The 57671-nt window shown below is 69.1% G+C and carries 44 protein-coding genes, 1 tRNA gene, 1 other RNA gene and 1 pseudogene (1 of these 47 cut by a window edge); 25 read left to right on the forward strand and 22 right to left on the reverse strand.

Annotation, left to right across the window (positions count from 1 at the left end):
• The 5 genes from ACWGI6_RS01800 to ACWGI6_RS01820 form a co-directional block, all read left to right on the forward strand.
• A protein-coding gene (locus ACWGI6_RS01800) for an aminoglycoside phosphotransferase family protein (RefSeq protein ID WP_453265661.1) crosses the window boundary here: on the forward strand, positions 1 to 393 show its end. Its footprint begins 525 nt before the window's first position; 393 of the gene's 918 nt are visible here — the last part of the coding sequence; the start codon falls outside the window, past its left edge; its stop codon occupies positions 391 to 393.
• A gap of 8 nt (positions 394 to 401) precedes the next feature.
• Positions 402 to 1112 (forward strand): histidine phosphatase family protein, encoded by a 711-nt coding sequence (locus ACWGI6_RS01805; protein ID WP_453265662.1) that lies wholly within the window; start codon positions 402 to 404, stop codon positions 1110 to 1112.
• A complete protein-coding gene (gene serS, locus ACWGI6_RS01810; RefSeq protein WP_453265663.1) occupies positions 1105 to 2400 on the forward strand; it encodes a serine--tRNA ligase in 1296 nt (431 codons plus the stop codon). The genes ACWGI6_RS01805 and serS overlap by 8 nt, the downstream gene beginning before the upstream one ends.
• 117 nt (positions 2401 to 2517) lie before the next feature.
• Positions 2518 to 3417, forward strand: coding sequence for a glycosyltransferase (locus ACWGI6_RS01815; RefSeq protein WP_453265664.1), 900 nt, complete (start codon positions 2518 to 2520; stop codon positions 3415 to 3417).
• Between the two features lie 269 nt (positions 3418 to 3686).
• Positions 3687 to 4448 (forward strand): hypothetical protein, encoded by a 762-nt coding sequence (locus tag ACWGI6_RS01820; protein WP_453265665.1) that lies wholly within the window; start codon positions 3687 to 3689, stop codon positions 4446 to 4448.
• Positions 4449 to 4568: 120 nt separating this feature from the next.
• Here the strand turns inward: ACWGI6_RS01820 and ACWGI6_RS01825 are convergent, their stop codons facing one another.
• The 8 genes from ACWGI6_RS01825 to ACWGI6_RS01860 all read right to left on the reverse strand — a co-directional run bounded on the left by ACWGI6_RS01825 (position 4569) and on the right by ACWGI6_RS01860 (position 12707).
• On the reverse strand, positions 4569 to 5036 hold the full coding sequence (locus tag ACWGI6_RS01825) for a hypothetical protein (RefSeq protein WP_453265666.1): 468 nt from the start codon (positions 5034 to 5036) through the stop codon (positions 4569 to 4571).
• Positions 5033 to 5452 (reverse strand): DUF4279 domain-containing protein, encoded by a 420-nt coding sequence (locus ACWGI6_RS01830; RefSeq protein WP_453265738.1) that lies wholly within the window; start codon positions 5450 to 5452, stop codon positions 5033 to 5035. The genes ACWGI6_RS01825 and ACWGI6_RS01830 overlap by 4 nt, the downstream gene beginning before the upstream one ends.
• 42 nt (positions 5453 to 5494) lie before the next feature.
• The gene (locus ACWGI6_RS01835; RefSeq protein ID WP_453265667.1) at positions 5495 to 6769 is read right to left on the reverse strand and encodes a WXG100 family type VII secretion target; all 1275 of its coding nucleotides are present in this window, start codon (positions 6767 to 6769) and stop codon (positions 5495 to 5497) included.
• Entirely contained in the window at positions 6769 to 7086 is a 318-nt protein-coding gene (locus ACWGI6_RS01840; protein ID WP_453265668.1) for a WXG100 family type VII secretion target, read from the reverse strand. Before ACWGI6_RS01840 ends, ACWGI6_RS01835 begins: the two co-directional genes overlap by 1 nt.
• Positions 7087 to 7364: 278 nt before the next feature.
• A complete protein-coding gene (locus ACWGI6_RS01845; protein ID WP_453265669.1) occupies positions 7365 to 9080 on the reverse strand; it encodes a relaxase/mobilization nuclease domain-containing protein in 1716 nt (571 codons plus the stop codon).
• Positions 9077 to 9601, reverse strand: a complete 525-nt coding sequence (locus ACWGI6_RS01850; protein ID WP_453265670.1) for a MobC family plasmid mobilization relaxosome protein — start codon at positions 9599 to 9601, stop codon at positions 9077 to 9079. The genes ACWGI6_RS01845 and ACWGI6_RS01850 overlap by 4 nt, the downstream gene beginning before the upstream one ends.
• Positions 9602 to 9948: 347 nt before the next feature.
• The gene (locus tag ACWGI6_RS01855) at positions 9949 to 10734 is read right to left on the reverse strand and encodes a DUF2637 domain-containing protein (RefSeq protein WP_453265671.1); all 786 of its coding nucleotides are present in this window, start codon (positions 10732 to 10734) and stop codon (positions 9949 to 9951) included.
• 437 nt (positions 10735 to 11171) lie between these two features.
• Positions 11172 to 12707 carry a DnaB-like helicase N-terminal domain-containing protein gene (locus ACWGI6_RS01860; protein ID WP_453265672.1) on the reverse strand — a complete coding sequence of 512 codons (1536 nt, stop codon included), beginning with the start codon at positions 12705 to 12707 and terminating at the stop codon, positions 11172 to 11174.
• 275 nt (positions 12708 to 12982) lie between these two features.
• Between ACWGI6_RS01860 and ACWGI6_RS01865 the strand changes: the two genes are divergently transcribed.
• The 3 genes and pseudogenes from ACWGI6_RS01865 to ACWGI6_RS01875 all read left to right on the forward strand — a co-directional run.
• The gene (locus ACWGI6_RS01865) at positions 12983 to 13534 is read left to right on the forward strand and encodes an XRE family transcriptional regulator (protein ID WP_453265673.1); all 552 of its coding nucleotides are present in this window, start codon (positions 12983 to 12985) and stop codon (positions 13532 to 13534) included.
• A 151-nt stretch (positions 13535 to 13685) separates the two neighbouring features.
• Positions 13686 to 13985: a helix-turn-helix domain-containing protein gene (locus ACWGI6_RS01870; protein WP_453265674.1), complete on the forward strand. Its 300-nt coding sequence runs from the start codon at positions 13686 to 13688 to the stop codon at positions 13983 to 13985.
• 11 nt (positions 13986 to 13996) lie between these two features.
• A pseudogene (locus tag ACWGI6_RS01875) lies at positions 13997 to 15208 on the forward strand (tyrosine-type recombinase/integrase); the annotation flags it as partial.
• Between the two features lie 803 nt (positions 15209 to 16011).
• Here the strand turns inward: ACWGI6_RS01875 and ACWGI6_RS01880 are convergent.
• From ACWGI6_RS01880 to ACWGI6_RS01890, 3 genes are all read right to left on the reverse strand, one after another.
• Positions 16012 to 19212: a type I restriction endonuclease subunit R gene (locus ACWGI6_RS01880; protein ID WP_453265675.1), complete on the reverse strand. Its 3201-nt coding sequence runs from the start codon at positions 19210 to 19212 to the stop codon at positions 16012 to 16014.
• A 3-nt stretch (positions 19213 to 19215) separates the two neighbouring features.
• A complete protein-coding gene (locus ACWGI6_RS01885; RefSeq protein ID WP_453265676.1) occupies positions 19216 to 20361 on the reverse strand; it encodes a restriction endonuclease subunit S in 1146 nt (381 codons plus the stop codon).
• Between the two features lie 107 nt (positions 20362 to 20468).
• Complete coding sequence (locus ACWGI6_RS01890; RefSeq protein WP_453265677.1) at positions 20469 to 22463, reverse strand: type I restriction-modification system subunit M; 1995 nt, start codon at positions 22461 to 22463, stop codon at positions 20469 to 20471.
• A 421-nt stretch (positions 22464 to 22884) separates the two neighbouring features.
• Between ACWGI6_RS01890 and ACWGI6_RS01895 the strand changes: the two genes are divergently transcribed.
• Positions 22885 to 23115: a hypothetical protein gene (locus ACWGI6_RS01895; RefSeq protein ID WP_453265678.1), complete on the forward strand. Its 231-nt coding sequence runs from the start codon at positions 22885 to 22887 to the stop codon at positions 23113 to 23115.
• Positions 23116 to 23210: 95 nt separating this feature from the next.
• Here the strand turns inward: ACWGI6_RS01895 and ACWGI6_RS01900 are convergent, their stop codons facing one another.
• Positions 23211 to 23696, reverse strand: a complete 486-nt coding sequence (locus ACWGI6_RS01900) for a hypothetical protein (RefSeq protein WP_453265679.1) — start codon at positions 23694 to 23696, stop codon at positions 23211 to 23213.
• A 138-nt stretch (positions 23697 to 23834) separates the two neighbouring features.
• A tRNA-Ser gene (locus tag ACWGI6_RS01905) sits at positions 23835 to 23919 on the reverse strand.
• Between the two features lie 132 nt (positions 23920 to 24051).
• Here ACWGI6_RS01905 and ffs point away from each other — a divergent pair.
• From ffs to ACWGI6_RS01955, 10 genes are all read left to right on the forward strand, one after another.
• Positions 24052 to 24146, forward strand: an RNA gene (gene ffs, locus ACWGI6_RS01910) — signal recognition particle sRNA small type.
• Between the two features lie 48 nt (positions 24147 to 24194).
• Positions 24195 to 26708, forward strand: a complete 2514-nt coding sequence (locus ACWGI6_RS01915) for a DNA polymerase III subunit gamma and tau (protein WP_453265680.1) — start codon at positions 24195 to 24197, stop codon at positions 26706 to 26708.
• A 195-nt stretch (positions 26709 to 26903) separates the two neighbouring features.
• Positions 26904 to 27254 (forward strand): YbaB/EbfC family nucleoid-associated protein, encoded by a 351-nt coding sequence (locus ACWGI6_RS01920; protein WP_086718527.1) that lies wholly within the window; start codon positions 26904 to 26906, stop codon positions 27252 to 27254.
• 51 nt (positions 27255 to 27305) lie between these two features.
• On the forward strand, positions 27306 to 27905 hold the full coding sequence (gene recR / locus ACWGI6_RS01925; RefSeq protein ID WP_018089931.1) for a recombination mediator RecR: 600 nt from the start codon (positions 27306 to 27308) through the stop codon (positions 27903 to 27905).
• Entirely contained in the window at positions 27898 to 28563 is a 666-nt protein-coding gene (locus tag ACWGI6_RS01930; protein WP_453265681.1) for a DUF5063 domain-containing protein, read from the forward strand. Before recR ends, ACWGI6_RS01930 begins: the two co-directional genes overlap by 8 nt.
• Positions 28564 to 28950: 387 nt before the next feature.
• Positions 28951 to 30222: an aspartate kinase gene (locus tag ACWGI6_RS01935; RefSeq protein ID WP_030285545.1), complete on the forward strand. Its 1272-nt coding sequence runs from the start codon at positions 28951 to 28953 to the stop codon at positions 30220 to 30222.
• On the forward strand, positions 30219 to 31334 hold the full coding sequence (locus ACWGI6_RS01940) for an aspartate-semialdehyde dehydrogenase (RefSeq protein WP_453265682.1): 1116 nt from the start codon (positions 30219 to 30221) through the stop codon (positions 31332 to 31334). Before ACWGI6_RS01935 ends, ACWGI6_RS01940 begins: the two co-directional genes overlap by 4 nt.
• A gap of 555 nt (positions 31335 to 31889) precedes the next feature.
• A complete protein-coding gene (locus tag ACWGI6_RS01945; RefSeq protein WP_453265683.1) occupies positions 31890 to 32552 on the forward strand; it encodes a SigE family RNA polymerase sigma factor in 663 nt (220 codons plus the stop codon).
• The gene (locus tag ACWGI6_RS01950) at positions 32549 to 34252 is read left to right on the forward strand and encodes a hypothetical protein (protein WP_453265684.1); all 1704 of its coding nucleotides are present in this window, start codon (positions 32549 to 32551) and stop codon (positions 34250 to 34252) included. The genes ACWGI6_RS01945 and ACWGI6_RS01950 overlap by 4 nt, the downstream gene beginning before the upstream one ends.
• An 86-nt stretch (positions 34253 to 34338) precedes the next feature.
• A complete protein-coding gene (locus ACWGI6_RS01955; RefSeq protein WP_453265685.1) occupies positions 34339 to 35223 on the forward strand; it encodes an SURF1 family protein in 885 nt (294 codons plus the stop codon).
• A gap of 44 nt (positions 35224 to 35267) precedes the next feature.
• On the opposite strand, the gene ACWGI6_RS01960 is transcribed toward ACWGI6_RS01955, so the two are convergent.
• On the reverse strand, positions 35268 to 35636 hold the full coding sequence (locus ACWGI6_RS01960; protein WP_453265743.1) for a hypothetical protein: 369 nt from the start codon (positions 35634 to 35636) through the stop codon (positions 35268 to 35270).
• On the opposite strand from ACWGI6_RS01960, the gene ACWGI6_RS01965 reads away from it, so the two are divergent.
• Positions 35526 to 36590: a cation diffusion facilitator family transporter gene (locus ACWGI6_RS01965; protein ID WP_453265739.1), complete on the forward strand. Its 1065-nt coding sequence runs from the start codon at positions 35526 to 35528 to the stop codon at positions 36588 to 36590. The genes ACWGI6_RS01960 and ACWGI6_RS01965 overlap by 111 nt on opposite strands.
• A 463-nt stretch (positions 36591 to 37053) precedes the next feature.
• Here ACWGI6_RS01965 and ACWGI6_RS01970 read toward each other — a convergent pair whose 3' ends face one another.
• Positions 37054 to 38883, reverse strand: coding sequence for a S9 family peptidase (locus ACWGI6_RS01970; protein WP_453265740.1), 1830 nt, complete (start codon positions 38881 to 38883; stop codon positions 37054 to 37056).
• Positions 38884 to 39144: 261 nt separating this feature from the next.
• On the opposite strand from ACWGI6_RS01970, the gene ACWGI6_RS01975 reads away from it, so the two are divergent.
• Positions 39145 to 39978, forward strand: a complete 834-nt coding sequence (locus tag ACWGI6_RS01975) for a class I SAM-dependent methyltransferase (protein ID WP_453265686.1) — start codon at positions 39145 to 39147, stop codon at positions 39976 to 39978.
• Positions 39979 to 40382: 404 nt separating this feature from the next.
• Positions 40383 to 41465, forward strand: coding sequence for a hypothetical protein (locus tag ACWGI6_RS01980; RefSeq protein ID WP_453265687.1), 1083 nt, complete (start codon positions 40383 to 40385; stop codon positions 41463 to 41465).
• Positions 41466 to 41656: 191 nt separating this feature from the next.
• Here the strand turns inward: ACWGI6_RS01980 and ACWGI6_RS01985 are convergent, their stop codons facing one another.
• Both ACWGI6_RS01985 and ACWGI6_RS01990 read right to left on the reverse strand, forming a co-directional pair.
• The gene (locus ACWGI6_RS01985; RefSeq protein WP_453265688.1) at positions 41657 to 42949 is read right to left on the reverse strand and encodes a cytochrome P450 family protein; all 1293 of its coding nucleotides are present in this window, start codon (positions 42947 to 42949) and stop codon (positions 41657 to 41659) included.
• Positions 42950 to 43062: 113 nt separating this feature from the next.
• Positions 43063 to 43758: a TetR/AcrR family transcriptional regulator gene (locus tag ACWGI6_RS01990; RefSeq protein WP_453265689.1), complete on the reverse strand. Its 696-nt coding sequence runs from the start codon at positions 43756 to 43758 to the stop codon at positions 43063 to 43065.
• A gap of 680 nt (positions 43759 to 44438) precedes the next feature.
• Between ACWGI6_RS01990 and ACWGI6_RS01995 the strand changes: the two genes are divergently transcribed.
• Both ACWGI6_RS01995 and ACWGI6_RS02000 read left to right on the forward strand, forming a co-directional pair.
• On the forward strand, positions 44439 to 46535 hold the full coding sequence (locus tag ACWGI6_RS01995) for a bifunctional polysaccharide deacetylase/glycosyltransferase family 2 protein (RefSeq protein WP_453265741.1): 2097 nt from the start codon (positions 44439 to 44441) through the stop codon (positions 46533 to 46535).
• A gap of 196 nt (positions 46536 to 46731) precedes the next feature.
• Positions 46732 to 48009, forward strand: a complete 1278-nt coding sequence (locus tag ACWGI6_RS02000; protein WP_453265690.1) for an LCP family protein — start codon at positions 46732 to 46734, stop codon at positions 48007 to 48009.
• 33 nt (positions 48010 to 48042) lie between these two features.
• Here the strand turns inward: ACWGI6_RS02000 and ACWGI6_RS02005 are convergent, their stop codons facing one another.
• Positions 48043 to 48492: a DoxX family protein gene (locus ACWGI6_RS02005; protein WP_453265691.1), complete on the reverse strand. Its 450-nt coding sequence runs from the start codon at positions 48490 to 48492 to the stop codon at positions 48043 to 48045.
• 188 nt (positions 48493 to 48680) lie between these two features.
• Between ACWGI6_RS02005 and ACWGI6_RS02010 the strand changes: the two genes are divergently transcribed.
• Positions 48681 to 49898, forward strand: coding sequence for an amidohydrolase family protein (locus tag ACWGI6_RS02010; RefSeq protein WP_453265692.1), 1218 nt, complete (start codon positions 48681 to 48683; stop codon positions 49896 to 49898).
• 80 nt (positions 49899 to 49978) lie between these two features.
• Here the strand turns inward: ACWGI6_RS02010 and ACWGI6_RS02015 are convergent, their stop codons facing one another.
• The 4 genes from ACWGI6_RS02015 to ACWGI6_RS02030 form a co-directional block, all read right to left on the reverse strand.
• Positions 49979 to 50503 carry a hypothetical protein gene (locus ACWGI6_RS02015; RefSeq protein ID WP_453265693.1) on the reverse strand — a complete coding sequence of 175 codons (525 nt, stop codon included), beginning with the start codon at positions 50501 to 50503 and terminating at the stop codon, positions 49979 to 49981.
• Positions 50504 to 50883: 380 nt separating this feature from the next.
• Positions 50884 to 51642, reverse strand: a complete 759-nt coding sequence (locus ACWGI6_RS02020; protein WP_453265694.1) for a glycosyltransferase family 2 protein — start codon at positions 51640 to 51642, stop codon at positions 50884 to 50886.
• Between the two features lie 5 nt (positions 51643 to 51647).
• Complete coding sequence (locus ACWGI6_RS02025) at positions 51648 to 52436, reverse strand: GntR family transcriptional regulator (protein ID WP_453265695.1); 789 nt, start codon at positions 52434 to 52436, stop codon at positions 51648 to 51650.
• A gap of 539 nt (positions 52437 to 52975) precedes the next feature.
• Positions 52976 to 56974: an nSTAND1 domain-containing NTPase gene (locus tag ACWGI6_RS02030; protein ID WP_453265696.1), complete on the reverse strand. Its 3999-nt coding sequence runs from the start codon at positions 56972 to 56974 to the stop codon at positions 52976 to 52978.
• Positions 56975 to 57671: the final 697 nt, after the last annotated feature.

The raw sequence follows: 57671 nt of genomic DNA on the forward strand, positions 1-57671 counted from the left end.
CGGCGTCAGTGGCTCGTACGTGAGGTGATGCCCGAGCTTCACGCGCTCAGGGAGTCTCCCGCCCGTACGACGGTCCTCCATGCCGATCTCTACCAGCAGAACGTGCTATTCGATGCCCGGCGGAACGCCCGGCTCATCGATCCGCATCCGATGGTCGGTGACGCGGCATACGACTGGGCCTTCTGGAGCGTCTATTACGACCTCGGTCAGGCGACTTTCCAGCGCATGGCGATCGCATCGCGGATATCGCGGATCCCGGTTCCGGAGATCTCAGCCTGGTGCAGGGCCGTCGCGTTGGACGGGCTCCTCTACTACACGGAGATCGGTGATCAGGCTCAGGAACTGGCCGCGGACGTGCTGGCCGCGCTGATGGCGTCAGGCGTGGAGGGGTGAGGGGAGGAATGACGACGCATATTCTGCGCCACGGCGAGACCCACTACAGCCGCCAGTACCTCGTAAACGGGGACCCGAGCCGTCCGATACCGCTCAGCAAGGACGGCGTCCTGTCCTGCGGCCTGGTCTGGCACATGCTGCCCTTGCGGCAGGCGTCCACGTGGCTATCCAGCGAATTTCCGCGGACGCGTCAGACGGCATCGAGGCTGATGGGTGTCCCCGAGCCAGGCCCGGTCGTCGATCCGCAGCTCAACGAGCTGGACTACGGTGCCTTCGAAGGAGGCCCGTTTTTGAAGTACGCCTCCTGGCTGAAGCAGCACGGCGGACGGCGCCGGCCACCAGGGGCGCGCGAATCCCAGCGGGAGGGCATCAAGCGCATGCTCGCGGGGCTTCAGGCAGCCGTGGAGCACCCCAGCCCACGGGTGGTCGTCTGCCATGGGCTACTCGTCTCGGTCCTCCACTGGTACCGGGAGCGGTCCGCCGGCGACCCCATGCCGCTGTTCTTCCCTGAGGCGCCGTACGTACAGCCGATCTCGTTCGAAGACGAGGATCTGCTGCGCTGTGTAAAGAGTCTCCTATCCGAGACTGCCGCAGAGCCCGACAGCATTTCGGAACCGCGGTGTGATGCGGAGAAAACCCCGGCGGAGTCAGAACCGGATGTTGCTACCTTCGACCGGGTAAACCATCCGCACGCACAGAGGGACCTTCCCGATGCATGATGCTCGCGTTCTGATCGACATGGGCGAGGACGCCGTCCGCCGCCTGGCCCGCCGCGGCTACACGCTGGACCTCTCCTCTCTGGAGAGCCTCCAGTCCCGTCGGAACAAGAGCATCCAGTTCGGTGACGAGCTGCGCTCCGAGTCGAAGCGCATCGCGCAGGAGGTCCAGCAGACGGCGAAGGCGGGCGGCGACATCTCCGCCCTCAAGGAGACCGCGCGCAAGCTCAAGGAGCAGATCCGGGAGGCCGAGACCGAGCAGGAGCGCATCCAGCAGGAGCTGACCGAGCTGCTGCTCACTGTCCCCAACCTGCCCGCCGACGAGGCGCCCGACGGCGACTCGGAGGAGTTTGCCGTCGAGCAGCGCCGCGTCGGCACCCCGCCGGCCTTCTCCTTCGAGCCCAAGGACCACGTCGACCTCGGCGAGGCCATGGGCATCCTGGACTTCGGCCGGGCGACCAAGCTGTCCGGGCCACGCTTCAGCGTCCTGCGCGGTGTCGGCGCGGCCCTGGAGCGCGCACTGGCGACGCTGTTCCTGGACCTGCACACCCGCCGCCACGGCTACGTCGAGCACTCGGTGCCGTTCCTGGTCAGCCGTAAGACGATGACCGGGACGGGCCAGCTGCCGAAGTTCGAGGAGGACCTGTTCAAGACGGGCGTCGCGGACCGGGACCTGTTCCTGATCCCCACGGCCGAGGTCCCGCTCACGAACCTGTACGCGGACGAGATCATCCCGCCGACTGAGCTCCCGGTCGCGCTGACCGCGCACACCCAGTGCTTCCGCTCGGAGGCCGGCTCGTACGGCCGTGACACCCGCGGCCTGATCCGCCAGCACCAGTTCGCCAAGGTCGAGATGGTGCGTATCGCCGCACCGGAGCAGGCCCGCGCCGAGATGGAGAAGATGGTCGGCCACGCCGAGGCGTGCCTGAAGGAACTGGACCTGGTCTACCGAGTGGTCACGCTCGCCGCCGGCGACACCGGCTTCTCCGCCCAGCTCACGTACGACCTCGAAGTGTGGCTGCCCAGCCAGGCCACCTACCGCGAGATCTCCTCTGTCTCCGACTTCGGCACGTTCCAGGGCCGCCGTGCGGGCATCCGCACCCGCGATGAGAACGGCAAGCCCACCCCTGCAGCCACGGTCAACGGGTCCGGACTGCCGATCGGCCGCACCCTCGCGGCCGTCCTTGAGCAACACCAGCAGGCCGACGGCTCGGTCCTGCTGCCCGAATCCCTCGTGAAGTACCTCGGCTTCCGCCGGATCAAGGCGGACGGAACCCCCTCGGAGGAATAGGTGCTAGTCGGCGTCTGCGACTTCCCCGGTAGTTATGCATTCCCCCCGACCGGATACGGCGGGATAGAACGATGGCTCTGGGCAGTCGCCGTAGGAGCCCGCACCGCAGGCGCCGACTTGCATCTCCTCGGGCCGGGCTGGCTTGCAACTCTCGAAGACCAATGGGTATGCAAGCCGGTCCGCCTTGAGGACATCACCGCAGGCTCCCTCGCCGAGCGCGATCTGAAATCCGCCGGCTACGACCTTCTCGTCGTCGGCCACGAATACCCATCCCGGCCGTCATGGGTCAGAACCTGGCGCGAGCTGGACTGCGACGTCGCCACCTTCCAGCACTCGCCGACGTTTCAGCACACCCCCACCGCCTTCGATGGCGATCGGTCACGGCTCTACTGCTACTCACCCGAGATGGTCGAGCGGTACGCCGCCCACAACCCGACCGCCGAACTCGCCGTCCACCTGGGGCTCGACGAAGAGGAGCCCCCGGCGGTGAAGGGCCGCGACCTCGTATGGCTCGGACGAATAGACGGGGACAAAGCACCCCACCTCGCCGTACGGGCGGCGCAGATTCTCGGCCGTCGGATACGCCTCGTTGGCCCCGTCTTCGATGAGGACTACGTCCGCCGCTACGAGAGGGCTTTCGCTGCCGACCACGTGGAATGGGTCGGGGAATTGGGTGGAGTGGCCAAGACCGCCGCCATCGCTGAGGGCTCGGTCTTCGTCTACACCTACGCGCGGAACTACGTGGAGGCCGGCGCAGCCGTCTTCGGCGAGTCCCTGCGCGCCGGAACCCCGATCGCCGCCTTGACCTGGCGTGACGGCACCTGCGCTCAAGCGGCGCTTTGCGACCGCACAGGCGCCACCGTCGTCGGCGACCCCGCAGGCGACGACGAGAGCGCAGCCCAGGCGCTCGCGGAGGCCATCGAGCGTGCCTCCGTGCTCGACCACTTCGAGGTACAGGCAACGGGATTGGCGCGCTTCGACCCCGCGAGCCACTTCAGGGCGCTGGCGGCGGCCTGATGGAGAGCCACTCGCGAGCCCACCAGGCAGTTTCAGCTTTACGCCACGTTCTCGGCCCTCAATGGGAGTTCACCCTTGCCGCTCCTGCCAACCGCACCTTCCAGATTCGTCACCGTGGGCGCGGCACTCCGTACATCCCGCCGCGCTCGGCTCCTTCATGGGCTCAGCTACTGACCGCCCTTACCACGGCCTTTGCGGCCCGTGGTGTCACACGGGACGATTGCCTGCCCCTGCGCTGGGGCCGCGAGACCGAACTGACGATCTCCGCAGTGCAGGCACTCGACCCTCTGCTCAAGGACGGCCGTGTCATCACCTATCGCAACGGCTTTCTTCCCCAGCCCGTGGTCCGCTTCACCGGAGACCGTGATGAACACGGAGATCTGCTCGACGGCTTCCTCACCGCCTTCGTCAACGTCTCCCGGGTTCAGCCCATTGCCAGCCTTGACGACTACGCCGAGGCGCTGGACGACTGGCTCTTCGTTCTCTCCCAACTCGGCTTCCATGCACGACACATAGAGGTCCATGGGCGCGTTGAGGTGTGGCAGCGCAGGCAGGTCGCCGGAATGACCCTTATGTTCAATCACCTGGACCTCACGCTTGGCGACCTCGTCCTTCTGTGGAACACAGAGAATCCCGACCGCATGGCCTTGGACCTCGGCACGGGACTCGAACGCCTCGCTTGGGCACGGACTCGTCACGACTGGAGAGAGCTGGTGTTCAGCCCGTTCGCTGACGCTGCGCCGGTTTCCGTTCTGGACGCGATCCGGACGGCGACTCTGCTCCTGGGGAGCGGCATCACGCCCTCGGCGAGGGGTGCTGGCGGGGTCGCCCGCCGAGTGATCGCGACCATCCCACCCAGCTTTATACGGCTGGGGGCTAGCGCCATTGTTCGAGCGTTCCACCAGCATTGGGCGGCCAGCGCGAACCTTCCGGTGCCGTGGCCCGCGGTCTGCAGTGCCATGGAGGAGGAGGTTGCCAGCCGATCCGTTCATCGTTGCCTCGGTGCCGCAGGTCCGCACCGCGCTGCGTGATCCTCGGTGGCTCACCGCACCCGAAGCCCTGTGACATGGGAGGAAATGCCTCCGCTCTGGCACGCGTCCATTAGCAGAGACGCCGCACGGCCAACCTTGGTTAACAGAATGCTGCGGCGGTCAGTCGAGCCAGGCGAGGGGGTCTTCTTCCTCAACCCCAGGGGCAGCAAGGGTTGTGAACGTCACGGGAATCCCTAGGGCAGTGACCCGTGCAAGGGTGGTTGCCGAGAGGCGGAGCTTGCAGCCGGTCTCGACAGTTCCTGTGATATCCACCCGGGCGGCGTGTCCCGCGGCAACCAGTTCCCGCAGCGCCTTAGAGCGAGGTGTGAACAGCTCCGAAAGTGCCTGTACTTGCCGCTCCACGTCGATAGAAAAGTGTTCGTCAAACGAGAACGCCCACCACGTGGGGCCTGCAGCGATTCCGGCTCCCGGGTTCCCGATATCACGCGGTTCCAAGGCCAGAGCTAGAGTGATCTGTTCCGCAGAAATCCCCTCCTTGGTAAGGACAAGGGAGGAGCTGGGCGATTCCCAAGGCATAGGCGGCGCCGCAAGTGTTGCTTCAGAGTCGTTCACGAGGTCTCCCATCATCGGGCGTTTGTATTCGGCGACAGCTCAAGAGGAAGGTTGAGGCGCGAGATTCTTTCCAGATCGTGCACGGAGAATGGCAGTACAGAGCCGGTGCCTGCGAACCCGTACACACTGAGATGGATTTCGTGCCCCTCAGAGATCAGATCACGAACCTCCGCTTGCTTCTCTTCAGCAGCAGACAACACTGTGTTCAGCTGCTCGGAGAAATCCCTCGTCGTGCGCTCATCGCACTGAAGGCGCCAGATGCCTTCCCTTCCTCGGTTGCGCTCCTGCGAGCCCTGATCAGGCCGATAGACGCCGGTTGGCGTGATCCCTAGGCGCTGTGAGACTGCTTCAGGGTCGAGGTCGACCTTCTTGATGATGAGGGAGACGTCAGTCAGCACCCACGGATGAGAGATTTTCGGTTCTGTCGACATCACGACCCCTGATTCCTTCGACGACTTGAAGCACTCACGCATTTAGTACCCTACCCCCTTGTGCTCCCGGCAGGCAGCCCAATGTACGTTCCCCATATCCGGCTTTAAGAGCTCACTCAGGTTGGTCCGCTGGGCGACCGTGGTGGAATTCTCGTACACGGTAAATCCTCCTGCGCCGTGCGGCTCGGGAGGGGCAAGCGTATAGTCAGGAATCTTGTCACCCGGGTGGAAAGTCTGCACAGCACCCCCAGGATAAGAGCCGCCTTCTACAGCTACTCCGTTCAACCCAGGTATCAGCTCTCCATCTTCCACGTAGAAAGAGATTTTTGTTCCCGGCGGGACGGTGATTTCCTCGGCAGTGGCTTCAAGGTACCCATGCCCCGCGAAGACTTTTTCCCCGTCCGATCGCCCGCCCGCAAGGACCCGAGTTGCGTAATAGCGGCCGTCAGTATCCGGCCAGCTCTTCTTCAGGATCTGCGGGTTGCTCTCCATGACCGCCTTCTTGACGTCCGCGAAGGGCGGCAATTCAGCCCCGGAACCCCGGCTCGCCAGTCGGCCGAGAGACGGTGGAAGGCGCAGGCCATCCAGCCTCATGCCGCTGAGCACAGCCTTGACGCCACCCGCGTCGGCAACTGCCCTGGCGCCGCGGGCGGCTCCGCCGAGCGCGCCACCGGCGAGCATGCCCCCCAGTGCAGCATCACTCATCTCGTTGAGGTTGATGCCCTTCTGGTCGCCCAGAAGGTTGCGGCCGCCCTGAGCGACGACCACGTCCACGGTGATGGCTTCGATGCCACCGATGGCGGCGGTGGCCAGGACCGTTCCGGCGATCTCGGCGACGGTGGCGGAAACGGCGACGCCCGCCGTACTCGCCGCCGCGACGATTGCCTCGGTTGCGCCGGCTGCCGCGACTTCGCTGATGCCTCCGGTGAAGAGGGCCAGGGCCGTACCGGCGACCAGGACCGCGCCGGCGATCTCCAGCTCGTGCTCGATCTTCTTCTTGGCCTCGGCGACCTGGTCGGCGTACTTGTCCAGGGCCTTGGCCATGTCACGGGCAGCGGTGGCCAAGTCGTCGAGGTAGCCCTTGCCGCCGCCGTGGTACTTGCGCCAGAACTCCCCGAACGCCTCGATCGACTTGCCCTTGTTGTTGTCGATCACGTCCTGGGCCCGCTTGTGACAGGCCGCCGTGCAGTCCTCGACATCGTCCGCGTACGTACGCCAGGCTCGCGCGGCTTCCCGGAGTTCGTCCTCGTTGCCCTCCGGCCACCACATGCCGGTGAGGTCCTGGACGATCTCCTTGGCCTTGTCGGCAGCGCCCATCACTTACCACCTTCAAAGCCGGACTTGGCCGAGTGGTCAGCGTCCTCGTGGTTGGCTGCCATGTCGTTCATGGCCTTGGTGATGCTAGACAGGCCCTTGACAAGGGCCGCGGCTGCCTTCTCGATCTGCGCCTGGTGCGGGGCGTAGGCGTGCTCGAACTTCTTGCCCTGCTCGTCACCGCCCCACGGCTCCCCCAGCCCGCCGAGCGTGTGACGAAGCTTGGCCGTCGCCCGTTCCAGGGCAACGGACTCTCTGTGGAACGTCGGAGCAGCGGACTTGAGGTGGTCGGTGTCTATGTCAAAGCCGTCGCCAGCCATGCCGTACTTCCCCCTTGGCCATGTACTCGTAACTCGTTGTGAACCACTGGCGATGCTTTCGGCTCACAGATGTTGACCATGGCATACAGCACTGACAATCGACCTGGCGGGAGTGGGTTTCAGCCACGGCTCGACGCGGCCCGGCCAGTGGGACCAGGGGCAAGACTGCAGCCCCTTGCCAGCCGGATTCCGGTAGGGGGCGATTCACCGAGAGCTCGTCCAACCGCTCGCTGCACGACCGCAGCGGAGCCACGGTCGTGCAGCGGCGTGTTGGGCAGTTACCGGCGCGGGCGGCGGTGCTGCGCGGCTGGTGCTGTAGTTGCCGCCGTTGGCTGGGCGAAGTCAGGCCCGAGGGGCGGGTGCGGGGCCGCGGTGGTGGTGCGGAGGCGGGCTGCTGCGGCGCGGCGGTTGGGGGTGGGGTTGCGTCCGGTGTGCTGGATGCGGGTGATCAGGACGCGGGCGGGTTGGCGGGCGGTGGCCAGTTCGCGTTGGGCGGCTGCTTCCTTGAGGAGTTGGTGGGGTTTGTGGCCGCGGGCTTCGGCGTCGGCGAGGACGGTGGCGAGGGCCGGCCAGTCGGTGTCGGTGAGGATCTGCTCGGCGTGATCGGGGATGGCGGCTCGTACGTCGCTGGCCAGGGGGCGATGGGTCTCCTCCTTCGGCTGGCGTTGCGCGAGGTTTGTGAGTTCCTGGGTGAGGGCGTGGTCGGCGGCGCTCTGAAGGTGCTGGAGGGCTTGGCGGGTGGCGTCGGCTTGGTGTGCGTGGCCCGTGGCCTCATGCCAGCGTCCTGCGACGATTGCGGCCCAGACGAGCGCTGCGACCAGGGCGGCGAGGGCGCTGCCGTCGGGGTCGGTGGCGGTGTGGGCGATGTCGCGTGCCGCGTTGCGCAGAGTGTGGGCGGCTCGGTCTTCTGCCCGGATCTGGGAGCGCTGGGCGCGTGCGAACGCCTTGGAAGCGGCTTGGAGTTCAGCGCGCAGGTCGGCCGGTGCTTTCTGGGCGGTGGCTTCGATCAGTTCACCGAGCGCGGTGATGTGGGCCTGGGCTCGCGCGTCGGCGGCTAGGTCGGTGTGGAGACTGTCGAGGGCGTCGGTCGCCTGGTGCCAGGGGGTGCTTGGGCGGTTGCGGCGGGCAGTGGGGTGCTCTTCGGGCTGGCTGGATTCGAGGCGGGCCTTGATCTTGGGAAGGGAGAGGTCGGGGGCGATCTTTCCGCCGGGGTGAAAGATCTGTTCGTCGTCCTTGTTGAGATCGCCTGGGCGTCCGACGGCGTAGCCGAGAAGGTCACCGGACGGTCCCCGCTTGACCTTGACTCGGATGCCCTCCGCTTCGAGGTAGGCAAGGAGTTCCTCAGCACTCTTCGCGTGGGGGATCGCGGCGCGGATGCGGTCCTGGAGCCACTCCTTGCCGGTCTGTTCCCAGCCGAGGCGCTGGGCCTTGTGCATCTCGGCCTGGGTGGGGCGTCGGGTGCCGGTGCGGTCGCCCTTCTTCAGGCGGCGCAGACTGTAGTCCTTCTCGATATCGCGGCACTCGTCGCCGACGCGTATGCCGCTGTCATGGAGTTTGGGGCGTCGGCCGTCTTCGCGGACGGTGGTGGCGAGGATGTGGATGTGGTCGTCGGCGTGGCGTACGGCGATCCAGCGGCAGGCCAGGTCATCACCGGCAGGGGCGATGCCGGCCGCGGCGACGACGCGCTGGGCGATCTCGCCCCATTCGGCATCAGAGAGGTAGCGGTCTTCGGGTGCGGCGCGGACGGGGCAGTGCCAGACGTGGTCGGTGACAGGCTTGCCGAACTCGCTGTTGCGCAGGCGTACGGGCTCGTCGAGGTGGCGGGCGAGTTCGGTGAGGGTGGCCATCTCGTCGCGGCCGGGGTCGGGCATGCCGAGCATCGCGAAGCCCGCCACGATGTGCGGATCGAAGTGTTCGTCGTGGGTTCCCCGGCCGTAGAGGTAGGCAAGCAGGCCACGGGTGTTGGCGCCGGGCGCCTTGATGGCGGCGATCATGCGGCGAGATCCTCCCGCGGGTCGGCGGGCTGGCGCAGGGCCTCGGCGATCAGTTTCAGCAGGTGGTGGAGTTCGTCGAGGCGGTGGCGTATGTCGGGTGGGGTGAGGTCGCTGTTGAGGGCGCGGGCGACCTGGTTGATGTTGACGCCGATGCGGTTGAGCTGGCGCAGGACCTGGGCGCGGAACATGTGCGTGCGGCGGCGGTCCTCGGACAGGGGCAGGTTGGCAGTGAACCGGCCGGCGATGAAGGCCAGGACGACATCGGCGGCGAAGCCGGATTCCCCCTTGTAGCCGTGCTCGGCAGCAGCCTCCTGAAGGCCGGCGTGCTCGTCGTTGGTGAACCGCAGCGGGCCGACGCGGACGGTGCGCTTGTTGCCGCTGAAGCGACGGATCGTGGGCTGGGCATTCTTCGCGTCGGGCTCGCCGGTGGCGGTCTCGGCGGCACGGGCGAGGCGAAGGGTCTCGCGCTGGGCAGCGTGGAGCTTGTCCGGGGCCCCCTGGCGCTGGGCCGTCTCCGCCACCCCTGGGGCGGAGATCCCCGAAGTCCGGCCTTGAGTCGGACTCGGGGTACTACTGGCTCCGCCAGGGGCCGTCCTTCCGAACGCCCGCTGCAAACGGCCTATCACTCCAGGGGACTTCATCAGGGGCCGCGGCTCGTCGAAGGTGTTCTCGGCGTGGTGGGGGTCGTGTGTCATGGGGTGGTTCTCCGGAAGAGGCGGGGAGGACAGGCGGGTCAGCGTGGAAGGTCTGACGGAGTGCGATGGGTCGTCGCCCCGTCCACGGGTGTGGATAGGCGGACTCCGAGTGAGGCGGTGACCGAACACATCGGGCGACCGGAAGGGGTTCCGGTCGCCCGACGGGGCCGCGGTCAGCTGCTGGCCGAAGCGTTGCCCGCGTCGGCTTCGAGTTCGGGCTTGAGGATCTTCATCACGTCGGTCATCCGCTCGCTGCCGATCGTCAATCCCTTGTCCTTAACGGCTTTTCGGAGAAGGTCCCGGGTGAGCTTGCCGTGCTCAGCGGCGGCGATCCGACCGATCTCCACGAGCTCCTCGACAGAGGCGCCCGCCGGACGACCACCGCGCGGCTTGCTCTCCGAAACCAGGGGAGGTGGTTCCGGCGGCTGTACGGACGGGGTGGCAGGTGGATCGGAGGGGCGGGCGGAAATGGCTGCCGGTGGCGGGACGGAGGACGGTTCCGGTGCCTGGACGGAAGTTGGGGCCGGGTGGTCGGCAGGGCGGTCGACGAGCCGGTGGATCTGGCGCATCAGGACGCCGAAGGCCAGTAGAGCGGCGGTCGGTGGCACCGCGGCGACCACGTAGTCGAGCAGGGGCGCGCTGCTGGCGTTGCCGGCGCCGCTGACCCCGGCCACGTTGAGCGCGATGGAGCCGACCGCCCCGGTGGCGGTCAGCGCGATGGCCCATCCGTCGGTGTCCTGGCGCAGGCCCGCGCGGAGCATCAGCAGTTCGCCCGCGACGATGAACGCGTCCAGGGTCGCGGGCCAGGCCCAGCGGCGAGTGGGAGAGCCGCCGAGCCCATGCGCTCCGGCGACCTCGGCGAGGTGCGCGTACGAGAGCCAAAACCCGCCGACGGTGAGGACGACGATGACCGCGCCCGCCGCGATGAGCGCATACCGCTCGGTGGTGTGCTTGGTCATCACTTCCCACCCTTCGCCGTGACGTGCACGCTCGTGGTCGGCACGAGCCGGGGATCTAGAAGCGCGACGCGGCGCCAGCTGGTGTCGGCCCCAGCGAGGGCGAGTGGGGTGGTGGCGGCCCGGATGGTCCGGCTGCTGTGTATGGCGGCCAGGAACGTGGGGGCAGGGGAATGCAAGTTGGGTCTCTCCAGGGGAGTGTGGTGGGGCTCGTGGGGAGAAGCGGAGGGGCGTTCACGGCAGGGGCGTACACGCGAGTCCCCCTTTAAGGGGGGTCTCGCGCGTGAACGCCTGGGCGCGTGTACGGCGTGCACGGTCGCGTGACCGTCTGACCAGGGATTTCGTCATGGCCGTGGACGCTGCGGGCCCTATTCGGGGCCGTGTACACGCAGGGGGCGCGTGTACGGGGGCGTGTACGGTCCGGGCCCTGGTTCAGGTGGTCAGGACACGACGCCGATGTGGCGTGTGGAGGCGTGGTAGCGGGCCTGCTGGCCGCCACCGTTGCCGCCTGCGGCGCCTTCGGCCTTGGTGGCCAGTCCGGCCCTGACGAGCCGCTCCAGGTGGCGCCGTGCCTTTTCGACATCAGCACGGCCCGGCTCAGGCTCGCCGGAGAGCACCTCGGCTAGTTCACGCACGGTCAGCCCGCCGCTTGTGGCACGCAAGAGCGTGACCGGGTCGAGCGTGGGGTCGACGGTGCTGGTGCCGTGCTCGTGGTCGTGGATGACCTGGAGCGGGCCGATCTCGCCGGTCGCCAGCTTCAGGTGGTGGATGGTGACGGCCAGGTCGCCGGGCTTGCCGTTGATGAACAGCACGCTGCCGGCGCCGGAGGTCAGCCAGGTGGAGCCGTAGACCTGGTCCAGGGCAGGGCGTTGGGCCTTGGGGCTCTCGGCACCGGACTTGCGCTGGTGGTGGAGCTCCAGGACCTCGACGCCGTTTTGGAGGGCGCGTCCGCGGGCGTTGTTGTATGCGACCGCGAGGGCGTCGTCGACCATGGTGTTGACGGCGTCTTTGAGGCTGTCGATCACGAGGGTGTCGGCCTGGTGGGCGGCGGCCAGATCGGCGAGGAGGTCGGGCTCCTTGTCGAGGGTGGCGGGCAGTGGGCCCTGCCAGACGGCGAGCCGGTTGCGCAGCGCGGCCTCGTGCTCGTCGCTGACCCCGCGGGCGAGGGCCCGCGCGATCTGGGTGGGCCGGTCGATGGCCAGGTACAGGACCCGCTTACCCGGGACGACCGGCATGCCAAGGACCGAGTCTTTGAGGCCGATGCGGGCGAGGACGACCTGGTGGGCGAGGGTCGTCTTGCCGACTCCGGGCGGGCCGACGAGCATCAGGCTTTCGCCGGACGCCCAGGCGGTCTGCTCCCGGGTACCCCAGACCGGCTGGGTGTCGGCGGCCTTGGTGACGAAGTCCCAGCCGTTGGTCAGGTAGCGGGACAGTCGACCGGTGCCGGATGCGAGGGCTCGCTCGCGCTCGGTGCGCAGGTCGGCCTCGGCGGCGCTGCGTATCTCGTCCGGATCGGCGCCCGGCTCGCTGGTGCGCTGGTACTGGCGCAGGGCGGTTTCGCGCAGGCGCCGCAGGTCCGCCTTGCGCCGGACGATGTCGGCGTAATAGGCGGCGCTACCGGTCGTGGTTGCGGCGCCGACGAGCTGGTGCAGGTAGACGGCGCCGCCGATCCGGTTGAGCTCCCCGGTCCCGGCGAGGTATTCGGCCAGGGCGATCGGGTCCGTGGGGGCGTCGTCGGTGTGTAGTGCGAGGAGGGCACGCCACACCGTCTCGTGCGCGGGCCGGTAGAAGTCGGCGCCATCCAGGAGAGCACGCACCTCGTCCACCGCGTCGCGGTGGAACATGCACGCGCCCAGGACAGCGCGCTCGGCGTCCACGGCGTTCGGCGGCTCACCGTTGAGACCGGCGTACGCGCTGGCCTCGTCGGTGCCGTGACCGGATGGATTCTTCTGACGCGGGGCCCTACTCTGGGCCATGGAGCTCCTTACCCGGCAGGCCATATGAGGCGGCAACCTCGGTCAGCCGGTTGGATCGTTCAGGGATGGGCGGTTGTGTCGAGGACTTCGCTTTGGCCCCTGGTGTTCGCAGCACCGGGGGCTTTCTGCGTCTTGGCGTCCGCCTCCGTCCGGAGGTGGACGACCACCATACCCAAGAATTTCGGCAATGCAATGAGTTGCATTTCGCTCTGCAATCCGGTTCACTCTTGACCCTGGCCACAGTGGCCCCAGTCGTCGCCCGAGGGGAGGTGTGAGTGAGCAGCAAGGAAGGCGCGACGCGTGCCGGCCCCGACCGCCCGGAGCCGGAGGACAACGTTGCTGCGCGCATCAAGCTGGAGCGCGAAGCCCGTGGCTGGAGCACCGTCACCCTGGCCGAGAAGATGGCCGAGGCCGGGCATCCGATCAACCAGTCCGCCATCTGGCGCATCGAGAGCGGCAAGCCGCGACGTCGGGTCAACCTCGACGAGGCGCTCGGCTTCTGCAAGGTGTTCGGCATCTCCATGTCCGACCTCAGTGGCCCCCCGCTCAAGATCAGCGTGGCTGCCCGGCAGCTCATCCACCTCTTCACGGAGAAGTCGAAGGAGTACCTCGCCCAGAAGGACGCGCTGGACCAGCTGTACCAGGAGGTACGCGAAGCCCGACTGGCGCTCTTCGCCTACGCGGAGGACCACCCGGAGCAGAAAGACGAGATCGAGGAACTGCTGAGGGCCCACGAAACCGCAGAAGGCAAAGCCTGGGCCAAGCGCACCCACCCCGCCTTCTCCGAGCTCAGAAAACAGGGCAAGTTGCCCCCTCCGTTGTCCTAAGCCCCCATTACGGCCCTCCTCGGTGCTGCGAACGCCAAGGAATGCCGTGACGGTGCCAGAACCCAACACCGCCCATCCCTGACATCACCACCGGCCTGGTCAACGGGGGTTGCCGCCCCTCGCGACCGCGTGCGCCGGGGAGGAGCACCCCTTGTCGCAGTTCCCGCTGCCCGTTTCCCAGATCGCCTACGTGCTCGGTGTCCCCGAGGACGCCCTCCGCGCACTCATGGCCCAGCGCGGCGACTCCGCAGGCGACCCCACCCTTGTCGGGCTCACCGTCGCCGAAGCCGCCCGGCGGATCGGCATCGGCCGCACCAAGATGTACGAGTACGTCGCCTCCGGCGAGATACCTTCCGTCAAGATCGGAAGCCTCCGACGCATACCTGCCGAGGCGGTGAACGAATTCCTTGCCAGGCGCGTGAGCGCCGACGACTTCGCGGCTGCGGCCTGAAGGCGGCGGGCATGGCAAAGAACCGTCAGCCCAATGGGGCATCGTCCATCTACCTCGGCAAGGACGGCCGCTGGCACGGCCGCGTCACCGTCGGCGTCAAGGACGACGGCACCCCCGACCGCCGACACCTCTCCCGCAAGACCCGAGCCGAGGCCACCAAGGCCGTCCGCGAGCTGGAGCGGCAGCGCGACTCCACCGGAGTCCGCAAGGTCGGCCAGACCTGGACCGTCACAACCTGGCTGACCCACTGGGTGGAGAACATCGCCGCGCCCAACGTCGGCGAGAACACCATCGACGGCTATCGCGTGGCGGTCTACCACCACCTCATACCCGGCTTGGGCGCCCACCGACTGAAAAAGCTGGAGCCGGAGCACCTGGAGCGCTTCTACCAGAAGATGCGGGCCAACGGCAGTGCCGCCGGCACCGCTCACCAGGCGCACCGCACCGTCAACACGGCGCTTAACGAAGCTGTACGCCGCCGTCACCTCACCACCAACCCGGCCTCCATCGCCAAGGCTCCCAAGCTCGAAGAGGAGGAGGTCGAGCCGTACTCGTTGGAGGAGGTCCAGCGACTCCTGGCCGAGGCCGCCAAGGTGCGCAACACTGCCCGGTGGGTCATCGCCCTCGCACTCGGCCTGCGCCAGGGGGAGGTCCTCGGCCTGAAGTGGGAGGACGTCGACTTCGAGGCGGGTGTGATTCTCGTCCGCCGGGGACGGCTGCGGCCCCGCTACAAGCACGGCTGTGGCAACCGCTGTGGGCGCAAGCCAGGTTACTGCCCGCAGAAGATCAACGTTCGGCGCGAGACGAAGGACACCAAGACTCGCGCCGGCAAGCGCCCGATCGGCGTGCCCGAGGAGCTGCTGAAGCTGCTGCGACTGCACAAGGAGAAGCAGGAGCGCGAGCGGGCCCTCGCCCGTGACCTGTGGGTGGAGAAGGGGTACGTGTTCACCTCGCCGACCGGCGAACCGCTCAATCCCAACACCGACTTCCACAGGTGGAAGGACCTGCTGAAGGCGGCGCAGGTACGCGACGGGCGCCTCCACGACGCCCGCCACACCGCTGCGACCGTGCTGCTGATCCTCGGCGTCCCCGACGCGGTCGTCGACCGCATCATGGGCTGGGAGCCCGGCAAGTCCGCCCGGATGCGTCGTCGGTATCAGCACCTCACTGGCCCCGTGCTCCAGCAGACGGCGGCGAAGGTCGGCGGCCTGCTCTGGGGCACACCGCACATGATCCAGCCGACGCCGGGTGGCTCCCTGCCCGAGTTGGGTCATCCGGTCTCGGACGAGCCCACGGTGTACGTCGCTCGTCTCGGCGGACGCCTCATTCCGTTCCGTCACCGTGAGCACGCGAAGGCCGTGGCCACACAATGGGGCACTGACCGGTCTGACCGCTCTGCGGTGGTTGAGGAGTGGGAGTGGGCGCAGTGGGGGCACAGCGGGCTTGGCGGCGTGCGGGCCGTCTGCGACCGGGTGCCCGACCGCAAGGTCGTCTTCCACGCTCGCGCGCTCTTCGTCCCCGGCGGTGATCGGCTGAACGTGGGTGGACCGGAGCAATGGTCCGTATCGGCTTGGGAGTTCGAGGCCGACCTCTACACGGACCTACCGGTGCGGTGGCACACCACGTGCCGCCCCGGCCGCGAGGTCGAGGCCCAGGTTCGCGGCACTGACAAGGACGCCGTTGCCGATGCATTCGCCGAAGCGTGTGCACAGGCCGTGGATCGGGCGAAGAACCCCGGCAGGTACGGCGACGATGGCGATTGACGATCCCGCCGCTGTGCTGTCGTTTCGGCGCCTTCGGACACGAGCTCGGCGAGAAGATCGTGGATGAGCTCAGCCCGTTGGCGGCCAGCTGGACCGGGCGTTCCCCGGGCGCGGCGCTGGCAACGATGAAGGTCCCGACCGGAATCCGGTCGGGACCTTCGTTTGCCCAGGTGGGCAAGTGCGGAGGATGTGAGATTCGAACTCGTGAGGGGTTGCCCAACACGTTTTACAAATGTTCGTACGGGGGCCGGAGCGGGCTGCGCTCACACCCCTTGTTTCGGATCTTCCGGCCCAGCATCCGGCTCCGTGCGCGCGCGCCGGGACTGGTAGAGGTAGGCACCGATCAGCCGAATGAGCTCTTCGGCTCGCTCACTCTCGCCGGTCAGCGCGCCAGTCAGCTTCCCGAAGGCCCCCTCGTTGAGCACGGCTGCGTCGGTAAGGGCCTCGCGCAGGTTGGGGGAGATGAGGAACTGGTCCTGCGCGTTGTTGTCGATCTGCTCGGCGATCCGCGGGTCCTCCTCGGCCATCCCGGCTGCGGCCGTGACGAAACCGCCGATCTGCGGGTCCGCGAATTCGCCACCGAACAGGCTGTTGATCTTGGCGATCACCTCCGACAGCAGCACTTGCTGCGGATCGCGGGACAAAGCGGTACCGATTCCAGTGACGCCTCGTAGCCCCGGCGTCTCCTGGTCTCCGGACAGGGCTATGGCGGCCTTGCCCTGGTCAATGTGCCGCACTCGCTTGAGGTCTATCCCGGACAGGTCCACATCGGCGCGCTGGTCGTCGACCGCGAGCAGGCGCACCAGTTGGCGCAGGAACTCGGCGAGTTTTTCCAGATCGGTGGTCGCGTAGTCGATGACCTGAGACATGAAGTCGTAGAGGCGAACATAGGAGCCGCAGTCCTTGCGGAAGGTCCGCAGCTCGTTCAGGGCCTCGCTGTCGTCTCTCTCGGTTGCGTCGGCCCACCGATTGGTGAACTCGTCGCGGGCCGGCGCGATCGCCGCCGTCAGTGCCGAGTGGCGCTGTTGACCCCACCAGGCTTCGGCGTAGCGTTCGACGTCGGCGCGGGTGTAGATGCCGGGCTGGGCGAGCTTGGTGGCGAGCTGGTGGACGAGGTTGGGGTCGGTGGCAGTCTCGACGTGGGCCTCGGTGTAGTACTGCAGGAACGCATTCTGGATGCCGACGGGGTCGTTGACGAAATCGAGGACGAACGTCTGGTCCTTCGCCTCGCCAGACGGGGCGCGGTAGGTGCGGTTGAGACGCGAGAGTGTCTGGACGGCGTGGACGTCGGGGAGTTGCTTGTCGACGTACATCGCGCACAACAGCGGCTGGTCAAAGCCGGTCTGGAACTTCTCCGCTACCAGCATCAACCGGTAGTCGGGGCGGCGGAACTCCCGGGCGAGATCGGATCCGAGGCCCGGGTTCAGTGACGCTTCGGTAGCGTTCTCCAAGCCGTAGTCCTCGTCGGTGATATCACCGGAGAAGGCGACGATCGTCTTGAGCTTGTACCCCTTAGCGCGGATGTACTTGTCCGTCTCGATTTTGTAGCGGACGGCTGCGTGGCGCGAGGAGGTGACGATCATGGCCTTTGCCTGGCCGTCGAGGAGGTGCGCGACGTTGGCCCGGAAGTGCTCGACAATAATCTCGACCTTCTGCCCAATGTTGGACGGGTGAAGGTTCTTGAACCGCATGATCTTCTTCGTCGCGGCCTTCGGGTCGACCAGTTGCCCCTCATCGTCGCTACTGATCGTGGTAACGACGCCCTTGGCGCTGCGTTCCTCGATCTCGAAGGCGGTTTTGTACGTCTGGTAGCCGCGCAGGACGTCGAGGATGAACCCTTCCTCGATGGCCTGCCGCATCGTGTACACGTCGAACGCCTCCGGTGTGCCATCGTCGCCGGGGCGCCCGAACAGGGTTTTCGTTTTGTGCTTCGGCGTGGCGGTGAACGCAAGGAACGACACGTTCGGTGACACGGCTCGGGCGGCCGTCTCCGCGGAGATCCGCCGCTCGCGCTCATCGTCGGCGGAGAGGAGCTCGTTGACGACGTCCTGGGTGTCAACCTTCTCGTCCTCGTCTACCTGCCCACCCTCGGTGAGGACCTTCTTCAGGGCGTTGGCTGTCTTGCCAGACTGGGAGGTGTGAGCCTCATCGACGATAACGGCGAATACCTTGTCGCTGAGCGTCGTGTCGATCAGGCCCTTGACGTAGGGGAACGTCTGGATCGTGACCACGACGACCAGCGCAGGGCCGGTCAGCGCGTCGAGTAAGGCCCGGGACTTTGAGCCGCCGGAGTGGCGCACCGCGGCGGAGTCGATGACGGCCACCGAGCCGCCGGAGTCGTCGACCTGGCTGACGGCATCCTGGAGCTGCCGGTCGAGGACCTTGCGGTCGGAGACGATCAGGATCTTGTCGAAGATCTTGCGATTGTCCCCATCGTGCAGCCGGGCGAGGTGATGCGCGGTCCAGGCGATCGTGTTGGTCTTGCCCGAGCCAGCCGAATGCTCGATCAGATACCGCCGCCCCGGCCCGCCAGCGCGGACCTCGTTGACGATTCGCTGCACTGCACGCCACTGGTGGTAGCGAGGGAACAGCAGCGTCGTCGTCCGCTTGATCTTCCCGGTGGCCGGGTCCTCGTCTTCGTCCTTGCGTAGGAACATCAGCGTGCCGAGGATATGGAGCCAATTGTGCCGATCGAGGACCTCCTTCCACAGGTAGGAGGTGGCCGCGCCGTTCGGGTTTGAGGGGTTGCCTTTCGCGCCATCGGCGTGGCCCTGGTTGAACGGCAGGAAGTGGGTCTTGTCGCCAGCCAGTTTCGTGGTCATCCAGACTTCGTCATCGTCGACGGCGAAGTGGACCAGAGCCCGGCTGCCGAATCCGAGGAGCGGTTGGCCGGCCGGTTGACGGTCCTGCTTGTACTGCTTAACTGCAGTGCGCCACTCCTGCTTGAAGAACGACTTGAGTTCGAGCGTCGCCACGGGTAGGCCGTTGACGAAGAACACGAGATCGATCGACCGGTTGTCGCCTCTGGCAGGCGAGAAGTGGACCTGGCGGACTACCCGCAGCCGCACCGACTCGTAGGCGTTCACCACGGTCGGGTTGAGAGTGGTCGCCGGCGCGAACTGGCACATATGGAAGTGCGCCGTCGCGCCCCGGGTGTGGGAGAACTTCCGGCGCATCACGTTCAGGGTGCCGCCGCCCGAGCTCATCGGGCTGTCCAGACGCTTCACAAGTGCGTCGAGAAGGGCATCCTTGTCGGCCTGCTCGGTCGGAGTGCCGATCTTGACGACCTTCTCGTACTCTTCGGCCTGGGTAGTCCTGAGCCACCAGTGTGTGTCCTCGGGCCACAAGGCGCGTTTCGCGTCATAGCCGTCGTCGGAGGTGCTGTACTTCCAGTCGTGGGCGGCCAAGTACTCGGCGATCTCGGTTTCGAACGCTTCCTCGCGAGTCTGGTCCGAGGACGCCATCGTTCAGCCTGCCTTCCGAGTAGTGGGTACGTCGATCTGTCCAGTCACTGCGGCCGTGATGAGCGCGGCACGACGTTCCTTGGCGAAGGCAATGTGCTCCTGTGCCTTGGCGATGAGAGAGTCGATCCGCTCTGTAGCGGCCGCTACCTCAGCCAACAACTGGCGCTGCTCGTGGACTGGCGGCATAGCTATCCGCAAGGCCCGTAGGTCACCCACGGTCAAGCCGCCTTTTGTGGCGCCATTCTCACTACTGATGCGGCGCAGGTGCTCGTAGTTTGAGCGTAGGCTCCACAAGAGGTACTCAGGTACCCAGTAGCGCTCGTCAGGCTCGATGTATGCAAGATGCTGGTTGATGGTGGACTTGATCCGGAGGATGGTCGCGGCACCTCGAGTCTTACCTTGCCCGGTGAGCGCAACCAGGATGGATCCAGGCCGCACCATTGGCAGATGACACTTAACGATGGCAGCTTCGGTTACGCGCCGCGAAGGCTCATGCACCTCTGGCAGGTTCACCACAGATGAGTTGACCCACGGGATCTCGCCGCCAAGCCAATAGCGGTCCTCGCTGCTCCGTGGGGTTGATCCGTTCCCCATGCGCGTTCGACGATGAAGCTTGTCAGTCGGATTCCCGTCTTCCTGCGCCCGAGAGAGGAGCTCAGAGACCGCAACGCTTCGGCGCTCGCGGAGCAGCGCCACGAACTCCTCCTGCTTGGAGACCAGAGCATCGATCTGTGCCGTTTCGCAATCCAGGAATTGGACAATGTCCCGTTGCTCCGAGAGGGGAGGGACTGGTACCTCGACTCGCGCGAGGTTTCCAACCGATAGTCGAGGAAGGCCCGCTCCACGCATCAACGAAGTGGCCTGATCCTTCGAAGTCTTGGACGCAAAGACATATGCCAGAAAGTCCGAGTTCATGACTTCCTGCCGCGGGCTGACGATCACGAGAGATGAAGCAACAACGAAATCTTTAAGCACCCGAACGACTGCGGTCTCGCCTACGGTGCCATCCTTGGAGAATAGAACGTCACCGGGGAAAGGTTGGCATCCCGTTTTGACCATGTACTTGTATGTCTCGGGTGTTGTCTTGAGTGATCCTGCAAAGTCGATCTTCCCTTGCTTCACGTCACGCGTCGAGACAAAGTCATACACGCCGCCCTCAGTGTCGGGTGAAATGTGAGCCCCGTCCGTGACGCGATGCGCGAACGACTTTACTCGCCCATGCAGCCATCCCGTGGGTAGCGCTGGATACCATTGGCTCACCTCTCCACCTCCCGCAGCATTTCCATGATCTCGCCGACTACCCGGTTGAGGTCGATGTCGATTTCCTCCAGCGACCTTGGCGGCAAGTACTTGTAGAAGTGCCGGGCGAACGGGATCTCGTAGCCGGTCCTCGGCTTCTTGGTCGTGTCCACCCAGGCGTCGGGTACGTGCGGCTTGACCTTGGCCTCGAAGTAGGCGTCGATGGTTTCCTCGGCGGCATCGTGGGTCTTCGGGTGACCGCCCCAGCCGAAAGGGATGTTCTCGGTGTCGCGCAGCGCAGGGTCGGGCTCGATCTCGCCCTTGTGCGGGCCGGAGGTGTAGCGGCAGACGTCGGCGTCGTCATCGCGTTCGCCGATCGTCTGCCACAGCGTCTTGCGCTGAGCGGCGGTCAACGCGACCGGGTACTCACGTAGGTGCTTGCCCAGGTCGTGGAGGAACTCCTCCCTATTGAGGTAGACCTGCTCGCCGAAGGAGCCGAGGGCCTCAACCAGGTCCGGGACCTTGCCAACAGTCTTGTGGCCGGCCACGTCGGTGATCCGCTCGGCGGTGCACTGGAACCTCAGGCGCAGAGGACGCTCGACGGTGATCGTCCAGTAGGCGAAGTCGCGGTTCCCGAGGATCTTCGAGGTGGCCGAGATCTCGCGAGAGGCGAACGCCTGCACGATCGAGGTGCGGGCGTCGTCAGAGATCTCGACGCGCTTGGAGCCGATCGACTTGCGCAGCTTGGAGCCGAGCCCAGTGGCATCGATGAGCTGGACGGTGCCGATGCGCGCGGTGGGCTTGGCGTTTGAGAGGATCCACAGAAAGGTGGGGATGCCGGTGTTGTAGAACATGTCGTTGGGGAGGGCGACGATCGCCTCGACCAGGTCATTCTCCAGCATGTGGCCGCGGATTTTGGACGGTCCGGATTCTGCGCCGCCTGTGAAGAGCGGCGAGCCGTTGAGGACGATGCCTGCTTTTCCGCCTCGGCCGTTCTCATCCACCTCGCGCATCTTCGAGGCGACGTGGAGCAGGAACAGCATCGAGGCATCCCCGGTGGCGGGGAGGCCAGGGGTGAAGCGTCCTTGTCCGCCGCGCCCGTGTTCGGCGGTCACCTGGGACGCGACGGCCTTCCAGTCTGTGCCGAACGGCGGGTTTGACAGGACATAGTCGAACTTGTGGTCCTCGAATCGGTCGACAACGAGCGAGTCGCCCTGGCGGACGTTGGTCGGGTCCTGGCCCTTGATGAGCAGGTCGGCCTTGCAGATCGCGTAGGTGCGCGGGTTGATCTCCTGGCCGAACAGGGCCGTTGAGGCAGACCGGTTCAGGTCGTGGAGGTGCTCGTCGGCGACGGTCAGCATGCCGCCGGTGCCGACGGTGGGGTCGTAGATGGAGCGGACTTGGCCTCGGTCGCGCAGTGCCTCGGTGTCCTCGGCGTAGACGAGGTCGACGAGGAGGCGGACGACGTCGCGGGGTGTGTAGAACTGGCCGGCACCGTCGTTGGCGGACTCGGCGAACCGGTAGATGAGGTTCTCGAACAGATCGCCCATGTCCGCGTTCGAGACAGTCTCAGGGCTCAGGTCGATCCCCTGGAAGTGCTTGACGACCGGGGAGAGGCGATCGCGGGCGTCGAGAGTGCGCAGGACGTTCTCGAAGTCGAAGGACTTGAACACATCCAGGTTCGACGAGAAGCCAGCTACGTAGTTGATGAGGTTGGCCGCGAGGTTGTTCGGGTCCTGCAGAGCCTTCTGCAGGGTGTACTCGCTGGTGGTCCAGAAGTTCAGCCCCGCATTGTCCGGGGTGCGCGTCTTGAGCTTCAGGTGGGTGCGGCGTTGCTGATCACCGGGGTACTGGCTGATGATCTCGGCCATCGCCTCCCGGTGCGGTTCCATCACGCACTCCAGCCGGCGCAGCACGGTGAACGGCAGGATCACCGAGCCGTACTCGGCTTCTTGGTAGGGGCCGCGCAGGGTGTCGGCGACGCTCCACACAAATTGGCTGAGGACGCTCACGCAGGTCTTCTCCGGTCTAAGGCTCGGGCGCTCACAGCTCTGCTCGATGAGAGCCGTGCCGTGTTACCCGAACCCTATCCGCGACCTACTCGAGGCGGAGCAATAGCCAACAGATGTGGGTGGGTGGTGGGCGAACGGCGCAGTGGTCTCGACGCGTTCGACGGGGAGCGGCGATTGGCTACAGCTCGCGTAGGCCGGTCAGGACTCGCCCGATAAGCATCGGGGCGGCTTGCCGACTGCCGATGCCCGGCCGCGCGGACACCGCGTCCGCAGTCGTCCTGGTCGTGGCGCCGCTGGCAGAAGCGTACGGCGGCGGCGAGGACGGCCGTAGCGGTGTCGGCGTCGTGCGCGGCTGGGAACCCAGGGCCCCGGCGGCCAGAGCGCCATTCGCGACTGTGCGCTGGGACGGCCGTGGTCCTCCATGCCCGCGCCCTGTCTCCCAGGCGGGGAACGCGCCGCGACCGCGCTCCCCGAGCAGTGGTCGGTGCCGGCCTGGCGCACGGCCCGGCGCCCCGGCATGAGCGAGGGGGCCGAGGCCCAAGTGCGGGGCACGGACAAGGCCGCCGTGAAGGCGGCCTTCGCCGAGGCTTGCGCACAGGCTGTGGACCGCGCCCGGAACCCGGGGAAGTGCGGCGACACCGACGACTGGTGATGACGGACGCCTCCGTCGGGACATCAGGCGGTGATGAAGGGCGCCAGCGGGAATTCCGCTGCCGCGTCCGCTGCCTGTAGACCGACTCGGTGTCGCTACAGCCGGTCCTTCCAGTTACGGATGGCCTGGTCGAGCTTTGCGCGCAGTCGGTCAGCGGCCGTCGTGCCAGGCAGCAGCTGGGGGTATGCCTCGCTGTCCCTCTTGGCGATCAAGGCGCCGAGGGCGGTGGAGCTGTGCGACGGGAAGACCAGCGAGCACTTCTTCCCGCCCAGCTCCTGGGCCAGTCCCAAGAACCCGCGGCCGACCCCGAGTCCGGGGGAGGTGCCGTAGCGCTTCGCCTCAATCGCCGCCACGAGCCTCTTGCTGCGGGGGTGGACCATGGCCCGGCGGCTTCGCTCGGCCTCCTGGTGATCCAGGACAGCAACGTCGCACTTATGTGCCACCTTCGACGTGGTGGCTGCCACGAACATGCCCAGGTGGATTTCCAGTTTCTTCTGGGCGCCCGGGAAGCTCAGCAGGACGTGGGTGGCGCTTCCGCTCGCCCTCACCATCGATGCCGGTCGGCCTCGGTGGTGAGCCACCAGCAGACCCTCGGACGTCCGGCGCCGCCCCAGTGATCGGCTGTTGGGGACCAACTGAGACCAAAACTGCAACCAGCGAACGACGAAGGTCCCGGCCGCTGAGCGGTCGGGACCTTCGTTTTGCCTGTTCAGGCGGTGCGGAGGATACGAGATTCGAACTCGTGAGGGGTTGCCCCCAACACGCTTTCCAAGCGTGCGCCCTAGGCCACTAGGCGAATCCTCCGCCGCAAACAATACAAGACGTTGGGGAGTGCTCGCGAACATGATCCGGGGGCGGGAGCCGGCGAGGGGGTGGCGTGGGTCGGGGGCGGGGGTCCGGGTCGTTTCTTGGGCGGGGGATCCGCTACTGTGGTGCGCAGCCCCTCACGTGGCGCTATCTGACTGAACTCCCCCAGGGCCGGAAGGCAGCAAGGGTAGGTCGGCTCTGGCGGGTGCGTGGGGGGCCCTTGCGTTTGTGGGGCCCGTCGGTTGTCAGTGCGGCCCGATATCGTCGTATGCGTGTCGTCCCTTGCGCTGTACCGCCGCTACCGGCCCGAGACCTTCGCCGAGGTCATCGGGCAAGAGCACGTGACCGATCCGCTGCAGCAGGCATTGCGGAACAACCGGGTCAACCACGCCTATTTGTTCAGCGGCCCGCGCGGCTGTGGCAAGACGACGAGTGCGCGGATCCTGGCGCGCTGCCTCAACTGTGAGGAAGGTCCCACTCCCACGCCCTGCGGGAAGTGCCAGTCGTGCCAGGACCTGGCCAGGAACGGCCGCGGCTCGATCGATGTGATCGAGATCGACGCGGCGTCGCACGGTGGCGTGGACGACGCCCGCGAGCTGCGGGAGAAGGCCTTCTTCGGGCCGGCCGGCAGCCGCTACAAGATCTACATCATCGACGAGGCGCACATGGTGACCTCGGCGGGCTTCAACGCCCTGCTGAAGGTCGTCGAGGAGCCGCCGGAGCATCTGAAGTTCATCTTCGCGACGACCGAGCCCGAGAAGGTCATCGGGACGATCCGGTCGCGTACCCATCACTACCCGTTCCGGCTGGTGCCGCCGGGGACGCTGCGCGAGTACCTCGGAGAGGTCTGCGGGCGGGAGGACATCCCCGTCGAGGACGGGGTGCTGCCGCTGGTGGTGCGCGCCGGAGCCGGGTCGGTGCGTGACTCGATGTCCGTGATGGACCAGCTGCTCGCCGGTGCGGGTGCCGACGGTGTGACATACGCCATGGCGACGGCCCTGCTGGGGTACACCGACGGGTCGCTGCTGGACTCGATCGTGGAGGCGTTCGCCTCGGGGGACGGCGCGGCGGCCTTCGAGGTCGTGGACCGGGTCATCGAGGGCGGCAACGACCCGCGGCGCTTCGTCGCGGATCTCCTGGAGCGGCTGCGGGATCTGGTGATCCTGGCGGCCGTGCCGGACGCGGGGGAGACGGGGCTGATCGACGCTCCCGTGGATGTGGTGGAGCGGATGACGGCGCAGGCGTCCGTCTTCGGGGCGGCGGAGCTGAGCCGGGCCGCCGACCTGGTCAACACGGGCCTGACGGAGATGCGCGGAGCGACCTCGCCGCGACTGCAGCTGGAGCTGATCTGTGCGCGGGTGCTGCTGCCCGCGGCGTACGACGACGAGCGGTCGGTGCAGGCGCGGCTCGACCGGCTGGAGCGCGGCGCGGGCGCGGCGCTGCCGGGCGGTGCCGGTGGCGTGAGCGGCGGTGCGGGCCCCGGGGGAGACCTCGGGCCCGGGGCGCCCGTCGTGGCGTCCGGTGGCGGGCCCGCGGCCGGCTATGTACCGGGGCCGGAGGCTCATCCGGCGATGCCGGCGGCGGGACCGTCCGGGCCGGCCGCTGCGCGGGCCGCGGTGCGGGGAGCGGTGAGCGGGGGCCCGGGTGGCGGCGCGGGGGCTCCGGCCGCCCCGGCTCCCGCTGCCCCGGCGGCTCCTGCTCCGGACGCGCCGTCTGCCGGCGCGTCCGGCGGGCCGGTGGCCGCGCCCGGCGGGGAGCAGCAGCGGGGCGACGGCGGGGGCGCGGAGGCGCCGCAGGGCGGTCCGGGCCGGGCTCCGCAGAGCGAAGCGCAGGGCGGGGGCCGTGAAGGTGCGGCCGCGCGGCCCGGAGCCTGGCCCGGCAGCACGGGCAGGGGCAACGGCGCCGGCGGCGGAGGCAACGCGGGCGGCAATGGCCCCGGCGTCGGACGGCAGCCCGGTGGCTGGCCCACGGCCGTGGCGCCGGGACAGGGCGGCCAGGCGCCGCAGGGCGGGGCGCCCGCCCCTTCGCCCGAGCCGCCGGCCGGCCCGCCCGCGCCCGTGTCCCCGCAGCCGCAGGCCGGGGCGGCGCAGGGTGCCGCCCAGGTGCGGCAGATGTGGCCGGACATCCTGGAGGCGGTGAAGGACCGCCGGCGTTTCACCTGGATCCTGCTGAGCCAGAACGCCCAGGTCTCCGGCTTCGACGGCACGACGCTGCAGATCGGCTTCCCCAATGCCGGTGCCCGCGACAGCTTCGCCAACGGCGGAAGCGAGGACGTCCTCAAGGACGTGCTGGCCGAGCGGTTCCAGGTGCAGTGGCGGGTCGAGGCGATCGTTGACCCGTCGGGCGGCGCCAATCCGCCGGCCGGCGGCGCTCCCCGTGGTGGCGGCGGAGGAGGCGGTGGCTTCGGCGGCGGGGCGCCCGCCGCGCCGCAACAGGGCGGGCCGCAGTCCCCGCCGCAGCAGAGCGGCCCGTCGGCGCCCCAGTCGTCGGGCGGCCAGTACGGGCAGAGCGGTGGCGGGGCGGGCGGTGGCAGCGGCAGCGCCGGCGGCAGCCAGGGCGCGCGGATGGCGCGGGAGGCCGTTTCCCCCTCGGCGTCCGCGGGCGGCGGGCAGTCAGGGGCCGCGGCGGAGGCCTCGTATGCGCCGCCGGAGCCCCCGCCGATGTCGATCGAGTACGACATGCCTGCCGAGGACGACCCCGACCTCGTCGACTCCGCGCTCAGCGGCCACGACCTGATCGTGCGCGAACTCGGCGCGACGATGGTGGAAGAGTTCAACAACGAGTAGCTGACGGATCAGCACCGCGTAGGCAGCGCAGGGCAGCGCGCGGCGGTGCAGGGCCGGGCAGGGGGCGGAAAGCGAGTAAGCGGGCGTACACCAGGCGTACACCCGTGCTCCTCCCTACGGCGTAGGGCGCCGGGGCCGTGAAACACGTAGGCTCGGGCTACCGCACAAACGTTGTCGTATGGCAGGAGTCACGTCGTGATCCCCGGTGGTCAGCCCAATATGCAGCAGCTGCTTCAGCAGGCCCAGAAGATGCAGCAGGACCTCGCGGCCGCCCAGCAGGAGCTCGCGGAGACACCCGTCGAGGGTTCCGCGGGCGGCGGTCTGGTCAAGGCGACGGTGACCGGCTCCGGTGAGCTGCAGAGCCTGGTCATCGACCCCAAGGCGGTCGACACCGACTCCGCCGAGGAGACGGCCGAGACGATCGCCGACCTCGTGCTGGCGGCGGTCCGGGACGCCAACGCCAGTGCCCAGCAGCTGCAGCAGCAGAAGCTCGGTCCGCTCGCCCAGGGTCTGGGCGGTGGCGGAATCCCGGGTCTCCCCTTCTGAGGAGTAGCCAACTAGCGTACGCAACACGGCAGAAGAGAAAGAAGACGTTCCGTGTATGAAGGCGTGGTCCAGGACCTCATCGACGAGTTGGGCAGGCTGCCCGGCGTCGGTCCCAAGAGCGCGCAGCGGATCGCCTTCCACATTCTTCAGGCCGAGCCGACCGATGTCCGCCGGCTCGCGAACGCGTTGATGGAGGTCAAGGCGAAGGTCCGGTTCTGCGGCACCTGCGGCAATGTGGCGCAGGAGGAGCAGTGCCGGGTCTGTCTGGACCCGAGGCGTGACCCGGCGGTCATCTGCGTCGTGGAGGAGCCCAAGGACGTCGTGGCGATCGAGCGGACGCGCGAGTTCCGCGGTCGCTACCACGTCCTCGGTGGGGCGATCAGCCCGATCGAGGGTGTGGGCCCGGACGACCTGCGGATCAGGGAACTGCTGGCCAGGCTCGCGGACGGCACCGTCACCGAGCTGATTCTGGCCACCGACCCGAATCTGGAGGGCGAGGCCACGGCCACGTACCTGGCCCGCATGATCAAACCCATGGGCCTGAGAGTGACGCGACTGGCGAGCGGACTGCCGGTCGGAGGCGATCTGGAGTACGCGGACGAGGTCACGCTCGGGCGGGCCTTCGAAGGGAGGAGACTTCTCGATGTCTGATGCCACGCTGCACAACGCGACCCAGGACCCGGACGACTTCGCCGTATCGATCTCCGACTCGATCGAGAGTTTCATCGTCGCGGTGACAGAGGTGGCCAAGGGCGACGAGCCGGACAGCGCGGTTCCCTTCCTGCTGCTGGAGATCTCCCAGCTGCTGCTCACCGGCGGCCGTCTGGGCGCCCACGAGGACTTCGTCCCCGACGAGCGGTACGAGCCGGACACCGGCCCCGAGCCGGACGTCGACGACCTGCGCGAGCGCTTTGCGGTCCTGCTCGAGCCGGTGGACGTCTACTCCGAGGTCTTCGACCCGTATGTGCCGCGCAGCGAGCCGGTCGCCAGCCGGATCTCCGACGACCTGGCCGACATCGTCACCGACCTGCGGCACGGCCTGGCGCACTACCGGGCGGGCCGGGTCAGTGAGGCCCTGTGGTGGTGGCAGTTCTCCTACCTGTCCAACTGGGGCCCGACCTCCTCGGCCGCCCTGCGCGCGCTGCAGTCGCTGGTCGCCCACGTACGGCTCGACCAGCCACTGGTCGAGCTGGACGGCCTGGACACCGACAGCGACGTCACCGGCGACGAGGAGCGGCTCGCCGAGGAGGCCGGAAAGGTCATGGCGGCGGAGATCGCCGGGCCGCTGGGACTGCGCGGGGTGGTGTGAGCCGGGGGACGGCCGCACGGGGCGTGTGACCGGCTCCCGCGCCCCCACTGCCCATGGGCGCGAGGCGCCCGCGCGGTCCGCCCCGTGGGTCTCTCCGCGCGCCCGGACCTTGTGACCTGGGTTACGTTTTCGTGTGTACCGGCCAGAAGCGGGCATGTGCTCGCCGAGCGGGCGCGACGGTGCGCCTTGCGGAGCCGCCGCGGGACGTGAAACTCACGGGACAGGTGATCACGGTGAAAATCAGTGATCAGCCAGTGAGTCTCATGTCTCACGATGTGGTATCAGCAGGGCGGACGCCGCCTGCTCGTTAGACTGAGCCGACCGCAGTACCCCCATTTCCGGGGGTCCGGGAGGAAACTCCCGAAGAGACAGTTGCGAGGAGCGCACGTGGGCCTTGTCGTGCAGAAGTACGGCGGCTCATCCGTTGCGGATGCCGAGGGCATCAAGCGCGTTGCCAAGCGAGTCGTCGAAGCCAAGAAGAACGGCAACCAGGTTGTCGTAGTGGTTTCGGCGATGGGCGACACGACGGACGAGCTGATCGATCTCGCGCAGGAAGTGTCCCCGATTCCGTCGGGGCGCGAGTTCGACATGCTGCTGACCGCCGGAGAGCGGATCTCCATGGCCCTGCTGGCGATGGCGATCAAAAACCTCGGCCATGAGGCGCAGTCCTTCACCGGCAGCCAGGCCGGCGTCATCACCGATTCCGTGCACAACAAGGCACGGATCATCGACGTGACGCCGGGCCGCATCAAGACCTCCGTCGACGAGGGCAATATCGCCATCGTCGCCGGATTCCAGGGCGTGTCCCAGGACAAGAAGGACATCACGACGCTGGGGCGCGGTGGGTCGGACACGACCGCCGTCGCGCTGGCGGCCGCCCTGAACGCCGACGTCTGTGAGATCTACACCGATGTGGACGGTGTCTTCACCGCCGACCCCCGGGTCGTGAAGAAGGCCCGGAAGATCGACTGGATCTCCTTCGAGGACATGCTGGAGCTGGCCAGCTCCGGATCCAAGGTGCTGCTGCACCGTTGCGTCGAGTACGCACGCCGTTACAACATCCCGATCCACGTCCGCTCCTCGTTCTCGGGGCTGAAGGGCACATGGGTCAGCAACGAACCGCAAGGGGACCAGCCGATGGAGCAGGCAATCATCTCGGGCGTCGCACATGACACCTCCGAGGCGAAGGTCACGGTCGTCGGAGTCCCGGACAAGCCGGGCGAGGCCGCGCGCATCTTCCGTGCGATCGCGGACTCCGAGGTCAACATCGACATGGTCGTGCAGAACGTGTCCGCCGCGTCGACCGGTCTGACCGACATCTCCTTCACGCTGCCCAAGGCGGAGGGCCGCAAGGCCGTCGCGGCACTGGAGAAGACCCGTGCGGCGGTCGGCTTCGACTCGCTGCGCTACGACGACCAGATCGCCAAGATCTCGCTGGTCGGCGCGGGCATGAAGACCAACCCCGGCGTCACGGCGACGTTCTTCGAGGCGCTGTCGAACGCGGGCGTGAACATCGAGCTCATCTCGACCTCCGAGATCCGCATCTCGGTCGTCACCCGTGCCGATGACGTCAACGAGGCCGTGCGCGCCGTGCACACCGCCTTCGGTCTCGACACCGACAGTGACGAGGCCGTGGTCTATGGCGGCACCGGCCGATGATTCCGGCCGAGGCGGGCCGTCCGTCCCTCGCTGATACGGCGTGGGCGGACGCCCGCACGGCCGCCAAGCCGCATCTCGCCGTCGTCGGCGCCACCGGCGCCGTCGGCTCGGTCCTGCTCGGCATCCTGTCCGAGCGGGCCGACATCTGGGGCGAGATCCGGCTGATCGCCTCGCCCCGTTCGGCCGGCCGCAAGCTGACCGTGCGGGGTGCGGAGGTCGAGGTCGTCGCGCTGAGCGAGGATGCCTTCGACGGCATCGATGTCGCGATGTTCGACGTCCCCGACGAGGTCTCCGCGCAGTGGGCACCGATCGCGGTGTCCAAGGGCGCGGTGGTCGTGGACAACTCCGGCGCGTTCCGGATGGACCCGGACGTGCCGCTGGTCGTGCCCGAGGTCAATGCGCACACCGCACGGGTGCGCCCGCGCGGCATCATCGCCAACCCGAACTGCACGACGCTCTCGATGATCGTCGCGCTGGGTGCGCTGCATGCCGAGTACGGGCTGAGCGAGCTGATCGTCTCCTCGTACCAAGCCGTTTCCGGGTCGGGCAAGGCCGGCGTCGACACCCTGCGGGCACAGCTGTCCGCGGTGTCCGGTACGGAGCTGGGGACCGCGCCGGGCGATGTGCGGCGGGCCGTCGGCGACACGCTGGGGCCGTTCCCGGCGCCGATCGCCCTCAATGTCGTGCCCTGGGCCGGCTCGCTCCAGGAGGACGGCTGGTCCTCCGAGGAGCTCAAGATCCGTAACGAGTCCCGCAAGATCCTGGGGCTGCCGGACCTGCCGGTCACCGCGACCTGTGTGCGGGTGCCGGTGATCACCACCCACTCGCTGACCGTGCACGCCCGGTTCGAGAACGAGGTCTCGGTCGGCGGTGCGCACGAGATCCTGGCCGCCGCTCCCGGGGTCGTCCTCACTGACGACCCGGCCGAGGGCGAGTACCCGACCCCCGCCGATGTCGTCGGTACCGATCCGACCTGGGTCGGGCGGGTGCGGCGCTCGCTGGACGATCCGCGGGCGCTGGAGCTGTTCGTGTGCGGGGACAATCTGCGCAAGGGGGCGGCCTTGAACACGGCGCAGGTGGGCGAGTTGGTGGCGGGGGAGCTTCGGGGCTAGGTCCGGGCTCCTTCAGGGGTTCTGGGGGCGCCCCGTGCGGGTCCGGCCGGAGATGCCTGCATGCCTGCGGGCTCCGGCAGGGGTTCGGGCGGGGATGCCGATGCGGGCTCCGGTACGGGTTCGGACAGGGATGCCGATGCGGGCTCCCGTATGGATTCCGGTGGGAATGTCCGGGGGCTTTCGCCATGGCGTGGGGGCGACTTGGCGGGATCGGCCGTCGTGCGCCGACCGTCTGGGAGATACTTTGTGGGGCGTGTGAAGATTCCGTGAGCGAATTGCTGGTTCCAACCCCTTGATCTGGGCTGACGACCTGTTCGACCATTCGCTCCCCGCCAGACTGCAACCGGCAGTTGGGCGGGGAGCGTCTTTGTGGCCGTCCTCAGGGGTGGCCCGGGATGTCCGCGGGCCGCAGGGTGAGGCCCCGGTATCGGGGTATTCGCGTCGGGGTAATTAGGGCATTCAGGAAGAGCTGGTACGCATGAGGGCATTTGATGCATCGTCAAAAGCGGTGCCTTGCGCGTACAACCCTTACAGGGGGAAGCGTGTCCAACAAGCGTGGCAGAGGTACTCGGATTCACCATCGCCCCAGCGGGGGCAGCAGGCGCAACAGTGCGCCCGCCGCGTCCCCTTGCGTCCGGGGGCATGCCAGTGATCGCTCCCTGGCCCACCACGCGTCCCGCGCAGATTCCTCCTCAGCATGGGGACACTGACGACGCGATGGCAGCGGGCACCACAGTCGACCACCTCACCGAGACCTACCGGGCGCACTACCGCTCCCTGCTCGGTCTCGCCGCGCTGCTCCTCGACGACACCGCCTCCTGCGAGGACGTCGTCCAGGAAGCCTTCATCCGCGTGCACTCCGCGCGCGGACGGGTGCGCGAACCCGAGAAGACCCTCGCCTATCTCCGGCAGACGGTCGTCAACCTCTCGCGCTCCGCGCTGCGCCGCCGCATCCTCGGGCTCAAGCTGCTCTCCAAGCCGATGCCCGACATGGCGAGCGCCGAAGAGGGCGCCTACGACCTGCTGGAGCGGGACCAGCTGATCCAGGCGATGCGCGGTCTGCAGCGCCGGCAGCGCGAGGTGCTGGTGCTGCGCTATTTCGCCGATATGACCGAGGCGCAGGTGGCCCAGACGCTGGGCATATCGCTCGGCTCCGTCAAGGCCTACGGGTCGCGGGGCATCGCGGCGCTCCGCGTCGCGATGGAGGCTCCGGCATGAGTGGCACAGCGTTTGGCCGGTACGACCCGTTCGACTCGTGTGGCTCGCCCGACGCGACCCACCCGAGCCACTCGATGACGTCGAGCGGACCGCTCCATCCGATCACCCCGAGCAGGCCGGTCACCCCGGCCGGTTCCAGCAGCCCGAGCACGGCGCTCGACCCGATGAACCGGCGCGGCACACGCGGCAACGGGCCCGGCCCGCTCAACTCGCAGCGTGCGGGCGCTCCGTACGGCCGTTCCTGCGACGCGGCCGGAGCCCGTGGAGCACCCCGCGAGGCGGCGCGCGGGCCGTATGCGGCGCGCGAGGCGCAGGGCCACCCGGGCGGCGAGCCGGGCGAGGGCCGCCGGCGGGCAGAGGCGTCCGGGCCGGGCGCGAAAGCCTGCCAGGAACCCGGCAATGGCGATGACATCGGTGTCGCGGACGCGGCACCGGCGGACACGCAGGCAGCACCGGCCGGCAGGGACGCAGCACCGGCCGGCACGGGCGGAGCGGCGGCCGCCGCCGAGGGACCACCCACCGGCATGGCGGGAGCGCCGCTCGGCGGCCCGGGCGGAGCGGACGCCGGTGACGCAGACGCCGATGACGGGGCCGACCACCATGCGTACGGCAGCGAGGCGCACACCGACAGCGCCTTCGGCGGCGGCATGGGCGACGGTCACGGCCGGAGCCACCCCACCGGCGGCTTCGGCGGCGAGGACGACCTGAGGCGGCTGCTGCAGTCCCGCGCGGGCACCCTCGAACCCGCGCCGGACGCGCTGGATCAGCTGCGCCGCGCGGTGCCCGCCCGCCGCCAGCGCCGTCGGCATGTCGTCCTCGGCGCGGCCGCCGCGCTGCTGCTCGGCGGTACGTCCATCCCCGCCATGGTCCACGTGGTGAACCTCAACGACAGCTCCGAGGAGCGGGCCGCCAACGCGGGAAGCAACCAGCGTGCCCAGGGCCTGAGCGGCGGCACCCACGGCGAAGGCACCGAGCAGGCCGGCCCCCAGCCGACCGAGCGGGGCGGCGAGACGCCCGGCGCGGGCAAGCCGGAGGGCACGGGCAAGGCCAAGGGCAAGAACGGCGCGGGCCCCGGTGCGGGCGCAGGCACCCCCGCCCCGGACGAGACCATGGACGTCACCTCGCCGGCCTGCGGGCGCAACCAGCTCGGGAAGGGCAGCAGCACGGTCGGTGCGGCGGACTCCACGGGCCGCATCTACGGCACGTTCCGGGTGGTCAACACCTCCGGCGCCGCCTGCTCCGTCGAGGGCGGCGGCACCGTCGGCCTGGTCGCCCAGGGCTCCACCAACCCCGACCACATCCATGTCGTCGACCACACGTCGGGCGACGAGGCCACCGGCCTGCCCGACCCGGCCACTACCCCTGACCAGCTGGTTCTCAAGCCGGGGGAGGCGTACGAGGTCAAGTTCGCCTGGATCCCGCAGTCCGGCGGCGGCGCCACCGGATGCGTCAATCCCGGTCCGTCGCCGACCCCCGACCCCTCCAAGGACCCGGGGCAGTCCCCGGATGCCGGGGCCACGGCAACGGGCGACGGCGGCGGCCAGGCGGGCGGCGACGAGGGGGCCGGCGGCGGCGCGGCGTCCGGTGGAATCGTTCTCAGCCATACGCCGGAGGCCGGTGAGCCCGCCGCGGCCGACGCGAAGATCACGGATGCCTGTGCCGGAACGGTGTACCGCACCGAGGCACTGGCGGCCCCGTAGCAGCCGCGGCCCAGGTCCTGACGACAGGGCGTGGCCGGGGAGGGGGCGGTGCGGCCCCGCCGCACGGGCCCCGTACCGTTGGTGGTGTGTACCGGTTCCTGCTGACCCCGCGGTGGTGGGGAATCAACGTGTTCGCCGTACTGGCGATTCCGCTCTGCATCTTCATGGGCAGCTGGCAGCTGGGCCGCTTCGAAGACCGCGTCAACACCCACCAGCAGCAGGAGCACCGCTCCGCCCGGGCCAAGACCGCCGCGGCCCGTCCGCTGGCCGACCTGCTGCCCGTCGACACGGTCACCTCCGGACGGCAGGCCAGCGCCCGCGGGCACTACGACACCGGGCACCAACTGCTCGTACCGGCCCGCACCTTGAAGGACAAGCACGGCGAGCGGCAGGGCTTCTACGTCCTCGATCTGCTGCGCACGGACGGCGGCAAGGCGCTGCCGGTCGTACGGGGCTGGCTGCCCGGCGACGCCGGCGCGAAGGCCGACACGGCACAGGTGCCCCCGCCGCCCAAGGGCGAGGTGACGGTCACCGGAGCGCTGCAGGCCTCCGAGAACCAGGGCACCGACGGTGTACAGGCCGGCGGCGGGCTGCCGCAGGGACAGCTCGGCATGATCAGCGCGGCCTCGCTGGTCAACATCGTGCCGTACGAGGTCTACGACGCCTGGATCACGGTCACCGACGCCCAGGCGCCGCTGCACGCCGTGCCCCCGGCCGCCGTCGAGGGCAGCGGCCTGGACCTCAAGGCCTTCCAGAACCTCGGCTACACCGGCGAGTGGTTCGTCTTCGCCGGCTTCGTGGTCTTCATGTGGTTCCGCCTCTTCCGCCGCGACGCCGAAGCCGCGAAGGACGCGGCGCTGGGGATCGTGCCGGAGGGGGACGGGGGCGCGCCTCAGGCCGGGGAGTGGGAGTCTCAGGCCGAGGAGCAGGGCGCAGGCCAGGGCGCGGCGGCGCGGGCCGGGCGGGCCTGAATCCCGCCGCGACCCCCTCGCTCCTGCAACGAGATGGCAGCTGGTCAGAGGCCGTATGACGGCAGTAGCTGCAATCGGTTCGGCGTGCCACCGTAGGCCATATGGCAGGCAAACGGACCCACCGGCACGGCCATGATCACAGCCACCGCGACCAGCACCATGGGCAGCAGCAGCGCGCAGCTGCGGAGGAGGGCCGTGCTGCGGAGGCGGGCCGTGTCGCGGGGAGGGGCCGTGCTGTGGACGTGGATCATGCCGCGGACGTGAGCCATGCCGGTCACGTGGATCATGCCGGTCACGGCCAGGTGGGCACCGGCCGTCCTCGTCACGAGCACGAGCACGCGCACGCGCACGGGCACGCGCACGGCCCCCGCGGTTCCGGCCGCTGGTCGCGGATCCGGCACCGGCTCGCCCACCTCGTCACCCCGCACAGCCATGCCGCCATGGACAAGGTCGACGCCGCGATGGAGACCTCCCGCGAGGGCCTGCGCACTCTGTGGCTCTCGCTCGGCATCCTGGGCCTGACCAGCGTGATCCAGCTGGTGGTCGTCGCGCTGTCGGGGTCGGTGGCCCTGCTCGGCGACACCATCCACAACGCCGCCGACGCGCTGACCGCCGTACCGCTGGGCATCGCCTTCGTTCTGGGACGCCGGGCCGCCAACCGCCGCTACACCTACGGCTATGGGCGGGCCGAGGACCTCGCGGGTATCGCCATCGTGCTGACGATCGCCGCCTCCTCGGCCCTGGCCGCATACGAGGCCGTGGACCGTCTGCTGAACCCCCGCGACATCACCCACCTGTGGGCCGTGGCCGCGGCCGCCGTGATCGGGTTCGTCGGCAACGAATGGGTGGCCCGCTACCGCATCCGCACCGGCCGCAAGATCGGCTCGGCCGCGCTCGTAGCCGACGGCCTGCACGCCCGTACCGACGGCTTCACCTCCCTCGCCGTCCTCCTCGGCGCGGGCGGCGCAGCCCTCGGCTGGCGGGCCGCCGACCCGCTCATCGGCCTGCTGATCACCGCCGCCATCCTCATGGTGCTGCGCGACGCCGCGAGGGAGGTCTACCGGCGGCTGATGGACTGCGTCGACCCCGCACTCATCGACGCCGCCGAGCTGGCGCTGCGCGCGGTGGACGGTGTCCGCGGCGTCGGGCAGGTCCGCATGCGCTGGATCGGCCATACCCTGCGCGCCGAGGCCGACATCGTCGTCGACTCCCGTCTGACCGTGGTCCAAGCCCATGCACTCGCCGTCGCCGCAGAACACGCCCTGATCCACGCCGTCCCCCGGCTCACCGCCGCGACCGTGCACACCGATCACACCAGCGAGGGCACTGACCCACATGCCGCGCTGGCACATCACGCCACGGCTTGACCGGGCCCCCCGCCCCTCCCCACCCACCCCCATCTGCAGCCCGTGCCGACGGCCGACGCAGGGCACGCGTCCCACGGGGCACGGTGACCACGGGGCACGGTGCCCACAGGGCACGCCTCCCATGGAGCACGCCTCCCACGGGACACGCTGCCCGTGGGACACCCCGTCCAGGGGGCATGTGGCAGCGGGCCGCCGTGGGGCGGCCCGCTCATGGGCGCCAGGCAGCGTCCCGCCCCGGCAAACCGCTCCCACAGGCACCCCGCCGTGCCGCGCCCGAGCCAGGGTCACTCGGCTCTGCACCCAGCCGTGCCGCGCCCGAGCCAGGGTCACTCGGCTCTGCACCCAGCCGTGCCGCGCCCGAGCCAGGGTCACTCCACTCTGCCGCGCCCGAGCCGACGGGAACCCCGTCGTGCCCCGCCCGGTCCACGGGGCGGCCCATCGGCCCCGGACGCTTCTCGGGCCTCTAGCTCTTCTCGATCACATGCCGCTGGGCGAAGTCGAGCTCCAGGCGGACCTGCTTGATGCGCTCCTCCACGACCAGGGAGCCGTGTCCGGCGTCGTAGCGGTAGACCTCGTGCGGATGACTGCGTCCCTCCAGCCGCTGGACGTAGTTCTCCACCTGCTGGATCGGGCAGCGTGGGTCGTTGACGCCCGCGGAGATGTAGACCGGGGCCCGCACCGCATCCACATACGTCAGCGGCGACGACGCCTCGAAGCGCTCCGGGACCTCCTCGGGGGTGCCGCCCAGCAGGGTCCGGTCCATCGCCTTGAGGGCTTCCATCTCGTCGTTGTAGGCCGTGACGTAGTCCGCGACCGGGACCGCCGCCAGGCCCACCGCCCAGGCCTCCGGCTGCGCACCGAGACCCAGTAGCGTCAGATAGCCGCCCCATGAACCGCCCGCCAGCACCAGCCGCTCCGGATCCGCCAGCCCGGACGAGACCGCCCACTCGCGCACCGCGGCGATGTCCTCCAGCTCGATCAGCCCGACGCGATGCTTGAGCGCATCCGTCCAGGCGCGGCCGTAGCCGGTCGAGCCGCGGTAGTTGACGCGTACGACCGCGAAGCCGTGGTCCACCCAGGCCGCGGGGGACGAGGCGAATGCGTCGCTGTCGTGCCAGGTCGGTCCGCCGTGTATGTCGAAGACCGTCGGGAAGGGACCGTCACCCGCCGGCTGCTGCACCAGCGCGTGGATACGGCCGCCGGGTCCCTCCACCCACACGTCCCGCACCGGCACCGACCCGGGCGCCTTCATGCCGGGCGGGTCCAGTACGACCTCGCCGCTCGTCGACCGCACCTCCGGGGGCTGCGCCGCCGACGACCACAGGAATTCCACCGTTCCGTCCGGCCGCGCCGTCGCACCGGAGACCGTGCCGGCCGGGGTCTCGACCCGGGTCAGCCGCGGGCCGTTGGTCGCAGCAGCCTCGTCGGTGGCACCGGCCGGAGTGCCGGCGACGCCCGGCTCGCCCAGCTCGTAGCGCCACAGCTCGCTCCGTGCCTGGTACTCGTGCTCCACCAGCAGCGCCGACCCGTCGGGATACCAGTCGGCACCCACGTCTCCGGGCAGGTCTATCTCCAGGGCCGTCTCCGTCCCGGTCAGCGGATCCCAGATCATCGGCTCCCAGCGGCCCCGCCGCTGGTGCCCCACCAGCAGCCGGGCGTCCCCGTCCACCGGTGCGAAACCCATCACCGACAGGCCCAGCTCCTCGGTCCCGCTGTTGGTGTCGTCCAGCTCCGCGACCGTGGAGCCGTCGGGCCGTACGACACGGATCGCGGAGTGCATCGCATCGCCGTGCTCGGTGTGCTCCAGGGCGATCAGCGAGCCGTCGTGCGAGAGATCGCCGACGCCCGCCGACTCGCGGTGCCGGTAGATCTCCACCGGCGCTTCTCCCGGCCGTACGACATGGACCGTCGAGCCCTCGTCGTCCGTGGAGCACCCGACGACCGCGGTCCCGTCCCGGCCGATTGCCAGTCCGCCCGGATACGAGGCGGCGAGCCCCGGGGTGGCCGGCTCATCCGGGCCGCCGGCGAACGGCTGCCGCATCCAGACGCCGAACTCGTCCCCGTCGGTGTCCGAGAACCACCAGACCCACTGGCCGTCCGGCGACAGAGTCCCGTCCGTCGTGCCGTTCGGCCGGTCCGTGGCCTGCCGCTGACTGCCGGTCTCCCGGTCCCAGGCGTACAGCTCGAAAGTGCCGGTGGCGTTCGAGACGAACAAGGAACGGCCCGGGGCGTCCTCGGCCCAGTCCGGCAGCCCGATCCGCGGCGCACGGAAGCGCTTCTCCCAGTCCGGCATCGCGGTCTCCGCGACGCCGGAGTCTGCCGAGCCTGTCGAGCGCGCCGAGCCTGTCGAGTCCTTCGTCGCCCCGCCCGTCACCGCTGTCGGATCGGCCGCGGCCGCGCCCGTCCCGGACGTGTCGTGAGTGTCGGTCGTCGAAGGGGTCGGAGCGGTGGCGTGGCCTGGGTCTGCGGTCGTCTCGTCAGTCATGGGCCCATTCTGCGCCCGGCGTACGAATTCCGTTGGCGAGGGTCACCAGGCTGTGGATAACTTCGCCGTATGCGAAGACACACCGGCCCGGATGACTGGCGGGACAGCAATCGCGCGAAGTGGGACGAGCGGGTCGCCATCCACACCGCGAGCGATTATTACGACCAGGACGGTTTCCGGCGGGTCCGCGACGTACTCCGTGACTTCGTGGTCGCGGAGGTCGGGGAGGTCACCGGCCGGTCCCTCCTTCACCTCCAGTGCCACTTCGGCCAGGAGACCCTCTCCTGGGCCCATCGCGGCGCGGCCCGCGTCGTCGGCCTGGACTTCTCCGAACCCGCCATCGACGCCGCCCGCGAGCTGGCCGCCGAGTTCGGCTACGGCCCGGACCGCGCGGCGTTCGTCGCCGCCGACGTCTATGACGCCGCCGAAGCCGTCCCGGACACCGCGTACGACATCGTCTACACCGGCATCGGCGCCCTGAACTGGCTCCCGGACCTGGAGCGCTGGGCCGACACCGCCGCCTCCCTCGTCGCTCCCGGCGGCTTCCTCTACCTCGCCGAATTCCACCCGCTGTGCGACGCCCTGGACGACGAGACCGGATCGCGCGTCGTCCACGACTACTTCAGCCGCGACGCGTGGGTGGACGAGAGCCCCGGCACCTACACGGACTTCGGCGCACCGACGGTCAACAACCGCAGCGTCGAATGGCAGCACCCGCTCGGCGATGTCGTCTCCGCCCTGGCAGGTGCCGGCCTGCGCATCGAGTTCCTGCACGAACACGACATGACGATGTTCCAGCGCTTCACCGCGCTGCGCCGCGACGACGACGGCTTCCACCGCTTCCCCGGCGACCGCCCCCGCATCCCCCTCATGTACTCGCTGAGGGCGAGCCGTACCTGCTGACGACAGCCGTATCCGCTGATGGCAGCCGTACCTGCTTGCGGACGAGGCCGGGTACCTGTCCACGTCCGGCTGGGGTGTGGAGGTCCGCCCGGCCCCGTCGTCCGCCCGCTCCCCGAGGCGGCTAATCTGTCGCACCGGCCCGTCCAGAGGGCGCCGGCGCGAGTCCGCCAGGCCGGACCGGAACCCGGCCGACTGGACGGGAACCCGCCCGGCGGGACCGGAACCGGGCCGACCGGCCCGCACCCGGACCCAGCCGGACCCACCCGGACCGACCGGGACCGGACCCCGACCCGCCAAGGCTTTCCCAACAGCCCCGGACCGACCGTCGGGCGACGGGCGACGGGCGACGAGGGACAACAGTCGTGTGGTAGGCACCACGCGACACACATCAACGGGGGTTATTCATGCGCGTTCCCATACGTATTGCCGGTGCCGCGAGTGTCGGCGCGCTCATGTTGCTGGCCGTCGGGTGCGCCGGCGGACCCGGCGCGGGCAAGGCGAAGCCGGGGGCGACGGAAGCCGTCACGCCCGCCGAGCCGCTGCCGATGAAGGCCACGCCCCGCCCGGCCACCTGGACCGGCACCGACCACAAGGCGCACCAGCTGCGGATCACGCCCACGCGGCTGGCCCGCGGCTCCGACTCCGACCTGGCGCACATCCAACTGGACGACGAATTCAAGGGGATGGTGCCGTACTACCTCACCTTCTCCTACACCAACACCGGCAAGGACACGGTGAGCGACGTTTCCCCGGAGCGGAACTTCTCCGTCAACGGGGCCGACGGCCAGGCCGCCGAGCAGCTCTCGCTGTTCCGGAGCAATCCGATGGCCACCGACTCGGGCCTGCCGCCCGAGTGCCGCGAGAGCGGCAAGGCCAGGCTGGCGCCCGGCGCCACGGCTGCGATCTGCGGGATCTTCATGCTGCCGAAGGGCGGGCAGCCGGCGACCGTCTCGTACAAGGACGACGGCGGCGACACCCTCATCTGGCGGGTCGGCGGCGGCAAGGGGGGCGCGTCCGCCGGGGTGCTGCCCGTGGGCAAGCCCGCCGACGGCATCACCACGGACAGCCGCAGCCGCCCCGTATCGCTGCGCATCACGCCTAAGGGGGTGCGCACCGGCTCCCTCGCCGACCTGAGCCGCTTCGACCTGGACGCGGACGAGAAGAAGCTGGTCCCGTTCTACGTGACGATGGAGTACCGCAACAGCGGCAAGTACGACCTGCTGCCGAGTATGAGCGACGGAGTGGCGCTGCGGACCGTGGGCGGCCGGACCGTGAAGAAGCTGACCCTGATCGACATCGGCGGCCCCGGGGTTAGCCAGTGCCCCGAAGCCGTCCCGCACAAGATGGTGAAGCCGAACGGCACGGTGACCGAGTGCTCCATCCACCTGCTGCCGAAGGGCGACGCCCCGGCTGCCGTCCTCTTCGACGGCGAGGGGGAGGGCAGCGAACCGGTCACCTGGCAGGCGCCGGCGGGCGGCGGCAAGTAGCGACAACAGGCGAGATCCCCTACCGGATCCGGTAGGGAGTACCGGCGTCCCGCACGGGTCCGGTAGGTGGTACCGGTCCGCAGTAGGGGCACCACGGGACCTCATACCTCCTCCTGGGAGCGTGACCCACGTGGGGCGTGACCCACTACCTCCTGGGGCGTGCCGCTACCTCCTGGGGCCGTGACCCGCTCTCACCCCAGCCGCACCGGCAGCGAGTTCAGCCGCCAGTTGCCCGGCAGCGGCGTCCGCTCCAGATGTTCCGGTGCGATGCCCAGTGACAGCTTCGGGTAGTGCGCGAGCAGTTTGCCGAAGGCGACTTCGCCCTCCTGCTTGGCGAGTGTGGCGCCCAGGCAGTAGTGCGCCCCGTGGCCGAAACCCACATGGTTTTCGGCATGGCCCGCGGGATGGCGGGTCAGATCGAGACGGTCGGGGTCGGTGTAGTGGCGGGGGTCGAAGTTCGCCGACACCAGGATGAGTTGGACGGCGTCGCCCTTGCGGACCCGGGTGCCGGCGAGGTCGACGTCGGCGGTGGCGTAGCGCAGCTGCGTCATGTGCACCGGCCCGCACCAGCGCATCAGCTCGTGGACGGCACGGGGGAACAGGGCCGGATCCTCCTGGAGCAGGCGCAGCTGGTCGGGGTGGGTGAGCAGCGCCGCCGTGCCGTTGCTGATGAGGTGGGCGGTGGTCTCGTGACCGGCGAGGACGAGCGTGAGGATCATGGTGACCATCTCGACGTCGCTCAGCCGGCTCCCGTCGTCGTCATGGGTACGGATCAGCTCGCTGAGCAGATCGTCGGTGAGCGCGCCGCGCCGCTCCCGGACCATCCGGTGGATGTGCTCGATCATCGCCGGGAACGTGGCGCCGAGCCGGTCCGGCTCCATCGAGATGAGGTCGGCGCCCCACTCCCGCCACTGCGGGCGATCCGCTTCGGGTATGCCGACCAGTTCGCAGATGACGGTGATCGGCAGGGGGTAGGCGAAGTGCCGGATGAGATCGACGACGCCGTCCTCGGCGTGCTCGGGGAGCCGGGCCAGCAGTGTGTCGGCGATCTGCTCGACACGCGGCCGCAGGTTGGTGATCTTGCGTGCCATGAAGGCCCGCGACACCAGACGGCGCAGCCGGGTGTGATCGGGGGCGTCGTAATTGAGAATCGAGCCGAGCAGATAGACGCGGAACTGCTCTGGGAGGCCGAGCATGTCCATCAGCCTGGTCAGCGGGTTGTCCTCGGCCGGGTAGTCCAGGGGCGGGGACGCCGGATTGTTCACGAACCGCTGGTCGCGCAGGACTTGGCGGACCTCCTCGAACCGCGTCACCAGCCAGACCGGTGAGTCGTCCATGAACCGGCCCCGTACGACCGGGCCCTGCTCACGCAGCGCGCCGTAGCCGGTGAACGGGTCGGTGAGCAGCGCCGGGTCCATCACATTCGGCTCGCCCGGGTGTTTCCCGACGTGTGCAGCGAACGGAGAGGTGGGTAATGCCGACATCTTTCGTTCTCCTCCGGGTTGGGAGTCGTTCCGGGAGTCGGGGGAAGCGGCTGCGGAGCGGGGCTCGAAACGGACTTGCGGTGCCGGGACCGGCCGCCGCCGTGGCGGGTGGATCAGTCACGCACCTGCCGGCGTATCTCGCGCGCGGTGAGCTCCCCGAACTGTTCGTAGAGCGCGATGACCTCCGGCGCCGCGGCGGCCGCGGCCCCCTGCCCGGGGGACGTTTCCAGTGCGCTGCGGACCGTTCGGGCGAGTATGTCGGCGCGTACCTCCGGGGCGGCCGGGGCGCGGCCGACGAGCAGGGCCTCGCCCGTGAAGAAGCCGGTGGCCATGGCCATCAGGGCGTATCGCTGGTGGTGTACGTCGAGGTCGTCGCGCACCAGACCGTGCCGGCGCAGCACTTCGAGATGGCCGAGCACCATCCGGTCGCCTTCCACGATCAGCTCGGTGAACTCCTTCTTCGCGGTGTCGTTGAGCCGGCCGAGGACATCGGCGTCGTCGGTGTACACGGCGCGCAGCACCGGCTCGTCCAGGAAGTCGCAGAAGTGCCCGCGCAGCATCCGGCTCGGCAGGATCTCCAGAGGGTCGGCGCGCATCCGCGCCACATGCCGCTGATGACTGCGGAATTGCGTCTCCAGCACGACGGCCAGAAACAGCGCGTCCTTGGTCTTCCAGTGGAGGTACACCGTGCCCTTGCCGACCTTCGCGCGCCGGGCGATCTCGTCGATCGTCAGGCGGCGGTAGCCCCAGGCGAGCAGCAGCTCCCCGGCCACCTCAAGGATGCGTTCGCGACGCTCCACCCGATCCACGGCCGTCCCCCTCTGACTCTGTGACCAGATTTCTCATCCGGTCACACAGTCAAAATTAGGTCCGGCGGAACCGGCGGATAAGAGCTTTTCCGGCCAGGAGTCGTGGCGGCGCGGTCCGCCGCGCCCGCGCCGCGATGAGGCGGCGTCAGGTGTTAGAACACTCTCAGGGCGGGGTGGCGGAACCCGTCGGGGCGGAGGCCGCAATACCGGGCAAGACACCCGCAGGTACGCCTCTGACCTGGTCATACGTAGGCGGGGCGCAGTGCCGGGAGCGTTGCGCCGGAGCCTTGTCACACCGGCGAGAGATCTTGGAAGTACTCCCCTGCCCCGGATAGCTGATGAGTACACTCGCCGACCATGTGTGAGGCCAGTCGGAACCCAAAACGGCAAAAAATACGCGTTTCTCAGCCATGTGCCGATGCTTCGGGCCGGCACGGAAAGGGCCTGCGGAACCCGGCCGCCGTTGTCGGATGCGCTCCCCGGTGGGCGTCCGCCGCTGACGACGGACGGGTCCCGTACGGGCGGGAGGCTCCGACGAAGAGTGCGGCGGAGGCCTCGGCCGTCGGCGCACTCCCGTGGTCCGCCCGCGTCGCGGCGGCTTCGGCGACAGTCACCGTCCCCACCACCCCCGCCCCGAGACACCCCGCACCGGCCGCGGCCGGGCCCACCTCGGCCACGACGTGAGGCGCCGGAACAACCGGGGCAGGCATGCGCAGTCCCGTGACCCGCGCGGCCATTGGCTGCTGCTGAGCCTCTTACTTCCGCTGGCGTTCGGCGCCCTGCTCTTCGAGGGCTGGACCACCCACGAGGTCGACGCCGCCAAGACCCGGCGCGACTGCACCGAACCCGTGCCGACGGCGGTGAGCCAGGGCGGGCCGGTGGTGCGCCTCAACGGTGACACCGTGAAGTCCGCCGGGATGCCCGCCCGTACCGTGGCGCTCACCTACGACGGGGGCCCCGACCCCGTGTGGACGCCACGCCTGCTCGATCTGCTGCGCAAGCACCATGCGCACGCGACCTTCTTCCTGTACGGCGCCCAGGCCGCCCAATACCCGGACCTCGTGCGGCGTATCCGGGCCGAGGGTCATGAGGTCGGCTCGAACACCTACACCGGCGCGGACATGGGCACGGCATCGCCCCTCCGGGCCCGGCTGGAACTCTCGCTCACGCAGAAGGCGCTGGCGGGCACGGCGGGCATCCACACGAACCTGCTGAGACTGCCGCAGACCACGGCGGTGGACACGATGTGCGGCGCGGAGTGGAAGGCGGCCCGGCAGGCCGGCGCGGACGGCTACACCCTGGTCGCCGCCGACCGGTGGTTCCGTAAGCCGTCGCAGGGCGTGGTCCGGCAGTTCAGCCAGACCGACACCGCCTACAAAGACACCGAGAGACTGCTCAACAACCCGAACGTCCAGAAGTTCACCACCGTGACGTACGGAACCGGGCTGGCCGCGGCCGAGCAGCCGGTCTCCGCCGTCGAACGAGGGCTGGGCACGGCCCTGGTCTGGGCCAAGGCCGCCGGGTACGCCTTCGTGAACGGGATGACCTGGGTGCTGGGCATCGCCGGGGCACTGGGGGTGCTGCGACTGGCATCCCTCGTCTTCTTCGCCCGGACCCATGTCCGGCGGCTGACGCGCTTCCGCCCCGGCTCCCCCTGGCTGCGGGAGGTCAGCGAACCGGTGACGGTGCTGGTGCCCGCCTACAACGAAGAGGCGGGCATCGAGTCCACCGTCCGTTCGCTGCTCGCCTCCACCCATGCGCAGTTGCAGGTCATCGTGATCGACGACGGGTCGACGGACGCCACGGCGGACCTCGCCGCCCGGATCGCCGACCCCCGCGTGGAGGTGATCCGCCAGCTCAACGCGGGCAAGGCGGCCGCTCTCAACACCGGCCTGAGCCGTGCGCGGTACGACATCGTCGTCATGGTCGATGCCGACACCGTCTTCGAGCCGGATGCCGTCTACCGGCTCATCCAGCCGCTCGCCCACCCGGCCGTGGGCGCGGTCAGTGGCAACACCAAGGTCGGCAACCGACGCCGTCTGCTGGGCAGATGGCAGCACCTGGAGTACGTCTTCGGGTTCAATCTCGACCGGCGGATGTTCGAGGTGCTGGAGTGCATGCCGACCGTCCCCGGTGCCATCGGGGCCTTCCGCCGGGACGCGCTGATGGGCGTCGGCGGGGTCAGCGAAGAGACGCTCGCCGAGGACACCGACCTGACGATGGCCCTGTGGCAGGCGGGCTGGCGGGTGGTCTACGAGGAAGCCGCGATCGCCTGGACGGAGGTGCCCACCTCGCTGAGCCAGCTGTGGCGGCAGCGCTACCGCTGGTGCTACGGCACCCTGCAGGCCATGTGGAAGCACCGCCGGGCCGTCATCGAAGTGGGCCCGGCCGGACGCTTCGGACGACGCGGGCTGAGCTACCTCGCCCTCTTCCAGGTCGCCCTGCCACTGTTCGCGCCGATCGTCGATGTCTTCGCCCTGTACGGGGCGCTGTTCCGCGGTCCGGTGCTCTCGGCCGGCGTGTGGGTCGGCTTTCTCGCCCTCCAACTGGCCTGTGCCGGTTACGCCTTGCGGCTCGACGGCGAGCCGGTGAAGTCGCTGTGGGCGATGCCGTTCCAGCTCTTCGTCTACCGGCAGCTGATGTATCTGGTGATCATCCAGTCCGTGGTGGCCTTCCTGCTCGGCACCAGACTGAAGTGGCAGCGCATGCACCGCTCCGGCACCGCCGCCCAGCACATCGGCCAACCGGTCGCGTACCAGAGCCTGTCGTCGAGATGACCGGACCCGAGCCCCTGGGGGTGCCCGCCCGGCCCGGCGCCGTGCGGGCCCCCGGGCACGGACCGGGGTGCGGCCGGCGCACCCGGGGCGGGCCGCCCCTCGCGCCCGGCGGCCGGCCCGCCACCCGCCCCCCGCTCGCTTGTGCAGAACTGAGCACTATTTGGTGAAGAGGACATGACAGTGCAGACTTCCGCGCATGACTGATTGGCTGGACGGGCCGCCTGATCACCGGCATGGCGGCGAAGCGGACACGGCGCACCTCAGTGCCGGACAGGTGTGGCGCCAGGGCGAACACCCGCCCCAGAGGCATCCGGCACGGTCGATGAACAGCCCCCCGCGCACCGCCCGTTCGCCCGCGCCGGCGCCCCCGGACCGGTTCGGCGGCCCCACCGGCAACTCGGGGCGCGCGGTCCGCACCGGCCGCCGTACGGGCCCCGACAGCGGCCGCACCGGCCGCCGCCGGCGCGCCGCCGGCCGTTCCCCCCGGCGCCGCCGGATCACGCGGACGGCGATCCTCCTGGCCACCGTGCTGGCCGTCGGCTCCCTCGGCACCTACGTCTGGGCCGACACCCAGCTCAACGACGAGGTCGACCTCGGCAAGATCGCGGACCGGATGCCGCAGGGCCGGGGGACCAACTACCTGATCGTGGGCTCCGACAGCCGTGTGGGCCTCTCCGAGCAGGCCAAGAAGGATCTGCACACCGGCGGCTCGGCCGACGCGGGCCGCCGCACCGACTCGATGATCCTGCTGCACACCGGCGCCAACGGAACCACGATGGTGAGCCTGCCGCGCGACTCGTGGGTGACCATCCCGCCGTACATCCGCCCCGACACCGGCAGGCACTACCGCGCGTCGCAGAACAAGCTCAACGCGGCGTTCTCGTTCGGCGGCCCCGACCTGCTCGTCCGGACCATCGAGCACAACACGGGCATGCACGTCGACCACTACACGGAGATCGGCTTCGCCGGCTTCGTGGGCATCGTGAACGCGATCGGCGGCGTACCGATCTGCCTGGACAGGGACGTCAGGGACGAGAAGTCGGGCGCGAACCTGAAGAAGGGCTGCCACACCCTCGACGGCCGCACGGCGCTGGCCTTCGTCCGCCAGCGCCACCAGGAGGCCAAGGGCGATCTGGGCCGGAGCCAGAACCAGCAGAAGTTCCTGGCCGCACTCGCCCGCAAGGCCGCCACCCCCGGCATCCTGCTCGACCCGACCAAGGTCTACCCGACCGTGAGCGCAGGCCTCGGCACGCTCATCGTGGACAAGGACACCGGCCTGCCCAACCTCACCTCGCTGTTCAAGGCGATGAAGGGCGTCACGGCGGGCGACGGCAGGCGGCTCAATGTCCCCGTGTCGAACCTCGCCTTCCGCACTCCGAAGGGCAGCGCCGTGAAGTGGAACGCGCCGAAGGCCAGGCAGCTCTTCACCGAGCTGAGCAACGACCGTCCGGTGACCGTCGACGACAAGAACTGACCGCCTGCCGCCGTCCGGCGCCGCCGACCCCGACTACAGAAACAGCCCCCAGGCGCTGTCGAGCGACCAGCTCTGCCAGCTCATGGCGAGCAGCCCCGTCATCGAGATCAACGCCATCATCAGGTTCTGCCCCTGCTCCGCCCAGTCGTGGATCATCAGCACGAGGTAGATCAGGTTGAGCACCGTCCCGGCGACCAGGGCTATCGGCGTCAGGAAGCCCATGATCAGGCCGAGGCCGAGGGCGAGTTCCGCGTAGGCGACGAGGTACGCCATCAGGCGGGGGTGGGGCTTCACGAGGTGGTCGAAGCCTGTGCGGACCGCAGGCCAGCGGTGTTCGGCCGCGATGCCGGCCGCCCACCGGATGCCGCCGCCGGTGAACCAGGTCTTCTTGTCCTTGTGGCGCCAGCTCTCCAGCCACCACAGCCCGAGGCCTATGCGGAGGACGGCGCACCACTCGGCACCGCTGAGCCAGATCGTCTGCATGCTGCCCCCTCGTCTCATCAAGCTGAACTGACGATGTGTCAGTTCAGCGGACGCCGTGCGATACCGCAAGGGGTGGAGTTCCCGGCCTTGCCTTGCCGTCGCAAGGGCGAGCCCATAGCCTCGAAACTGATGGGTCGTCAGATTCCGTTTCCTGGCGTGACACACCGGCGGGCAGTTGGGGGTACAGCGTGATCAGCAGCGAGCGCGGCACGGCAGAGCTACCCAAGGTCATCAGCGTGGACGATCATGTGATCGAGCCCGCGCACCTCTTCGAGACCTGGCTCCCGAAGAAGCACCGCGACAAGGGGCCGAAGCCCTTCACCGCCGGCATCGGCGAGCTGGCGTACGTCGGCGGGAAGTACCGGTTCACCACGGACCCGGACGGCCAGATCACGGACTGGTGGGAGTACGAGGGCCTGATCTTCCCGTACAAGCGCATCATCGCCGCCGTCGGCTTCTCCCGCGACGAGATGACGCTGGACGGGATCACCCGGGAGCAGATGCGGCGCGGGTGCTGGGACCCCAAGGCCCGGCTGGCGGACATGGACCTCAACCATGTGGAGGCGTCGCTCTGCTTCCCGACGTTCCCGCGCTTTTGCGGGCAGACCTTCGCCGAGGCCGAGGACAAGGAGGTCGGGCTCGCGTGCGTGCGGGCGTACAACGACTGGATGGTGGAGGAGTGGTGCGGGGACAGCGGCGGCCGGCTGATTCCGCTGTGCCTCATCCCGCTGTGGGACATCGACCTGGCGGTCGCCGAGATCCGGCGTAACGCCGCCCGCGGGGTGCGGGCGGTGACCTTCAGCGAGATCCCCACGTACCTGGGGCTGCCGTCCATCCACTCCGGCTACTGGGACCCGTTCTTCGCGGCATGCGAGGAGACCGGGACCGTCGTGAACATGCACATCGGCTCGTCGTCGCAGATGCCGGCGGCGTCCCCGGACGCGCCGCCCGCCGTGCAGGCGTCCCTGAGCTTCAACAACGCGATGGCCTCGATGATGGACTTCCTCTTCAGCGGCGTGCTGGTGAAGTTCCCGCGGCTGAAACTCGCGTACAGCGAAGGCCAGATGGGCTGGATCCCGTACGCCCTGGAGCGCGCCGACGCCGTCTGGGAGGAGCACCGGGCCTGGGGCGGGGTGAAGGACCTGATCCCCGAGCCGCCGTCGTCGTACTACTACCGGCAGATCTTCTGCTGCTTCTTCCGCGACAAGCACGGCGTCGCCTCGATCGACACCGTTGGGGTCGACAACGCCACCTTCGAGACCGACTACCCGCACGTCGACTCGACCTGGCCGCACACGAAGCAGGTGGCGGCCGAGCATGTGGCGGGACTCCCCGAGGACGTGACGTACAAGATCCTGCGCGGCAACGCCATCCGGATGCTGGATCTTCCCTTCGACCGGGACTGACCGGCCGCGCCACGCGCAGCCGCCCCGTCCGGCACCGTGCCACGCCGTGGTGCGGCGGTGCCGGACAGGGGCGGTGAGCGCTACATCCAGCCCGCGGCCCCGGCGGCGGCGACGGCGGCCGCCTCGGTTGCCTCCGCCTCGGTATTCAATGCCTCTTTCCTGCCCAGCCCCTCCCTCCCCGCGGCTTCCCCGGCAGCTTGGGATGCCTTGAGGGCAGCGCCGTACGCGGCCTCGGAGAGCTCGTCGGCATCGTGGGACCGGGCTATCCGGGCAGCGAGCACGGCAGCAGCGGAGACGTTCCTCGCGTGGCGGGCGTCCGCGGCGGGATCCGGGGCACTCCCGGCGAACGCGGTGATGGCCTCGGCGGACAGGCGGAGGGCGTTGGCGGCCTTCGCGGCAGCCTCGGTGGGTACGGGGACGACGTGGGCCCGGTCCTCCTCGACGCCGGCATGGCGGCAGGCCGCCCGGACGCGGTCGCAGGCGCTCCGGGCGCGAGCGGCGTGCCTCTCCCTGAGGGCCTCCTCGGCGCTCTTCACCGGCGTTTCCCGGGGTGCGGCGACTTGGTCCCGCGACATGCTCTGTTGCTCACCGTTGGTCTCGCTCATTGCCGTCCCCTTGTCCGTAAGAGCGACAGTGCTGCGTGATGGGCCTTTGCCGTGGGCCTCGGGGCTGAGTGGGCGAGGGCCACGCAGAAGGTGCCGCGAAGGGTGGCACGTTGGGCAGCAACAGACCAGAGCGGTGCTCAATGCATCGCCCGGACGGTGGGTCCCACGCCATGGAGGCAACGGCCCGACCGGGCGCTACGGTTGCGCCGGACCGCGGCGGAGCGGCAACCGGAGGCGGACCCGCTTGGGCGTGCGTGAGTGGCGCAAGGCACGATTCCGGTTCGCGAGGGAATGCCTCACAGCCGGAGGCAGGGGCGGAAGACCCGCGAGGGTCTCCTGATGCCCGTCGATCGGCAGTGCTGATCAATCGGCCGTGCCGGTCAATCGGCAGTCGGATAGCGCCACTTGAAGTGCGCGAGCTGCCGCGCCCTGGCCTCCACGACAGCCATGCGGGCATCCCGCTCGGCGGCGTCGGTGTGGGAGGCCTGACTGGTCGCCTGGCCGGGCCACTTGCGGTAGTGGAGGCCTACTTCGGCGGAGAACCAGCCGCGGCTCGTGGCGTTCAGCGCGAGGAGCAGCCCGGTGTCCTCCGACGCCGGGAGGGCCATCCAGCCGCCGAGCGCGAGGACCAGGTCGCGGCGCATGAAGAGCGTCGCCGGGTGCACCGGGGCGCGAAACCCGTTCGCCTTCCAGAGGTCGAGCACGGCTCCGCGCTCGACCGGCCCGGGCTCCGGGTCTCCGGGGAAGCCGGCCGTGGAACCGTCGGGAAGCAGATCGAGGGCGCGCGACGTCGCCCAGCCGATGCTGCTGTCGCCTTCGAGGGCGGCCAGGTCACGCGCCAGCGCGCCGGGCGTCAACTGGTCGTCGGCGTCCAGGACCTTGATGTACTCGCCGTCCGCCTGCGACAGGGCGATGGTGCGGGCGACACCGGGGCCGCCGGGCCGTCCCTGCCGGAACGTCACCCGCTCGTCATCGGGAAGGTGGGGAGCGACCTCGCCACTCTTCCCGTCCTCCTGGACCACCCAGTGCCATTCCCACCCCTCGGGCAGTTCCTGCCGGCAGATCGACCGGTACGCATCCGGAAGGAAGTGCGCGGACGGCGCATGAACGGCAGTGACGATGATGATGCGCCGGCGCACGGCACTCACCACCTTTCCAGGGGAGTGGTGAACAGCATTTCCGTGCGGTCGCCAGGCAGGATGACATGGGAGACGTCGACGACACGGTCGTTGATGTCGATCGAGGTCTTCCGGAGCACGAGTACCGACGTCCCGGGCGGCAGCTCCAGTTCCTCCGCTTCCTCGGGCGTCGGCGGACGGGCCGTGACGCGCTCCTCGACGCGGTCCAGCTCGATTCCGACGGTGTAGAGCTGGCTCTGTGAGCCCCCTGGCCACGGTTCCTTGGTCGTGTCCAGCAGGTCTGGGTTCGTCGCGATCAGGTCGTGGACGAGGTAGGACGTCACCAGGCTGAAGGGGGCGCTTTCGGCCGCGTACCGGGTTCTGTAGCTGCGTTCGAGAAGGGTGGTGCCTTCCGGGAGCCCGAAGGCCTCCGCGAGGCCCTTGTCCGCCGTGATCTCGCGGTACGACACCCGAAAGACGAGGTCGTTGACCTCCAGTCCGGTCTCGTGCTCGGTGGCGCCGGTCCGGGCCCGCTCCGCCAGAGGCTGACGCGCCCGGCCCTTCTCCCACTGATGGCGGAGGTTTGTACGCAGCGTGGAGGTGCGTTGCCTGCGGACGAAATTGCCGCGCCCGTGGTGCTTCTCGATGAGGCCTTCGTCGCGGAGCGAGCGGAGCGCCTCGCGGATGGTCGGCACGCTGCGCCTGAACCGTTCGGCGAGCTTCGACTCCGCCGGCAACTTGTCCCCGGGTTTCAGCTCACCTGCACGGATGGCTTCGCGGAGCTCGTCCGCGATCCGCTCGTATGCCACTGCCATGGGTGCTCACTGTTCCGTTCTTCGGCGCCCTGGCCAGCTGGCCGGCCGGACGGCTCCACCTTACGACTCCTCAAGAGGTGTTGATGAGTGGCCCGCCTTGGACACCGGGCCGAACTCCACACCGGGCATTGTTTCTTCAGTAGGGGTGACGGGGGCCGCGCCACGACCATTTCGACGGTGAGGCCTTGTCACGCACGCCAGGGAGTGTGATGAGCGCTTTCGCGCGGCGCCCTCTTTGCATTGTTCGCGTTCTCCACGATGTTCACGAAGTTCACGTAGTTCATGTTCTGCGCAGGGCATGGCATGAAAGAGCCCGACCGCTGGCGACGGGGGATGCACCAGCGATCGGGCTGCAGCCAAGACTAGCAAGACTGCCTGCGAGACGGGGAGTCAACTGCAGAATTCTTGTGCCGGGTTGTGAGCGGAGTCACGTGGCGCGGTCCGGCAAGGGAGAAACGGAGAACCAAGGGCGCGGCCGAGCCGACCGGCGGCATCTCGCCCGATGCGCGGGCGCATGCCGCTGGTTGATCCCGGCTCCGTTACTTGCCGCACGGAGGCGCGTACGAGAGGTGCGGCAGATATTCGCGCCATTTCTCCGGTGTCAGAACGCCCCGAGTGGTCGAGCAAATGCGCTGAATTGCCTCGTCGGCATCCAGGTTCCACAGCCGGACGGTACCGGCCCCGCTCGATACACCGAGCATGTGGTTCTTGGGACTGAACGACAAAAAATTGCCCGTCTTGGCGTTGGGGCTCGTCGATTGGCCGATGGGAGCGGCCTTGGAAGGGAGCGCCACGCGCCAGAACCGGACCGTGGTGTCACTGCCGCCGCTCGCCAGGGTGCGGCCGTCCTTGCTGAACGTCAGCGATACCACCGCTTCGGTGTGGCCCGTGAGAGGGGATCCCAGCCGGGTTGCCTTGCGGGGGTCGGCCGTGTTCCAGAGCCGGACGGTGTCGTCGTCGCTGCCGCTGGCCAACGTACGGCCGTCCGGACTGTAGACGAGCGCGTTGACGGGCCCCAGGTGCCCCGTGAGGGGCGCGCCGAGCGGGCTGACATGACGGGGGTCGGCCGTCTTCCACAGCCGGACGGTGGAGTCCGCGCTGCCGCTGGCGAGCGTGCGCCCGTCCGGGCTGAAGACCAGGGAGTTGATGTAGCCCTTGTGTCCGGTGAGCGGTGCGCCGAGCCGGGCGACATGGGACGGGTCGCCGACGTTCCACAGCTGGATGGTGCGGTCGCTGTAAGCGGTCGCGAGCGTGCGCCCGTCCGGGCTGAAGGCCAGCGCGCGCGGGCCCATGAACCGTGTCCGCAGGGTGACGGGCCGGCCGTAGGGGACCGGCCGGGCCGGGTCGGTGACGTTCCACAGGTACACCGCCCGGTTCGCCGTCAGCACCGCGAGGGTGCGGCCGTCGGGGGAGAACGCCAGCGAACGATCGCCGGCGTCCGCGGGCATGAACGGCTTGCTCAGCGACCTGGGCCGGTCGGGATGCTGCACGTTCCACAGCCGGATCCGCCCATCGCGCGCGGCCGTGGCGAGCACCCGCCCGTCCGGGCGGAACGCTCCGCTTCGGCCGATCATGTCTGCCGTCGGAATCGACCACAGCCGGACCTTGCTGTCGCCGCTCCCCGTGGCGAGGGTCCGCCCATCAGGGCTGAAGCCCACGGCGTACATCTCACCGCTGCCGCCCGCGAGGGGCTCGCCGACCTGCGACGGGTATGCCGGATCACTGACGTTCCACAGGCTCGCCGTGCTGTCGGCGCTGCCGGCGGCGAGCATGTTTCCGTCGGGACTGAAGGCCACGGACCACAGGGGACCGGTGTGGCCGGTCAGCGGTGCGCCGAGCGGTGCCGCGTGACGTGGGGCGGCCACGTCCCAGAGCCGGATGGTGTTGTCCGCGCTGCCGCTGGCGAGCGTGCGGCCGTCCGGGCTGAAGGCCACCGAGTGCACCGTGCCCGAGTGGCCGGTCAGCACCCTGTCGATCCGCTTCGGATGGCGCCGGTCGGCCAGGTCCCACAGCCTGATCTTGTTGTCGTCGCCACCGGCTGCCAGCGTCCGTCCGTCGGGGCTGAGCGCCACGGAGCGCACGGCGGCGGTGGGGCCGGTCAGGGCACCGCGCTCCTTCGGCCGGTGCGGGTCGCGGATGTCCCACAGGCGGACGGTGTGATCCTCGTCGGCGGAGGCCAGCGTGTGTCCGTCGGGGCTGAAGGCGAGCAGGTAGACCGTGCCGGCATGGCCGGTCAAGGGCGCCCCGAGCAGGTGTGGGTGGCTCGGATCCCGCACGTCCCACAGCCGGATCGTGCCGTCGTCCGAAGCGCTGGCGAGGGTGTGTCCGTCCGGGCTGAAGACAGCGGTGCTCACCCAGCTCGAGTGGCCGGTGAGGGGCTTGCCCAGGGGCTTGGGGCGCTTCGGGTCCGCCACGTCCCACAGGCGAACGGTCCGGTCGTAGCTGGCGGTGGCCAGGATCCGCCCGTTCGGGCTGAACGAGGTGAGGTAGACGGCGCCGGTGTGGCCCAGCAGCGGCGTGGCCAGCGGCGCGTTCACGATCGAGATCAACCGGTTGTTCGCGCCCTCGTCGTCGGGCCGCAAGCCGTGTGCCACCAGGTCGAGTTGAGCCGACAAGGACGGATCCGTGTACTGGGCGCGATCGGTTTCGGCCAGCACCTGCTCGAAAACGGTGTCGTCCCGCTGCTGCCACGCGACCACCGCCGAACCGACTGCCAGCATCGCCATGACGACCAGAGCCGCCACCGCACCACGGCTGATCCGGACTGTGCGCCTGCGCAGTCTGACCGAAGCGGCCAGGAATTCCACCGCGCTACGGGTCAGAAAGGTGTCACCGGCGGATTGCGCCCAGCTGCGGGCTTGTTCCAGACGGGAACCCCGGTACAGCAGCGACGGGTCGCGGTGCGAGCCCTCCCAGGCCCTGCCGTCCTCCTCCAGCCGCTGGCGCAGCAGGTTGCCGTTCCGGTCCTCGTCGATCCAGTCGCGCAGGCGTGGCCAGGCGTGGAGCAGCGCTTCATGGGTGATCTCCACCGCGTCCGCGTCGAGCGTCACCAATCGGGCGTGCACCAGCGCTTCGAGCGATTCCTCCGTCTTGTCGGGGTCCGTCGACTCCTCCGCCAGTTGGCGCCGCGTCCCCCGTCTACGGGTGGCCTGGGTGTCCTCGCCCAGCCGGACCAGCCGGAGGAGCAGCAGCCTCGCGGCCGTGCGCGCTGTCGGGTCGAGGCCGGACCAGGCCCGCTCGGCGGTCGCCGCCACCGCTCCCTGGATTCCGCCCGCCGCGCGGTAGCCGGCCAGCGTCAGCCTTCCCGCCTTCCGCCGCTGCCAGGTCGCGAGCAGGGCGTGGGAGAGGAGCGGCAGCACCCCCGCGTCGTGCGCGTCGGGACCGTCGGCGCTCACTTCCCGGACGATCAGCTCCGCCAGCCCCGGTTCGAGTTCCAGGCCCACGGCCTTGGCCGGGCCGGTCACCGCTTCGCGCAGCTCGGTGGCGGTCAGCGGCCCGAGCACCATGTGCCGGTGCTGCAGCGCGTCGGCCAGTTCGGGATACCCGAGGCATTGCTCGTAGAAGTCGGCGCGTATGCCGAGGATGACGCTCACCGGGGGCGGGCCGCCCGAGTCGGCGGGCGTACACGCGGCGTGGAGGAGCTGGATGAAAGTGCGCCGGTCCGCGTCGTGGGAGCAGAGGGTGAAGGCCTCCTCGAACTGATCAACGATGACGACCGGACGGGCGGCGGAGGATGCCCCGCGCCCCGCCCATGCCACGGCGGCCTCCCTCACCGCCTGCGCGAATTGCGGAGTACCGGGTTCCGTCGCCGCCTGTTCCTCCGCGGCGGAGACGACAGGTGCAAACTCGGGGATCCGGCGGGTCAGCTCCGCGAGCGGATCGCCTCCCGGCACGAGCTGCACCACTTCCCTCTCCGGGCTGTTCCCGTCGCCCGGTGCGCCGTTCTGCAATGCGGGCACCAGGCCGGCATTCAGCAGGGAGGATTTTCCTGCCCCGGAGGCGCCCACGAGCATGACCAAGCCACCCGCGGCCTCCGTCGCGCGAAGCTGAGCTGCGAGGGCATCCGTACACCGCTCCCGGCCGAAGAACCACCGGGCGTCCTGCTCACGGTACGAAGCCAGCCCTCGGTACGGGCACACACCGGGGACGGCCGGGGCTTCGGCCCGGGAGCCTTCCTCCTCTTCCGCGGGTGCCGTGGCGCGGTCGCCGACCGCGCGCTCCCACAGGCGCTGCCACTGGGCAAGGTCGTACAGGCCGGTGGACACCGGCGCGGGCCGCAACCGCCGTGCCTGGGGGATCAGGATGTGCAGCACCGCGGCGAGGGCGGTGAACTGGGCAGGCACGTTCTTGGCCCGTCGCCAGTCGCTGATCCGCTGTACGGACACCCGCACGGGCCGCCCTCGTTCGTCGACCCGCTGCAGCCGGACGACCGCCTCGGCCACCTTCTTGAGGGGAGGGTTGCCGGCCTCCTTGTACAGCAGCGCGAGACGTTCCGCGAATGCTGTGCGTGCCCCTGAGTCGGAACTCAAGGCCTCCACCCCTTACTCCCCCCGCAGCTGGACATCCGGACCGGAAAACTCACCTTAACTGGCTGACCTGCGGTTAAGCCCTGTCCCCGAGACCGGAATCTCCTCGGCGGGAGCCTCAGCTGGCAGGATCACGTCGCAGCAGCGCATCAACCGGGCACCGCCCGGACAGGCCACCAGCTCAGCGCTCGGAGGCACAACTCTTGACGCACGTTCCCGGTCATCTTCCACCACAGTTACAGGTCGGTGTCGACGGTCTCGGCGCATGAATCCGAGAGGACCGTCACCCGGTCCCGTCGGACTCTGGTCGCATCGACCACGGGTCCGGCCTTTCCTCGATCCGCGCCGGCACGGCGGCGGATCGACCCAGCCCGCGCCGTCGGTACCGGTCCCCACGAGGGGAGGGACCGGCACCGAATGGCGCGAGGCCCGGACCGGCTCGCTGAATTGGGAACCTTGTACCAGGCAACCCAAGACCAAACACAGTGCTTCCCGGCCTTGCCGTGTGATCACAGTGCGGTGGGGCCTTTGCCTGTTCTGACATCCCGATTCACCAGGGGGAGCCTCCCCCCACGGGGGGCTTCCCCCCGCAATGAAGCGGTCACGGACATTCCGGCACCTCTTCGCGCCTGACACCAAGACGGCGGCTCGTCGGCTTCCTCCCGAAAGCGCCGGGCCGTCGTCATCCGCCCCGCAGCACATGAACGCC

The sequence above is a fragment of the Streptomyces sp. NPDC054786 genome (assembly GCF_053611685.1).

What these genes read in the sequence shown, in the direction of transcription:
- ACWGI6_RS01975 (WP_453265686.1), top strand. Translation starts at nt 39,145, where the DNA reads ATGCGAAGACACACCGGCCCGGATGACTGGCGGGACAGCAATCGCGCG.
- ACWGI6_RS01860 (WP_453265672.1), bottom strand. Translation starts at nt 12,707, where the DNA reads ATGGCCCAGAGTAGGGCCCCGCGTCAGAAGAATCCATCCGGTCACGGC.
- ACWGI6_RS02015 (WP_453265693.1), bottom strand. Translation starts at nt 50,503, where the DNA reads ATGAGCGAGACCAACGGTGAGCAACAGAGCATGTCGCGGGACCAAGTC.
- ACWGI6_RS01825 (WP_453265666.1), bottom strand. Translation starts at nt 5,036, where the DNA reads ATGATGGGAGACCTCGTGAACGACTCTGAAGCAACACTTGCGGCGCCG.
- ACWGI6_RS01980 (WP_453265687.1), top strand. Translation starts at nt 40,383, where the DNA reads ATGCGCGTTCCCATACGTATTGCCGGTGCCGCGAGTGTCGGCGCGCTC.
- ACWGI6_RS02025 (WP_453265695.1), bottom strand. Translation starts at nt 52,436, where the DNA reads ATGGCAGTGGCATACGAGCGGATCGCGGACGAGCTCCGCGAAGCCATC.
- ACWGI6_RS01805 (WP_453265662.1), top strand. Translation starts at nt 402, where the DNA reads ATGACGACGCATATTCTGCGCCACGGCGAGACCCACTACAGCCGCCAG.
- ACWGI6_RS01950 (WP_453265684.1), top strand. Translation starts at nt 32,549, where the DNA reads ATGAGTGGCACAGCGTTTGGCCGGTACGACCCGTTCGACTCGTGTGGC.
- ACWGI6_RS01840 (WP_453265668.1), bottom strand. Translation starts at nt 7,086, where the DNA reads ATGGCTGGCGACGGCTTTGACATAGACACCGACCACCTCAAGTCCGCT.
- ACWGI6_RS01845 (WP_453265669.1), bottom strand. Translation starts at nt 9,080, where the DNA reads ATGATCGCCGCCATCAAGGCGCCCGGCGCCAACACCCGTGGCCTGCTT.
- ACWGI6_RS01855 (WP_453265671.1), bottom strand. Translation starts at nt 10,734, where the DNA reads ATGACCAAGCACACCACCGAGCGGTATGCGCTCATCGCGGCGGGCGCG.
- ACWGI6_RS02000 (WP_453265690.1), top strand. Translation starts at nt 46,732, where the DNA reads ATGACTGATTGGCTGGACGGGCCGCCTGATCACCGGCATGGCGGCGAA.
- ACWGI6_RS01895 (WP_453265678.1), top strand. Translation starts at nt 22,885, where the DNA reads ATGCCCGCGCCCTGTCTCCCAGGCGGGGAACGCGCCGCGACCGCGCTC.
- ACWGI6_RS01835 (WP_453265667.1), bottom strand. Translation starts at nt 6,769, where the DNA reads ATGGGCGCTGCCGACAAGGCCAAGGAGATCGTCCAGGACCTCACCGGC.
- ACWGI6_RS01830 (WP_453265738.1), bottom strand. Translation starts at nt 5,452, where the DNA reads ATGTCGACAGAACCGAAAATCTCTCATCCGTGGGTGCTGACTGACGTC.
- ACWGI6_RS01940 (WP_453265682.1), top strand. Translation starts at nt 30,219, where the DNA reads ATGATTCCGGCCGAGGCGGGCCGTCCGTCCCTCGCTGATACGGCGTGG.
- ACWGI6_RS01970 (WP_453265740.1), bottom strand. Translation starts at nt 38,883, where the DNA reads ATGCCGGACTGGGAGAAGCGCTTCCGTGCGCCGCGGATCGGGCTGCCG.
- ACWGI6_RS01985 (WP_453265688.1), bottom strand. Translation starts at nt 42,949, where the DNA reads ATGTCGGCATTACCCACCTCTCCGTTCGCTGCACACGTCGGGAAACAC.
- ACWGI6_RS01930 (WP_453265681.1), top strand. Translation starts at nt 27,898, where the DNA reads ATGTCTGATGCCACGCTGCACAACGCGACCCAGGACCCGGACGACTTC.
- ACWGI6_RS02005 (WP_453265691.1), bottom strand. Translation starts at nt 48,492, where the DNA reads ATGCAGACGATCTGGCTCAGCGGTGCCGAGTGGTGCGCCGTCCTCCGC.
- ACWGI6_RS01880 (WP_453265675.1), bottom strand. Translation starts at nt 19,212, where the DNA reads ATGGCGTCCTCGGACCAGACTCGCGAGGAAGCGTTCGAAACCGAGATC.
- serS (WP_453265663.1), top strand. Translation starts at nt 1,105, where the DNA reads ATGCATGATGCTCGCGTTCTGATCGACATGGGCGAGGACGCCGTCCGC.